Annotated in this window: 49 protein-coding genes (2 of these 49 cut by a window edge); 17 read left to right on the top strand and 32 right to left on the bottom strand. The window is 30.8% G+C overall.

What is annotated here, in order from left to right; all coding sequences use genetic code 11:
* Positions 1 to 193, top strand: the end of a protein-coding gene (locus tag V9L05_RS12680; protein ID WP_338812256.1) for an energy transducer TonB. 302 nt of this gene lie to the left of the window's left edge; the window shows 193 of its 495 coding nt (coding positions 303–495); the start codon falls outside the window, past its left edge; it ends in the stop codon at positions 191 to 193.
* A 128-nt stretch (positions 194 to 321) separates the two neighbouring features.
* Here V9L05_RS12680 and V9L05_RS12675 read toward each other — a convergent pair whose 3' ends face one another.
* From V9L05_RS12675 to V9L05_RS12625, 11 genes are all read right to left on the bottom strand, one after another.
* Positions 322 to 1,062, bottom strand: coding sequence for a hypothetical protein (locus V9L05_RS12675; protein WP_338812255.1), 741 nt, complete (start codon positions 1,060 to 1,062; stop codon positions 322 to 324).
* Between the two features lie 75 nt (positions 1,063 to 1,137).
* Positions 1,138 to 2,196: an NAD(P)H-quinone oxidoreductase gene (locus tag V9L05_RS12670; RefSeq protein WP_338812254.1), complete on the bottom strand. Its 1,059-nt coding sequence runs from the start codon at positions 2,194 to 2,196 to the stop codon at positions 1,138 to 1,140.
* A gap of 79 nt (positions 2,197 to 2,275) precedes the next feature.
* On the bottom strand, positions 2,276 to 3,058 hold the full coding sequence (locus V9L05_RS12665) for an RNA methyltransferase (RefSeq protein WP_338812252.1): 783 nt from the start codon (positions 3,056 to 3,058) through the stop codon (positions 2,276 to 2,278).
* Positions 3,059 to 3,069: 11 nt separating this feature from the next.
* Entirely contained in the window at positions 3,070 to 3,708 is a 639-nt protein-coding gene (gene rsmG, locus V9L05_RS12660; RefSeq protein WP_338812250.1) for a 16S rRNA (guanine(527)-N(7))-methyltransferase RsmG, read from the bottom strand.
* A 164-nt stretch (positions 3,709 to 3,872) separates the two neighbouring features.
* Positions 3,873 to 4,544, bottom strand: a complete 672-nt coding sequence (locus V9L05_RS12655) for a thermonuclease family protein (RefSeq protein WP_338812248.1) — start codon at positions 4,542 to 4,544, stop codon at positions 3,873 to 3,875.
* A gap of 117 nt (positions 4,545 to 4,661) precedes the next feature.
* The gene (locus V9L05_RS12650) at positions 4,662 to 5,615 is read right to left on the bottom strand and encodes a glycosyltransferase family 2 protein (RefSeq protein WP_338812247.1); all 954 of its coding nucleotides are present in this window, start codon (positions 5,613 to 5,615) and stop codon (positions 4,662 to 4,664) included.
* 157 nt (positions 5,616 to 5,772) lie between these two features.
* Positions 5,773 to 6,813, bottom strand: a complete 1,041-nt coding sequence (locus V9L05_RS12645) for a DNA adenine methylase (RefSeq protein ID WP_338812246.1) — start codon at positions 6,811 to 6,813, stop codon at positions 5,773 to 5,775.
* A gap of 73 nt (positions 6,814 to 6,886) precedes the next feature.
* Positions 6,887 to 8,134, bottom strand: coding sequence for a hypothetical protein (locus V9L05_RS12640; protein ID WP_338812245.1), 1,248 nt, complete (start codon positions 8,132 to 8,134; stop codon positions 6,887 to 6,889).
* 106 nt (positions 8,135 to 8,240) lie between these two features.
* Complete coding sequence (locus tag V9L05_RS12635; RefSeq protein ID WP_338812244.1) at positions 8,241 to 8,612, bottom strand: VOC family protein; 372 nt, start codon at positions 8,610 to 8,612, stop codon at positions 8,241 to 8,243.
* Positions 8,613 to 8,629: 17 nt separating this feature from the next.
* On the bottom strand, positions 8,630 to 9,610 hold the full coding sequence (locus V9L05_RS12630) for a magnesium and cobalt transport protein CorA (protein ID WP_338812243.1): 981 nt from the start codon (positions 9,608 to 9,610) through the stop codon (positions 8,630 to 8,632).
* A 339-nt stretch (positions 9,611 to 9,949) separates the two neighbouring features.
* Entirely contained in the window at positions 9,950 to 10,933 is a 984-nt protein-coding gene (locus V9L05_RS12625; RefSeq protein ID WP_338812242.1) for a PorP/SprF family type IX secretion system membrane protein, read from the bottom strand.
* Between the two features lie 230 nt (positions 10,934 to 11,163).
* Between V9L05_RS12625 and V9L05_RS12620 the strand changes: the two genes are divergently transcribed.
* The gene (locus V9L05_RS12620) at positions 11,164 to 13,389 is read left to right on the top strand and encodes a 7TM diverse intracellular signaling domain-containing protein (protein ID WP_338812241.1); all 2,226 of its coding nucleotides are present in this window, start codon (positions 11,164 to 11,166) and stop codon (positions 13,387 to 13,389) included.
* A 315-nt stretch (positions 13,390 to 13,704) separates the two neighbouring features.
* Here the strand turns inward: V9L05_RS12620 and V9L05_RS12615 are convergent, their stop codons facing one another.
* From V9L05_RS12615 to V9L05_RS12595, 5 genes are all read right to left on the bottom strand, one after another.
* Positions 13,705 to 14,175: a hypothetical protein gene (locus V9L05_RS12615; protein ID WP_338812239.1), complete on the bottom strand. Its 471-nt coding sequence runs from the start codon at positions 14,173 to 14,175 to the stop codon at positions 13,705 to 13,707.
* A 352-nt stretch (positions 14,176 to 14,527) separates the two neighbouring features.
* Positions 14,528 to 14,929 carry a hypothetical protein gene (locus V9L05_RS12610; protein WP_338812238.1) on the bottom strand — a complete coding sequence of 134 codons (402 nt, stop codon included), beginning with the start codon at positions 14,927 to 14,929 and terminating at the stop codon, positions 14,528 to 14,530.
* Positions 14,930 to 14,993: 64 nt separating this feature from the next.
* Complete coding sequence (locus V9L05_RS12605; RefSeq protein WP_338811925.1) at positions 14,994 to 16,082, bottom strand: IS4 family transposase; 1,089 nt, start codon at positions 16,080 to 16,082, stop codon at positions 14,994 to 14,996.
* 368 nt (positions 16,083 to 16,450) lie between these two features.
* Positions 16,451 to 16,840: a RidA family protein gene (locus tag V9L05_RS12600; protein ID WP_338812237.1), complete on the bottom strand. Its 390-nt coding sequence runs from the start codon at positions 16,838 to 16,840 to the stop codon at positions 16,451 to 16,453.
* A 117-nt stretch (positions 16,841 to 16,957) separates the two neighbouring features.
* Complete coding sequence (locus V9L05_RS12595; protein ID WP_338812236.1) at positions 16,958 to 17,521, bottom strand: Crp/Fnr family transcriptional regulator; 564 nt, start codon at positions 17,519 to 17,521, stop codon at positions 16,958 to 16,960.
* 877 nt (positions 17,522 to 18,398) lie between these two features.
* Between V9L05_RS12595 and V9L05_RS12590 the strand changes: the two genes are divergently transcribed.
* Positions 18,399 to 18,989, top strand: coding sequence for a T9SS type A sorting domain-containing protein (locus V9L05_RS12590; RefSeq protein ID WP_338792902.1), 591 nt, complete (start codon positions 18,399 to 18,401; stop codon positions 18,987 to 18,989).
* A 112-nt stretch (positions 18,990 to 19,101) separates the two neighbouring features.
* Here the strand turns inward: V9L05_RS12590 and V9L05_RS12585 are convergent, their stop codons facing one another.
* The gene (locus V9L05_RS12585) at positions 19,102 to 20,772 is read right to left on the bottom strand and encodes an IS1182 family transposase (RefSeq protein WP_338812234.1); all 1,671 of its coding nucleotides are present in this window, start codon (positions 20,770 to 20,772) and stop codon (positions 19,102 to 19,104) included.
* 132 nt (positions 20,773 to 20,904) lie between these two features.
* Entirely contained in the window at positions 20,905 to 25,017 is a 4,113-nt protein-coding gene (locus V9L05_RS12580) for a two-component regulator propeller domain-containing protein (protein ID WP_338812233.1), read from the bottom strand.
* 284 nt (positions 25,018 to 25,301) lie between these two features.
* On the opposite strand from V9L05_RS12580, the gene V9L05_RS12575 reads away from it, so the two are divergent.
* Positions 25,302 to 27,194 carry an ABC transporter transmembrane domain-containing protein gene (locus V9L05_RS12575; protein WP_338812232.1) on the top strand — a complete coding sequence of 631 codons (1,893 nt, stop codon included), beginning with the start codon at positions 25,302 to 25,304 and terminating at the stop codon, positions 27,192 to 27,194.
* A 164-nt stretch (positions 27,195 to 27,358) separates the two neighbouring features.
* Positions 27,359 to 28,114 (top strand): superoxide dismutase, encoded by a 756-nt coding sequence (locus V9L05_RS12570; protein WP_338812231.1) that lies wholly within the window; start codon positions 27,359 to 27,361, stop codon positions 28,112 to 28,114.
* Positions 28,115 to 28,212: 98 nt separating this feature from the next.
* On the opposite strand, the gene V9L05_RS12565 is transcribed toward V9L05_RS12570, so the two are convergent.
* Genes V9L05_RS12565 through V9L05_RS12555 form a run of 3 tightly spaced genes read right to left on the bottom strand, consistent with a single transcriptional unit; the run spans position 28,213 to position 29,654 of the window.
* Complete coding sequence (locus V9L05_RS12565) at positions 28,213 to 28,824, bottom strand: hypothetical protein (protein WP_338812229.1); 612 nt, start codon at positions 28,822 to 28,824, stop codon at positions 28,213 to 28,215.
* Positions 28,825 to 28,827: 3 nt separating this feature from the next.
* The gene (locus tag V9L05_RS12560; protein WP_338812227.1) at positions 28,828 to 29,226 is read right to left on the bottom strand and encodes a hypothetical protein; all 399 of its coding nucleotides are present in this window, start codon (positions 29,224 to 29,226) and stop codon (positions 28,828 to 28,830) included.
* Entirely contained in the window at positions 29,226 to 29,654 is a 429-nt protein-coding gene (locus tag V9L05_RS12555) for a hypothetical protein (RefSeq protein WP_338812226.1), read from the bottom strand. Before V9L05_RS12555 ends, V9L05_RS12560 begins: the two co-directional genes overlap by 1 nt.
* A 136-nt stretch (positions 29,655 to 29,790) precedes the next feature.
* Here V9L05_RS12555 and V9L05_RS12550 point away from each other — a divergent pair, with 136 nt between their 5' ends.
* The 7 genes from V9L05_RS12550 (at position 29,791) to V9L05_RS12520 (ending at position 36,027) form a co-directional block, all read left to right on the top strand.
* The gene (locus V9L05_RS12550; protein ID WP_338812225.1) at positions 29,791 to 30,219 is read left to right on the top strand and encodes a UPF0158 family protein; all 429 of its coding nucleotides are present in this window, start codon (positions 29,791 to 29,793) and stop codon (positions 30,217 to 30,219) included.
* A 65-nt stretch (positions 30,220 to 30,284) separates the two neighbouring features.
* The gene (locus V9L05_RS12545; RefSeq protein ID WP_338812224.1) at positions 30,285 to 31,007 is read left to right on the top strand and encodes a hypothetical protein; all 723 of its coding nucleotides are present in this window, start codon (positions 30,285 to 30,287) and stop codon (positions 31,005 to 31,007) included.
* A 179-nt stretch (positions 31,008 to 31,186) separates the two neighbouring features.
* Positions 31,187 to 32,158 carry a transketolase family protein gene (locus tag V9L05_RS12540; RefSeq protein WP_338812222.1) on the top strand — a complete coding sequence of 324 codons (972 nt, stop codon included), beginning with the start codon at positions 31,187 to 31,189 and terminating at the stop codon, positions 32,156 to 32,158.
* A 176-nt stretch (positions 32,159 to 32,334) separates the two neighbouring features.
* Complete coding sequence (locus V9L05_RS12535) at positions 32,335 to 33,195, top strand: hypothetical protein (RefSeq protein ID WP_338792909.1); 861 nt, start codon at positions 32,335 to 32,337, stop codon at positions 33,193 to 33,195.
* A 57-nt stretch (positions 33,196 to 33,252) separates the two neighbouring features.
* Positions 33,253 to 34,242: a succinylglutamate desuccinylase/aspartoacylase family protein gene (locus V9L05_RS12530; RefSeq protein ID WP_338792910.1), complete on the top strand. Its 990-nt coding sequence runs from the start codon at positions 33,253 to 33,255 to the stop codon at positions 34,240 to 34,242.
* Positions 34,243 to 34,481: 239 nt separating this feature from the next.
* A complete protein-coding gene (locus V9L05_RS12525; RefSeq protein ID WP_338792911.1) occupies positions 34,482 to 35,384 on the top strand; it encodes a MerR family transcriptional regulator in 903 nt (300 codons plus the stop codon).
* Positions 35,385 to 35,631: 247 nt separating this feature from the next.
* A complete protein-coding gene (locus tag V9L05_RS12520; RefSeq protein ID WP_338812221.1) occupies positions 35,632 to 36,027 on the top strand; it encodes a hypothetical protein in 396 nt (131 codons plus the stop codon).
* A gap of 95 nt (positions 36,028 to 36,122) precedes the next feature.
* Here the strand turns inward: V9L05_RS12520 and V9L05_RS12515 are convergent, their stop codons facing one another.
* The 3 genes from V9L05_RS12515 to cobT all read right to left on the bottom strand — a co-directional run bounded on the left by V9L05_RS12515 (position 36,123) and on the right by cobT (position 38,231).
* On the bottom strand, positions 36,123 to 36,455 hold the full coding sequence (locus tag V9L05_RS12515) for an iron-sulfur cluster biosynthesis family protein (protein ID WP_338792913.1): 333 nt from the start codon (positions 36,453 to 36,455) through the stop codon (positions 36,123 to 36,125).
* A 126-nt stretch (positions 36,456 to 36,581) separates the two neighbouring features.
* Entirely contained in the window at positions 36,582 to 37,031 is a 450-nt protein-coding gene (locus V9L05_RS12510) for a DUF2141 domain-containing protein (protein ID WP_338812220.1), read from the bottom strand.
* Between the two features lie 153 nt (positions 37,032 to 37,184).
* On the bottom strand, positions 37,185 to 38,231 hold the full coding sequence (gene cobT, locus V9L05_RS12505) for a nicotinate-nucleotide--dimethylbenzimidazole phosphoribosyltransferase (protein WP_338812219.1): 1,047 nt from the start codon (positions 38,229 to 38,231) through the stop codon (positions 37,185 to 37,187).
* Between the two features lie 258 nt (positions 38,232 to 38,489).
* On the opposite strand from cobT, the gene V9L05_RS12500 reads away from it, so the two are divergent.
* Positions 38,490 to 38,636, top strand: coding sequence for a hypothetical protein (locus tag V9L05_RS12500; protein ID WP_338792916.1), 147 nt, complete (start codon positions 38,490 to 38,492; stop codon positions 38,634 to 38,636).
* Positions 38,637 to 38,954: 318 nt separating this feature from the next.
* On the opposite strand, the gene V9L05_RS12495 is transcribed toward V9L05_RS12500, so the two are convergent.
* From V9L05_RS12495 to V9L05_RS12475, 5 genes are all read right to left on the bottom strand, one after another.
* Entirely contained in the window at positions 38,955 to 40,271 is a 1,317-nt protein-coding gene (locus tag V9L05_RS12495; RefSeq protein ID WP_338812218.1) for a CapA family protein, read from the bottom strand.
* 78 nt (positions 40,272 to 40,349) lie between these two features.
* The gene (locus V9L05_RS12490; RefSeq protein ID WP_338812217.1) at positions 40,350 to 41,459 is read right to left on the bottom strand and encodes a hypothetical protein; all 1,110 of its coding nucleotides are present in this window, start codon (positions 41,457 to 41,459) and stop codon (positions 40,350 to 40,352) included.
* Positions 41,460 to 41,524: 65 nt separating this feature from the next.
* The gene (locus V9L05_RS12485) at positions 41,525 to 44,800 is read right to left on the bottom strand and encodes a hypothetical protein (protein WP_338812216.1); all 3,276 of its coding nucleotides are present in this window, start codon (positions 44,798 to 44,800) and stop codon (positions 41,525 to 41,527) included.
* A gap of 140 nt (positions 44,801 to 44,940) precedes the next feature.
* Positions 44,941 to 46,662: a helix-hairpin-helix domain-containing protein gene (locus V9L05_RS12480; RefSeq protein ID WP_338812215.1), complete on the bottom strand. Its 1,722-nt coding sequence runs from the start codon at positions 46,660 to 46,662 to the stop codon at positions 44,941 to 44,943.
* 107 nt (positions 46,663 to 46,769) lie between these two features.
* The gene (locus V9L05_RS12475; protein ID WP_338812214.1) at positions 46,770 to 50,204 is read right to left on the bottom strand and encodes a VIT domain-containing protein; all 3,435 of its coding nucleotides are present in this window, start codon (positions 50,202 to 50,204) and stop codon (positions 46,770 to 46,772) included.
* A 259-nt stretch (positions 50,205 to 50,463) separates the two neighbouring features.
* On the opposite strand from V9L05_RS12475, the gene V9L05_RS12470 reads away from it, so the two are divergent.
* The gene (locus tag V9L05_RS12470) at positions 50,464 to 51,312 is read left to right on the top strand and encodes an SUMF1/EgtB/PvdO family nonheme iron enzyme (RefSeq protein WP_338812213.1); all 849 of its coding nucleotides are present in this window, start codon (positions 50,464 to 50,466) and stop codon (positions 51,310 to 51,312) included.
* A 197-nt stretch (positions 51,313 to 51,509) separates the two neighbouring features.
* Here V9L05_RS12470 and V9L05_RS12465 read toward each other — a convergent pair whose 3' ends face one another.
* Both V9L05_RS12465 and V9L05_RS12460 read right to left on the bottom strand, forming a co-directional pair.
* The gene (locus V9L05_RS12465) at positions 51,510 to 52,838 is read right to left on the bottom strand and encodes a tetratricopeptide repeat protein (RefSeq protein WP_338812212.1); all 1,329 of its coding nucleotides are present in this window, start codon (positions 52,836 to 52,838) and stop codon (positions 51,510 to 51,512) included.
* Positions 52,839 to 53,241: 403 nt separating this feature from the next.
* Complete coding sequence (locus V9L05_RS12460; RefSeq protein WP_338792924.1) at positions 53,242 to 53,853, bottom strand: fumarylacetoacetate hydrolase family protein; 612 nt, start codon at positions 53,851 to 53,853, stop codon at positions 53,242 to 53,244.
* Between the two features lie 318 nt (positions 53,854 to 54,171).
* Here V9L05_RS12460 and V9L05_RS12455 point away from each other — a divergent pair, with 318 nt between their 5' ends.
* The 3 genes from V9L05_RS12455 to V9L05_RS12445 all read left to right on the top strand — a co-directional run bounded on the left by V9L05_RS12455 (position 54,172) and on the right by V9L05_RS12445 (position 57,136).
* On the top strand, positions 54,172 to 56,229 hold the full coding sequence (locus V9L05_RS12455; RefSeq protein ID WP_338812211.1) for a CBS domain-containing protein: 2,058 nt from the start codon (positions 54,172 to 54,174) through the stop codon (positions 56,227 to 56,229).
* A gap of 135 nt (positions 56,230 to 56,364) precedes the next feature.
* Complete coding sequence (locus V9L05_RS12450) at positions 56,365 to 56,949, top strand: hypothetical protein (RefSeq protein WP_338812210.1); 585 nt, start codon at positions 56,365 to 56,367, stop codon at positions 56,947 to 56,949.
* 34 nt (positions 56,950 to 56,983) lie between these two features.
* Positions 56,984 to 57,136: a hypothetical protein gene (locus V9L05_RS12445; protein ID WP_338792927.1), complete on the top strand. Its 153-nt coding sequence runs from the start codon at positions 56,984 to 56,986 to the stop codon at positions 57,134 to 57,136.
* A 28-nt stretch (positions 57,137 to 57,164) separates the two neighbouring features.
* On the opposite strand, the gene V9L05_RS12440 is transcribed toward V9L05_RS12445, so the two are convergent.
* On the bottom strand, positions 57,165 to 57,671 hold the 3' portion of the coding sequence (locus tag V9L05_RS12440; protein WP_338792928.1) for a hypothetical protein. It continues 69 nt past the right edge of the window; 507 of the gene's 576 nt are visible here — the last part of the coding sequence; its start codon lies off the right edge, out of view — the gene reads right to left on this strand; the stop codon is at positions 57,165 to 57,167.

Raw genomic sequence — 57,671 nt, 5'->3', positions numbered from 1 at the left:
ATTTGTTGTTTTTGTGGTAGATAAGGAAGGAAAGATTACAAATATACAAACCGTAAGAGGAATTGGTGGAGGCTGTGATGAAGAAGCAGAACGATTATTAAGAGAATGTCAGAATTGGATTCCAGCAAAACAGAGAGGAAATCCTGTAAAAGTCAGAATGAATATTCCTATTATGTTCAAACTTAATAAATAAGAATTTAATTAGTGTTAGTCAAAAAAGGTAGAAATTCAGATATTGAATTTTCTACCTTTTTTGTGTTACTTTTTTGTAGACTAATACACTTTTGAAACAGTCTACTAAAGTCTATGCTACAAAATCAATTATAATTTATAAGCAACACCAAGCATCAGTCCCAAACTTTTCTTTCTAAATCTATCATTATCAAAGGCAAATTTTTTGTCTGTTGTATATTCTGAAAACAAAAAACTTGCTCCTACACGAAGTGCAATTTTATCACTGACATCATAATGAGCATAAATTTCAGAATTGAGACTTCCAATGTCATAATCTCCTGTCAAAAGTAAATTGAAATTTGTAACCGAAGCATTTGAAGTAGTAGCAGAAATGTTTTCGCTATATGAGTAAAAAACACTTTCTTGGTCTTTGCCAAAGCTAAAACCAATCGCATCAATATTAAAACCTACACTAAACTTTTTAGAAAACTTATACATCAAAAAAATGGAAGCGTTCAGAGAATTGGTTTGTGCATTGGGCATAAATAAAGTATCTAGTTTTACTTCATTTTGAGGTTTGAAAAAATTACCTTCCGAAACATCTGCAGGAGCAGTTACATAATCTCCATTTTTGCCAAAATAGGAAGTAAAATGAACACCATAACCCACATAAAAACGTTTTTTAAAAGCCACAGGATAAAGACGAGAATAAGCAAAAGCTCCCGAAAATCCGTCTTGATAAACTCCTACTGAAAGGTTAAAATCAGAATAAATCTGATTTGAATTAGTTTGTTTTATTTTTGTATTGTCTTGAGCGTGACTGTAATTAGAAAATAATACTAAAACAACTATAAAAATAAAAGGCACAAAAAAGGGTACTTTTTTCATAAAAGAAGCATCTAAAATTAAAATAAATAAATAGTAATTGAATTATCTTTTCCCTTTTTTTCTAAAAATACAAATTTATTCTGACACTGATAAAATAATCTTTCCTTTATTCTGATTGGCTTGCATGTGTTTATGTGCTTGTTCTGCTAACGACCAATCAAAAATAGAATCAATAACAGGCTTTAATTCTTTATTTGGATTATCTGAATTAAATAGTGGCAAAGCAAATTCTGAAAACTGTTTTGTTAGTTCTCTTTGATACTCCAAAGAACGAGCACGCAATGTCGAACCTGTAATCTGAATTCTTTTTATCAAGATTTTTGAAAGATTTGCCTCTTCTAATTTTGCACCACTCATAGCTGCCAAAATCGTCATTTTTCCATCAATAGCAATACAGTCGATATTTTGTTTCCAATAGCCTTGACCAATAAAATCGATGATATAATTTACTCCTCTATCATCAGTTTGTTCTGAAATTAATTTTGCAAAATCTTCATTTTTGTAATCTATGACTACATCTGCACCCAAATTTCGGCAAAATTCATGTTTTGATTTTGAAGCCGTAACAAAAACTTTCATTCCCAAAACTTTACAAATCTGAATAGCAGCAGAACCAACACCACTAGCACCAGCATGAATCAAAATACTTTTCTGAATTTTATTATTATTTCCTTCGCTCTCATTCTTTGTATTTTCCCTAATTCCTAATCCCCAATCCCTATTTCCCAACAATGTCCAAAAAATAGTCTGAAAAGCTGTCAAAAATACTTCTGGAATTGCAGTAGCTTCTTCAAAAGAAAAATGTCTTGGTTTTGAGATTGCCATTTGTGCATCTATTGTAGCATATTCTGCATATCCTCCTCCTCCAATAAGTCCGAAAACTTCATCACCTACTTTATGATTAGTTACATTTTTACCAATTTCTACAATTTCTCCTGCGATTTCTAATCCTAAAATTTTTGATGCTCCTTTTGGTGGTGGATATTTTCCTGCTCGTTGTAAAAGGTCTGCTCTATTTAAGGCTGTTGCTTTTACTTTTACCAAAATCTCATTTTCTGATGGAGTTGGTTTTTGAGTTTCTCCTACATGTAAAGGTTCGCTTGGATTTTCAGAATTATATAGAATAGCTTTCACAATTATTTTTTAGTTTGTTTTAAGAAGATAATGATTGTTTGGAAGTCATTGGTGAGAAAATGGCAAGAAAATATAAAACTTAATTTCTTCGCCAATTATCACAAATGATAGCTGTAGCAATGGCAGCATTTAAAGATTCTGCACTTTCTGTATCGTTTCCATTACCTGAAGGAAAACTAGGAATAGTAACTTTATTCGTAATTTCTTTTCCTAGTTGTTCTGATATTCCGTGTGATTCACTTCCGATAACTAAAATTCCTTTTTGTGGAAATTTGGATTGATGTACATTTTTTCCGTCCAAAAATGCCCCAAAGGTATTTCCTTCTGCTAGTTTTAAAAATTCAAATTCATTTCCATAGTGTACTTTCACACGAAGAAAAGAACCCATTGTAGCCGAAAGTGTTTTTGAATTATATAAATCCACAGTTTGCTCTGAACAGAAAATATGTTCTATTCCATACCAATCTGCAATTCGGATAATTGTTCCCAAATTTCCTGGGTCATTGATATTTTCTAAAAGCAAAGATAGATTTTCTAGTTTTTTGGGAACTTCTAAAGTTGGAAATTCTAAAACAGCAATCGCAGCATTGTTTGACTTTAACGAACCTGCTTCACTAAGTTTATTAGAAGTAGATAAAATAATTTCAATTTGCCCTTTTACTTTGTTATTCAAAAAATTCTGATTTTCTAAATCAGTTAAAAAATCTTGTGTAGCAAAAAGTTGTTTTATTTTGTAGGGCGAATGTGTAGCTTGAAGTGTTTCGGTTACAATTTTTGCACCTTCTATCAAAAATAAATTTGTAGCTTTTCTTTCTTTTTTTTGTTGAAGAGAGCGTAAAAATTTTCTTTGGGCGTTTGTCATAAAATTATGTCTTAAATAGGAATATAAAGAATTTTCTTAGTCTCAAAAAACTCTTCTTCAAACAAATCACTTAGATTATACAAGCGTACAAAGTGTTTAAAGTTAGCAAGTTCTTCTTTCAAATCTCCTCCTTTTAAAGCCAAAATGCCATGTTTGAATTCTCCTTCTTCAATTAAGGAAGGTTTGTTTTTTCGAAGAGCTGGTTTTATCCAATGATAGAGTTTTGATGTTTGAGCAACAGCACGAGTAACAGCAAAATCATAATTATTTTTCTTTGCCTTTTCTACTCTCATTTGTTCGGCAACTACATTATCTAAACCAATTTCTTTTGCAACTTCTGTTACTACTCTTATTTTTTTTCCAATAGAGTCCACCAAATGAAAATGCGTTTCTGGAAACAAAATAGCCAACGGAATACCTGGAAAACCACCACCTGTTCCGATGTCAATGATATTATCAGTAGGTTCAAATTCGACAATTTTTCCAATACTCATCGAATGTAAAATATGCCTTTCATAAAGATTTTCTACATCTTTTCTTGAAATAACATTTATTTTTTCATTCCATTCTGCATATAAGTTTTGAAGAGCCGAAAATTGTTGTATTTGTTTTTCAGGAAGATTGGGAAAATAACGCTTAATAATTTCCATTTTAAAATAAAATGATTTTGAAGTGATTTGTGATTAGTAAAAACAGGACTAAAACCCTGTTCAATTAAAAAAAGACTGTATTTTAGTATTTTACAAACCTGCATTTTTAAACTCAACAGGATTTTTATTTTTTATTAGTATACTGACTGGTAACTAATTACTGATTATTGATTTTCTTCTATTCTTTTTTTATACTCTTGATAATGTTCTGACTCTTTATATTCTTCTCTCAAAATTCCTTTGGTTACATACATATTCCAAATTCCTTTTTGTTTGGCTCTTGCTTTTTCTTGTAGTTTTTCAAACTCTTTTGCAAATTTGATAGTGAAAGCATGATTTCTAATCCAGCCATAGCCTTGTTTTAAAAGTGTAGCATTGAGACACTCACCTGAAGGAAAGTAAATATATGCCAAATGCTTGTCAAATTTATCAAATAATTGCTCATCAAAAAGTAAAATTATATCTTTATTTTTTGTCAGTCTTTCTTCTGTGTAAGCCAATGCTTCCTTGCCAAAAGGAGCTTCATCAATGTAGAGAGAGGCACGACTTTCAGGTGTATCCACACCAATCAGACGAACTGTCCAAGTAGTTTCATTTTCAGCATTTACAGAAAGAGTCTTTGAACTTTGATTTTGTTGTGTACCTTTTTTGGGAACTTCTACCACAATCGTATCTCCTTCCAAAACTTCCAAAACCGTTGTTTTGACTGCTTTATCCGAAAAATTAATCATCAAAAAAAGCATGATTTTTTTACGAAAAAAAAGCAGAACTACCACTACCACAAGTAATGTAGCCAAAACTCCTCCATACAAAATATAATTGATTGGTTCTTCCATTTTACAAACTCTATAAACAACACTAAAAATAAACAAAGACAGAATTAGACAATTTTGTCAAAAATAAGCATTTCATTACAGATTAAGCAATGATTTAGAAATTAAATTGCTAAAATCTTATTGGTCTGTTTGCTTATTTTCAATTTCTGCATTCGTTTCAGCCACAAAGTAAAGAGGACGCTGTTTGACATCTGTATTTATGCGACTGATATATTCGCCAATAATTCCTAAACTAATAAGCTGAACACCTCCCAAAAACATAATACTGACCATAATAGAAGACCAACCACTCACATAACCATCTACTACAAAATATTTGGCAATAAAGGAATAAATTATCATCAAAAAAGCAATTGCAGATACTACAAAACCAGAAACAGTAACAAATTTTATAGGCACATTCGAAAAAGCAGTAATTCCATTTAGAGCCAGATTTATCATTTTTTTATATGAATATCCTGTAACTCCTGCATTTCTTTCAGCTCTATCATATTCTACGTAGGTTTGATTAAAGCCAATCCAAGCAATTTGTCCACGCAAAAACTTATGATTTTCTTTCATTTGGCAAAGTCCATCTACTACTCTTCTATCCATAATCCTGAAATCACCCGTATCGACAGGAATAGGAAAAGAAGTAATTTTGGAAAGCAAACGATAAAAAGTTTTGGCAGTCAGTTTTTTCATATATCCTTCTCCTGCTCTTGCTCTTCGCTTGGCGTAAACCACTTGATAGCCTTCTTTGAGCTTTTCCCACATCGGTTCTATAAGTTCGGGTGGGTCTTGCAAATCAGCATCAATAATAACAACGGTTTGTCCTTTGCAATAATCTAAACCAGCCGAAACAGCAATCTGATGACCAAAATTTCGGCTCAAATCAATGAATTTTACATTATTATCTTCAAGAGAAAGTTTTTTTACGAGTTCTAACGAATCATCTCTACTTCCATCATTTATAAAAATAAGTTCATACGTCTTTGCCAAATTAGAAACTACTTTAGTAAGTCTTTCATGAAGCAAATGAATATTTAGAGATTCATTGTAGATAGGAATAATGACAGAAAGCTCAATCATGGAAATGATGAATTATTGATTGTAAATGATGAATGAATGCAAATACAAAAGTACGGATTGTTTTTTTATTAGAATCAATTAAATCGGTAGTGTTCCATTTTGAATACTATTAAATATTTTCTCTCAGCTTCTTTGGTTTAGTTATTAAAAAAACCTTTTACCTTTTCAAAATATGCAAATATTCCATTGTTGCGTTGGCTTTGTGTTCTCTGTTGATGTCTTTATCAGCTTTGAAACGTTGGTATTCTGTTTTTTCTAACGAGTATGAACCGTATTTATTCATTATTCTTTTTATAGTTTCTAGATTCATCAAACCTTCATTGTTGTAGCTTAAAAATATAAACTCAAAATCTGCATTTTTTATTAACTCTTCGAAAACAGTTTCTACTTCATTTTTTTTGCAATATTTCGAACGCTCATATTCTCTCAAACCTGTTTTTCCTTTGGGTTCAAAATTATCATAAAGCGCAATCGTATTCAAAAGATGGTAGTTTGCACCATACTGACGAGCATTATACGGTGGGTCTAAATATAGAATATCGCCCTTTATTTTCTTTATTAGTTCGTTTGCATCTTCTTTGAAAACTTGATTCTCTTGGTTATGTCCATTTTGAGGTTTTGGAAAGTGAGCAGGAGAAAAAACTAGATTTTTTTGAGCCGATTTTTTGAGTTGTTTTAAAAATGCGCCATACACAGAAGCTGTATTTGCTATTTTATCAGCACTTTCTAAAAGAGAAGCCAAAAGAAAGAAATATTCACTTTGAGAAACAAAATTATTTAACTTCCATTCTTCCACTTTCTTTCTAATTACATCAATTTTTTTTCCATTATCGTCGCTAAAATAAAGTCGTTTGCTTCCACTTCCTTGACAATAGTTTTTATAAATAAAACCGTCTTTTTGTTCTTTTATAGATAAACTGTTCAATTCTTCTATCAAAAAAACAATTCTTTCATTCGGAATAGCTTTTGTATTTTCTATATAATTTTTAAGTAAAACATAACTATATGGTTCTAAATCATTTGCAATAATTTGATTTACAAATGGTTTTAGTTTTCTACTAATGATTCCTGTTCCTGCAAAAAGTTCTGCAAAAATGGTTTGAGAAAGAGGTTTTGAAGGATTTGATTTATTATATTTTTCAGTAATAGTTTCTATTATCCAATCTGAAAGACGAAGTTTTGAGCCGATGTAATTCATTTTTATTGAAATAACTAGTTCAAGCGTCGACGCTTAAACCAGTTATCGATACTTGAATCAGTTATTAAAAACCTTATTTTATTAGCAAATAGATGAGTAAAGCCAAATTGATTAGCATTCCGACAAAGGTAATGATTTGAAACGTACTAATTTTTTCTAATTTATCCAGTTTTGATTTTTGTAGCGTTAGCTCTTCTGAAATTTGTTCTCTGATTGGAATAATTGCTTCATTTTGAGCCTTTTGTAATGATACCAATTGATTTTTCTGTTGCAAAGAAATTTCTTCTTCTAACTTTATTTGGTTTTGATTATAGCTCTTACTTTGCAAATCAAATTTATTCTCTAAATTCTCTTTTATTTCTTTAAATTCTTTGCTTTGGTTGTCATAAATAAACTTCAATGCCTTTTTCTGATAATCGGCAAAGGTATCAAACTGATTTTTTTGGTTTTCTTGTACACTTGTTTGGGCTTCTTTTAAAAATTCAGATTGATTATAGATTTCTCGTTCTTGATTTTCCAAGTTTGTTCCTATTGTATCAAACTGCATTTGGAATTCACTCATTTTATCCAAAACAGTCTTAAACTGGGTATATGTTTTTTCCAGTTTTTCAAAAAGTGTGTTTGCTTGAATATGCAGAGCTTGATTTTCTTGTTGAATTGTATCAATTTTCAAGACTAACATTTTTTCTAATTCTTCATCACGTTCTTTTGTATGTGAGGTAAAATCAGAAAGATTCATTTTGATTCTCTTTGTAGCTCGCTCATAAAACCCAGTAGCTTGATTTTCCAGTTTTTCCAACTGTGTAGATAATGTATGCGAAGTAAGTGAATAAAAATCTTCATTTTTCTGTGTAAGTGCAGACAAACGGTTTTGTATTCTTTCTGTTGTTTCTAAATAAAATTTTTCGTGATTGGCGTTTAAGTTATCTGTTTTTTGCACAAGCAAATCCTGTGTTTGTTCGTAAAATGCTTTATTTTGAGATTTTACTTCTTTCAAATGCGCTTCTATAGATGCTGTTTGCTCATCTAATTCGTCTCTAGTTTGCTTGATTTGACTTTCAGCTTGTTCTATTTTTTGATTGGTTGCTTGAAGTGCTGAAACCGAATCTGTATTTTGCTTAGAAATAGAGATTATTTTTTGGTCTAGCAGATTTTCATAGCTTTCTAGTTGTAGTCGCAGTTTTTCAAAAAGCTCTAAATTTTGTCTGTAATTTTCCTCTGTTTTTTCGGCTTTTGCATAGACTTCCGTCAAAGAATTTAGCGTTGTACTTTGAGTTTGAAGTTCCGAAATGGTGTTTTGTAACTGTTCTAAATGCGACATGAAAATAGTGATAAGTTGTTAGTGATTAGTGTTAAGTGAATGCAAAATACGAATACTTTTTAACTGTATTTACTTCTAACTTTTAAAATCTGACTTCTAAATTTATTTAGGGTTGCCAAAGTTCAATTTTGTTGCCTTCTATATCCAGAATGTGAACAAATTTTCCATAATCAAAACTTTCTATTTCATCAAGAATAGTAACTCCTTCTTCTTTCAAAACTTCGACTAGCTTTTCTAAATCTTCAACTCTATAATTAATCATAAAGTCTTTTTTAGAAGGTTCAAAATAGGTCGTTTTTTCATCAAAAGGACACCATTGTGTAGAGCCTTTTTGGGTAGCATCTTCGGCTTGATGCCATTCAAAGCTCGTTCCATAGTCATTTGTATCAAATCCTAAATGTTTTTTGTACCATGCTTTCATGGCTGTAGGATTTTGACACTTAAAAAATACTCCTCCAATACCTGTAACTCGTTTCATTTTTGTTGTTTGTTAAATCAAAACCATTTTTTCTGTTTAAAATAAATTATAATTCCGACTGTAATAACAGACATTACACCCAATAAAACATAATAACCATTCTGTGTTTCAAGTTCGGGAATATTTTTAAAATTCATTCCATAAATTCCTGCCAAAAATGTCAGAGGAATAAAGATAACAGAGAAAATAGTAAGTGTTTTCATTACTTCATTCAAACGGTGTCCTTGAATACTAAAAACAAGATTTAGACTACTTTCAAGTGTTTGGAGGTCGAAGTCAATATCTGTAATCAAGTCGTTAGTTTGTTCTTTTAGTTCTGAAAAATAACTACTTTTTATATTTTTATTTTTGACTTTTTCTAAACGTAAAAGTGTAGTTCGCAAACTGTTTGCTGATTTTTTAAATTTTAAAAGGTTACGTCTTTGTTTTTCGATTTGATTGGTAAACTCTGGTGTTGGTTTTACTTTGGTTGTGTCTAGCATTTCAGAATACATTTCGATATAATTCTGATTTGTTTCATAATAATTATCAATAATTGATTCTATCAGAAGAAAAAGCAAATAATCAGATTTCTTTTTTCTTATTAATCCTTTATTGTCTCTAATTCGCTCTCTAATCCAACCAAAATAATCTCCTTTTTGCTCTTGAATACTCCACACAAAATCAGAAGAAACAATAAAAAACATTTGTTCTGAATCTAAAGAATCATTTTCTGTTTTTAATACTCTGATTGAAACAAAAAGTAAATCTTCTAACTCAATCACTTTATTAGATTGTTCATCATCTTTTATTAACTTCAACAAAAAATCATCTAACTTATTTTGAATAATTACTTCTCTTAATTGGTCTTTATACTCCATTCCATACGTATTTATCCAACGGATAAGACCATCTTTTTCAGATGTAATTACGTGTTCTATTTTTTCATAATTACCTGTTTTATAATCAGTTTCATTGTACTGAATGAGCGTAGTATTTTCTAAAAATGTTTTTGGCATATTGTTTTTTTGAAATATATGATTGTTAAAGGCAAGACTTTAATCTACATTGAAAATTCTAACTTCTGAAATCTGACTTCTGACTTTATTCTACTCTTGATAAATTTTAAAAACCTTTTCTATCTCTTGCTAAACTGGCTGCAAAAACCATCATCCATTACAATATAGTTTCCTGCTTGGATATACCGAATGATTTTATTTAGATTGACAATATACGAACGATGAGAGCGAAAAAATAAGAATAAACTAAATTTCACTAAAAATATTTGAAGTACATTGATTTGTTTACAAGTAAATAGAAAAGTTTCTCAGACTTGTATTATATTCTAGATTTAGATTTTAAAAAATGGAATTTCTTTTTGTATCAGAATCTGCACTTCTATTAAAAATTCGAATTCCTACAAGAACTTCATTTGTTGTTCCTAATGAATTAAAATTATTCTCATTACTTTTTATAAAACTTGAAAACTCATACGAGTAAGCAATATCTAACCAAGAAGTAATGCGAGTTCCTAGAAAAGTCTGAACAGCTCTTTTATGACGGTAATTGGCTGCCACCCAAATCAAATCAGTATAAGATAGTTTTGTATTCAAATCCCAGTTCATATCTGTTGTTTTTTTGATATTCATCAAAAAAGAAGGAGATAAAACAAAATTTTCACTTAAATTTATAACTGTTCCTGCTGATAAGTTATAATAACGCTCCAAATTATCAGTGGTATTTTGTCCTATATTTACATTATTTTCGAATAATTGATAAACACCAAAACCACCAAAAAAACGGTCATTTTGTAGCCAAATACCTATATTTGCATCTGGAACTGTGCTCTGTTGATTGTTCTGAATAGCGTTATCATTTGGATTGTATAAAGTCGCCTTTGATGCGTCAAAGCCAATAGTTTTGAGTCCAAAACTAGCACCAAAAGACATTCGAAGTCTAGAATTTGCATCCCATTCATCATGTTGTGAAAGTGTCAGATGATACGCATAACGAGCATAAATACCCGTTTCACTCCATAGTCCTGCTTCATTGTGATAGGCTTCTAATCCTGTGGCGTGATAAGCTGCTGATAAAACTTCTGTTTTGTTTTGAAAAAGTGGTGTTTGTGCCAAAAATGAAAAACTATTTGGAGCACCTTGTATTCCAGACCATTGTTTGCGATAGTTCATCTTTATATCTAAGGCATTTTCAGTTCCTAATGCAGCAGCATTAACGGTTGCCCAATTCCAAATATAATTTCCAGAATAAAGCGAATTTTGCGCTCTAAGAGAAGAAAAAGTCACAAAAGTAAAAAAAGATAAAAAAAGTATTCGATTTATCATAGTTTCGTGATATTCAAAAGATGAGTTTAAAAATTATATATTATTTAGCTAAAAAAAAGTGTACTAGAGTTCAATTTGTAATGAATTGATTTATAAAGAGTTTTTCCTTTTATTTACTTGAAAATACAAAAATAAAGCCTAATTTAGAGTTTGTTAAACCTTACACTATATACTTTTTTACTTTCTATTTATTCGAATAGAAAAGCCTTCTATTTATAATAAAAACTAATATGAGAAATAGAGAATACAATTATTATAAAATTTATGTACAACTCTGTGTAGTAGTTTTTCTTATATGTATTCCTGTTTTTTTTGTAAAAGCTCAAAAAAATAAGGCTAACTCTTTTCAAGACAAATCACTTGAGAAAATTTGGCTCTCAACCCAACAAGAAAAAGTAATTATTTCTAGTTCTTCTCAAATTGCAGAAGATAAAACAGGTTTTTTATCTATTCAGCAAGCCATAAAAAGCTTAGATTTTGAAAATTCTAAGGAAGCCAAACCAAATTTTGGTTATACTTCTTCTACTTATTGGTGTAGATTTCAGATTGAAAATGCTACTAATAACTCTCAAAATCGTTGGTTAGAAATACAATATCCTTTATTAGATTCGGTTTGGCTATACGAAGTAGATAGCGCACAAAATATTATTCAAGTGCAATTACTGGGCGACAAGATGCCTTACACCCAACGAGAAATAAAAGATGCTGACTTAATTTTTGTGTTAAATATTAATCCTAGAAAGACAACAACCTATTATATGCGTTGCCGAACACAAGGAACAATGACTTTTCCTTTAGTTCTTTGGCAACCTCAAGCCTTTAGCGAACAGACAGCCAATGATAGATTTGGTTTTGGGATTTATTATGGAATAATTGTCGTGATGATTTTCTATAACTTGTTTATCTTTTTCTCTTTGAGGGATAGAGCTTATCTTTATTATGTTCTGACAATTGCTTCAATTGCTCTTTTTCAACTTGCATTTAATGGATTAGGATTTCAATATTTGTGGTCTAATTTCTATCCTTTTAATGATATTGCTATTCCTTTTTCTATTAGTTGTTTTTCTTTTATTTCTCTTCTTTTTGCTAGACAGTTTTTGCATTTGAAGAAACTACTTCCCAAAACAGATAAACTCGTTTTAGTCTTTGTTGCACTAATTATTATCGAACTTTCTTTGACTTTTTTTCTGCCTTATAAAGTGATGATAAAGGTAAGTTCTATTACTGGAGTTGTGGCTACTACACTTCTTTTTTATATGGGTGTGATGAGTTATAGAAGAGGTTACAAATCAGCTATCTATTTTTTAATAGCTTGGTCATTGTTTTGGTTAGGTATTTTATGTAGTATTTTTAAAGGCTTTGGGCTTTTATCTACTAATTTTATCACTACTTATGCCATACAAATTGGTTCGGCTTTAGAAGTCATTTTATTATCTCTAGGTCTTGCAGACCGTATAAATATGCTTAAAAATCAGCTTGCTGAAAAAACAATTACCGAAAAAAATCAGAAAATAGAAAATGAAATAAGACAACGTTATTTAATAGAATCTCAAAATCAAAAATTAGAACAATTAGTAGCAGAACGAACAGTTGATTTGGAACAAAAAACGATAGAGTTGCAAAGCCAAAACCAAAAAATAACGGATAGTTTGAAATATGCAAAACGTATTCAAGATGCTATTTTACCTCCTAAAGAAGAACGAGATACTATTTTAGAAAATCATTTTGTATTTTTCAAACCAAAAGATATTGTTTCTGGAGATTTTTATTGGATTTCAGAGCATAAAAAAGAACAAAAAATAATTGTTGCTGCTGTAGATTGTACAGGACACGGTGTTCCAGGTGCATTCATGTCCATTATTGGAAATAATTTACTCAATCAAATTATAAATGAGAAAAATATATTTTATCCTTCTGATATTTTAGAAGAATTGCATAAAGGTGTTCGCACCATTTTAAAACAAGATTATGATTCTAGTTCTAACCTAAATACTTCTAGAGATGGAATGGATATAGCACTCTGTGTTATAAATAGAGAAAAACATACACTAGAATTTGCAGGTGCAAATCGTCCTTTATGGATTGTAAAAAATGGAAAATTTGAAGAAATAAAAGGAGATAGACGAGCAATTGGAGGTTGGCAAAATGAACAAAAAAGAGAATTTAAAACACATTCTATTGACTTAAATGAAGAGATGAATGTTTATTTATCGTCTGATGGATATAGCGACCAATTTGGAGGAAATAATGAAGAAGGAAAAGAAAACCAAGTAAGTAAAAAATTCATGTCTAAAAACTTCAAAAAACTATTATTAGATATAAATAATACGAAAAGAACATCTCAAAATCTAGAAACTCAATGTTCTACCTTAGAGCAAGTAATGGAAAAATGGAAGGGAAATGAACCTCAAATTGATGATGTTTTAGTAGTTGGTTTTGCTGTTAGTAAAGGATAATCATCAAATACACAAAAAAATCTTCCTCTTTTTTGATTGGAATGAGGAAGATTTGATTTTATAAATATCTTTTAAAGTGGAACACTATGAACAAAGTCTATATTCTTATAATATACTACTTGTAGAATTTTCATTTTTTTTGATACAAAAGTAGCTAATTTTCTTTTTCATTGTCAATAGTAGTTCGTCTTGTATTTCAATGGCAGAAATTGGAGTTATAATTTTATTCTTGGCAACAGCTATAGCTTCTACAAAATTTTGTTTGTGCAAAAGATTAAAAAGAGCTGCACTTGTATTATTAAAATGACTATTTTTTCAATGACTAATATCAGCTTCCTCAATAAAATAACCCATTTGTTTTAATAAAGGAATTCTTGAAGCATCTGCTTGCATGGTAGAGCTAATGGATTGAATTTCAGAATTCAAACAGGCTTGTAAAAATAATATTCTCATGATGGCTGTATATCCTAAGCCTCTATACTCTAAAAAAGTAGATGCTTTACCTATAGTAAAAGTAGGGAAAATAGGAAAGGAAAAAGAAGTGTTCAAGGATATATCAAAGAACTTTTCTAGTTCTGCTTTTGTAATCAGAATTTTTCCTTGCAAAGTAGAGATAATTTGCTTTTCCTCATTTTCTAATATTAGAGTAATGGATTGTTCATCACTTTCATTCCAATGCAAAAATGAAGTATCAGATATTATTGAACCAGTTGCAGTTTGATAAGCAGTAGTTCGTAGTTTTTCTACAGCAGTAATATCTTCCTGAGTTGCTATTCTTATAATCATTGTTTTTTGTGAAGGGATACAGTCATGATGTATAGAAAGTATAGCACTCTTTCAGAATGTCATAATTTCGTATTACCCTTACAATACCTTCATTATTTTTGTAATATTTAAAATTTGTTTAGAAAAATACAAAGTTATTTCTAATGAAAAAAATAAAATCCTCTACAAAACATTTTTCACAAACGAAATTAACGAATTATTAAACTGTCTCACACTATTTAGTCATCTTTTTAGTTTTAGAGCGCATTTAAAAATACAGCAAAACTTATATATGCTTGTAGTGATACGCTACAATAGATGGGAAATTTGTTGACATCTCTATTATATTACAAAATACTATTTTTAATTGAATCTATTCCATTACCCACTCTAAGGCTTGTTCTTCATTGTCAAAATATTTTTGATAGAAATTTTGAGCTATTTCTTCCTCCATAGTTTGCTTAAGAGCTACAACTTCAAAAATTCCAGAAGGCATAACTAATGCCATTCTATCTATTATATTCATAAATTTTGGAAAGACTTCTGTATTTACCCACTCTTGCATTTTGGGAGCAATAGAATACTTCATGTTTACTAAATTGACTAAATCTCTTGTGGGAGTGTATGTTTCGCACATTTCTGCAAATAAGAGCATTTCCTGTTTAAAATCTTCATCACTCATATCTAAGGTAGCAGGTAGAGCTTTATGCATAATCAATGATTTGCTTTTATCAAATGAAATTTCGTAGTATTTGCTTGTATGAAGTGCTTTCATTTTGTTGTCTAATTTAGTAAAATTGGAATTCCATAAATATTCTTATTAATTTAAACAAACGATCTCACTCCATTGACAAAACTTTAATTTTCTGATTGAATTTAGTTTCTTTACTCATTGGATTATTGAGTATTTTTTTGATTTCTAGTAATCCATATCGGAAAAAAGAGTATTCATTATATCCATTTGAACAGACTCTTATTTTCGTTTTTTTATGTTTCCACTCCCCTACTTTGTAACACCAAACAAATGCAATAGAACAAAGAGCAAGTAATTTAGCTATTTTCTCTGGTTCTGTCAATTTTGTATTTTCTAGCTTAAAACCTTGTGTTTTTAGTGCTTTAAACAGCGTTTCTATTTCCCAACGTTGTTTATAAATTTCAAAAGCGTTTTCTAAAAAAACAGGTGAAGCTAGATAAATATATCCTTTTTGTGTTCTACTTACAGATAAATATACTTCTACACCATTGACTATAAAAACACCCTCTAAATGATACGTTTCTGAAATAGCCAGTCCTCTACACCAGGCTGCAATTGACTTTGTTTTACCTTTTCTAGTCGCTTTAAAATTAGACTTTAGTCGCATTACAAAATCAAAGTTTTTTCCTGATAAATAAGTAAACCATTTTTGACCTACAAACTCTCTATCTGCTACAATAGAAGAAATAGATAGGTTAGGAAAAATAGATAAAAAACGTTCTATTAATTCGATGCGTTCTTCAGTAGAAGAGTTTCCTTTTTTTGGAAAAACAGACCAAATAAGAGGCACTGAAACATTTTTATAAGCTGCTGAAAGTAACAAAATATTTATATTTTTTTTACCCACTTTCCAATTGGAACGGTCAAGACATAAAACAATATCCTTCCACTTATCAATACCTTGTAAAGAAACAATTAAAAGAGTAATTGCCTTAAAATCAAGGTTATAGTGATTTAAAAAGCGTTCAATACGACGTAAAGAGGAGCTGCACTCTACATTCCGTTCAAAAGCTGTAGCAATTTGAATCAACCCTCCTAATCCTACTTTTATAACAGCTATTACAAAAAGACCTATAAATTGAACTCGTGCAAAATGAAACTCTGTTAAATGAGAAGATAAAACAGTAACTAATTTTGTAACTTTACCACTAGAAGCATACTTTGCTTTTGCCATAATTGAGAAAAATTTGTGAGAAAAATTTTGTAAGAAACTCAATTATGGCTTTTTTTTATCTCGTTTCAAAATCTTTTGTCAGAGGACTGAGACAAACGATAATAAAATACCAAGATTATATCAATATAAATCACACTTTAATCAGTTTTTTTTATAAAAAACTCCTCACTCCTTTTCTTTGATTGGAATGAGGAAAGTTTGATTTTATGAATGCTTTTAAAGCATGATAGTAACTGCTCAGGAACAATTACAAATTTAATTTATTGATTACCAGTTAATTGAATGTTTTAAAATAGTAGTTTATTTAATTCTTATTTCTTATATATGTACAATGAATAAGTAAAAAATTAATCTTTACTATAATGCTCTTATTTCACTACTGTAGCTTCTAATTCAACAGTTAATGTTTCAAAAAGACTTTTCACTTCAAGTACAGTAGATGCTTGTTCTATTTCATGTTTGGATATCCAGTTCTGAATAATATCGAAGTTAGCAAAAAAATCTTCTGAAGAAGTTGTATAGATATTTAAGCGCACAATATTTTTACACTCATAACCAGCTTCATATATGACTTTTTCTAAGTTTTGTAAACTATGGACTATTTGGCTTTTCATATCAGCAGCACTAGAAATTCCATTATTATCTATAGCTGTTTGTCCTGATATGTAGAGTGTGCTTTCTACATTTTTTACTTCTACAGCTTGTACATAGCTACGTTGGTTTTGCCATTGCCAAGGATTGATAGTTCTTTTTTGCATTTTTTTTCTTGTTTTTGAGTAAATATACTCTGGATGATTAAAAATTTATAATGCAAAATTGTACTTTTGAAAAAGAAAAAATCGTGATATATATCACAAATTCAAATGAAGGTTTTGTCAAGAAGAAATCCGACTCAGAGTTTCTCGTGAACAGCCTAAATATAAAGCAAGTTGAGCTTTTGGTACTCTTTGAAATAATAATGGATATTTTTGAAGCAGCTTTTCATAACGCTCTTTTACACTAGTTGTTAATAATGAGAGTATGCGCTGCTGAGAAGCAATGAATCCTTTATTTGACATCTCTATTAAAAAAGTTTTCATCTTTGGAACTTCTAGACACATTTTTTGATAATTTTTAAGGGAAAGGCACAACACAGATGTATCTTCAATAGCTTGTAAAGACATACGAGCTTTTGATTGAGTAAAATAAGCTTGAAAATCGGATTCCCACCAATCTTCCATACCAAAAGAAACAATATGAACCTTCCCCAAATCGTCGACATAAGTAAGTTTCAAGAGTCCTGATACTATAAAATAAGCATACTTTACACTATCACCTTCTTTGATAAGAAACTGCTTTTTTTTGATTTTTTTTTCAACAAATAATGAACAAACAAAGCTAAATTCTTCATAGGTTAGAGGTGTAATAGCATTTATGTGATTTCTTAATTCTTCCAGCATTTAGTAATTTATTTTTATCTAAAAATAGAAAAAACTAGCTATCAATGGAACAAAATGCTAAAAAATTATGGCTCTTCCGACTTTTTAGCGAAACATAGTGTGTTCAACTCCCTAGAGTTGAACGAAACGCTTCCTCAGAAGCGTTTCGTTCGTTTTTGAGAACAGTGTAACCCTCAGCGAAGCTAAAACGAACGCACACTATTTTATAATTTCGTTAAATTGTCAGAAGAGCCAAAATTATTTATCCATCTTTAGATGATACAGCACTTTGATATTGATTGTATCTAACAATAGTATTTTTGAAAAAGCAGCTTTTTAGAAGTTGCTTTTTTTTGTCGAACACACCAAAAATTACAAAGGAAGGTACAAAATCAACTAAATTTATTTTTATTTTTTATTTTAATTATTTTTAACATATTCTATATTAACAAATTGTTAAGAACAAAGAAAACACACTAAACGAAATAATATTTTGAAAAAATAAATTAAACAGAATATTGCTTCCTAACAAATGAGGGGTTGCATCTTATTTTCGATGTTGTGATTTATTATGAATTCGTTTTTTGAGAGGTTTAGAACTTAACTTAAAATATTAAAACAGCAGAATTTAACGCACAAAAAACAACGATAGATAAAATTTTATTTTGAAATAAAGCAAATATATTTATTATAATTTTGGGTTGCACATTTTTTAGTTAAATACTTTGTTAACAAAAACGTATTTTTGAATTGTAACTTGTATCAAAATAAGCCGTTAGCTTTGTAACATCAAACGAAAACAAATACAGACAGAAAAAACAAAAAAAGAAGTCTCACTAACGAAAAAATATATTATTCAAACTTATTTATTTCAAATTCTCTAAAAACATCCATTACTATGAAATCATTAAATTCAATTTTCGCCATCGTTTTTGCTATTACACTTTCTTTTACATCATTTACTTCTGCTTTTGCTGATGAAGACAATATAACTGCAACTGTAGAGGCATTACCAAATAGCAACAAATTTATCTTGAAATTTGATAATGAAAAACAAGAAAAACTCAACATCAAGATTTATAATACAAATTTAGAACTTGTATATTCAGAAGCTCTTGGTAAAAAAGCTCAAATTCAACGTATCTACGATATGAATGCCATTGGTGAAGGAACTTATACAGTAATTGTAGAAGGCGAAACATACAATGAAAAAAGAACTGTTGTTTTGAAAAATACTTTGAAAAATGATTTTATAGCTACATTTTCTCCAAAAGCAACCAATAATAAAGTTTTTGCATCTGTAGAGAATAACAAAGGAACTGTAAAATTAACTCTTACAGATTTAGAAGGTAATATTTTGTACGAAGAAACTATCAATGAGGAAAGCAAAGCTCGTACATTTGACCTTAAAGATTTAACTCAAGGAACTTACTTTTTGCAAATTGTTGGTCAAGACAAAACAAGCTACGAAACATATTATATTGACTAATTCAATCAGAAAAAATAAAGCATTGAATTACAGACTTCTACATTAGAATGTTACTGTAATTAATTATCTCTTCATGAAAATAAAGAGGCTGTCCGAAAAGGTCAGCCTCTTTTTATGCAGCTATTTTTTGTAATTCTTCTTTTTGGTTGATTTTTTTGATGATGCAAACAAATTTTGTCTTTTGGTGATTTTTTTGAGTATAAAAAAAGGTGCAAAAAGATGATTTTTTAGAATTGAAAGTATTTTTTAGCTTATCGGCAGTTTTTGCCACCATTTTTCTAAAATTATGCCCAAGAGCCATCAATAGAAACTCCATTTCTACTTTTACTAATCCCTTAAAAGTAAATCGATTAAACTTATTATTATATTTGAGATGCCCAAAAACAGCTTCTACTTCTATAGGGCGTTTACTGCGCTGCTCTAATCCTTTCTCACTAGTTAGTAAATTTCTAGCTTTCTCTTTTAGTTGGTTTAAACGATGATTCACTTGTATTATTCTATTGCCTTCAGCTTTATGACATAAATTGCGAAGAGGACAATCTTGACACCTTTTTGCTTGATAATAAGATACTTGCGATTCGTATCCATTACTTGAAGTACGTTTTCCATCTCTTATTTTCTTCATTCTTTGCCCCATCGGACAGACATAAAAATCTAATTCTTTGTTGTAAAATAAATTCTGAACTAAAAAAGGATTATTTTTCATTTTCCTTTTTTGCTCTTTATGGAAATAATTGTACTTAACGTAGGCAGTAATTTCTTTTTTTTCAAGTAATTCATAATTTTCTTCACTTCCATAACCTGCATCAGCTACTACTTCTTTACTTTGTTTATTGTACTGATTTTCAAATCCTTCTAAATGAGAGGATAAAGTGGTGGTATCTCCTGCCGTTTGATGAATAGAAACGTGGGTAATAAATTGATTTTCTGTGGACACTTGAGCATTATAAGTAGGTTTGAGTTGTCCATTTTTCATGTGATCTTCTTTCATCCGCATAAAAGTAGCATCCGTATCTGTTTTACTATACGAGTTTCTACAACCTAAAATTTTCAGAGACTCTTCATATTTACTTAATCTAGGAAGATATTCATCTTGCATTTTTTTTAGTTCTCTTGCCTGTTGTTTACTCGGTTCTTTTAGTTTTTTATTGATTTGAGCGAGTTTTTCTTTTAATAATTCTGAATCTAATGGAGTAGATACTTCTTCTTTATTTTCTTCTTGATTATCTGATTGAATACTACTTTCAATATCAGATAAAATTTTATTTACTTTAGTTTCTAACTTTTCTTTATTTTTTTCAATACTACCACGCCAAACAAAAGTATAACGATTAGAACAAGCCTCTATTTTTGTTCCATCAATATATTGAACATCAAGACTTACATAACCCATTTCAACCAACATTTTAACAACTTCTCCAAATAAACGATGAATGTGTGCCTTCAAAATTTTACCTCTAAAGTCATTAATTGTTCTAAAATCTGGTGTAGAATTGCCTGATAAATACATAAAATGAATATTCTCCCCAAGAGCTTTAGCTATTTTACGACAAGAATAAATATTGGATAAATAAGAATAGAATAGCACTTTAACGAGCATTCTTGGATGATAAGCTGAACAACCTCCACCTTTGTATTGAGAAATCAAATCGCTAATATCCAATGAATCAACCACCTTTTCAACTAAACGAACAGGATGGTGAGCTGGAATTTTGTCAAATATATTGACAGGAAAAAGTTCGGGCTGCTTACCACTTTGGTTTTTGAAAACTACTTTTGCCATAGGCTATATAACGTTAGTATAAAAGTATATATACCTCGAAAATAAAAAAAATTAACCATAAAAAAAAGGCTATCCGTACTTTTCGGACAGCCTCTTTTATGTAAAACACTTTCGTTTGATATTTTTATAAAATTATATTCTAATTCCTATTAAACTAATATCATCTACTTGTGCGCTTTCTTGTTGATGCTCTCTTAAAATATTTAATAGTTCTGTTCTTTGCTTTGTCATCACTTTTAAAGAATTATTTTCTATTATTTTACGAAGATGAAGAGAACCAATTTTTTTACGTTCTGGATTGGGTTGGTCTGCAAATCCATCAGTTGTAAGATAAATTAACGCTCCTTTTTTCAAAATAATCTCATTGTCAGTAAATGGAACAGGATTGTTTCTAGTACGTCCTCCAATCGAACGACGATTACCCTTGATAATTTTTAATTTGGACAATGAATCTGTTTTTTCAATAAAATACAAAGGTCGTTTTGCTCCTGAAAAAGTAATTTTAAATTTTTCTTCTTCTTTATCTTTTTCTAAACAAAGAAGCCCAATGTCCATTCCATCATCATTTGAAGTTTGTTCTTGTTTCAAAACAGCACGAGTATTTTTATCTAATAATTCCAAAATTTTAGAGGGTTCTTTTACTTGTTGTGTCTGTACAATTTCATCTAAAAGAGTTTTTCCAATAACAGACATAAATCCTCCTGGAACACCATGTCCTGTACAGTCTATAATAGCTGCATAGATTCGTGTTTGAATGCTTCCCTCCACTTCTGTTTCTACTTTTGTAACCCAATAAAAATCTCCTGAAACCATAGAAAGTGGCTTAAAAATTACAAAATGAGCATCAAAAAGCGAGTCCATAAGTTCTTTTTCTGGAAGCATTGCCTGCTGAATAGTAAGTGCATAACGAATCGAATCTGTAATATTTCTGTTGTTAGTTTCGATGGTTTTGTAAGCTCTTGCATTATCCAAAGCAATAGATGTATAAGCTGCCAACGAACGCAAAATAGTGAGATGCTGATTAGAATAAGCATTTTTTTGAAAACTTTGAACTGTCAGAATTCCGATAGCATGTTGTTCTACACTAAGTGGAAAATAAGCTGCTGATTTTGGCGTTTTGCCCAGCTCCATTTCTATTCCATCATTAGCATATTCGGTAGCATAATTTTTATTCTCTTTCTGAAAATCTTGGATAACAATTTCTTTTTGCTTTTCATAACAAATTACAGAAAGGCGTTTTTTATCATTCAATGATTTGGTGTGAAATGGAAAATAGGTTTCACCTTCTACAAAAAATGGAAACTCTAAACGCTGAAATTCATCATTAAAAACACCAATTCCGAATCTATCAACAGGCATTAGTCCACTTACATTTTGATAAACTGTTTCTATCATTTGCCTCATATCCAAAGTAGACGTGATTTTTTGTCCTACCTCACTCAAAATATTTACATTATCATAAGCTACCTGAATTTCTTTTGATTGGGTTTCTAATAAAGAGTTCTGACTTTCTAATTGTTTAGTTTGGCTTTCTAGCTCCCATGTTTTTTCTGCCAGTTCATTGGTTCTTTCTTCTACTTGATACTCCAAACGACGTTTTTGTTCTTGAATTTGGTAGGTTCTAATTTTATATCCTCCTATTGTAATAACTAAAAAAAGAAAAACACTAATAGTAGTAAACCACCATGTTCGCCAAAAAGGAGGAGTTACAATAATATTCATTTCAATTCCTGTATCGTTCCAAATCCCATCACTATTAGAACCTTTTACTTTCAGAGTATAACTTCCTGAAGCAAGATTGGTATAAGTAACAAAATTTCGATTGGTAGAATGCCATTCTTTATCAAATCCCTCTAAATAATAAGAGTATTTGGTTTTGTGAGGAGCAATAAAATCTAAAACTGAAAAATCAATTGAAAACACATTCGCATCATAAGGCAACGTAATTTCTTTAGTATAAGGAATTGTCTTTTCTAAATACGAATTTTTGTTAGAAGGAGAAATCACTTTATTAAAAAGCGAAAACTGAGTAAAAACCAGTTTGGGAACACTTGTATTATAGCTCAAACTATCAGGGTTAAAGCGATTAAATCCATTTATACCACCAAAGTAAATAAATCCTTGCTTTTCCTCTCCTGTAGTTTTGTCAATAATTCTTTCTTGATAAACTGAACCTGAAATAAACTCATTACTCTGCAAACCATCTGAAATATCATACGAACGAATTGTTTTAGAATAAGGGTCAAGTTCTGCTACTCCTTGGCTTGTACTTACCCAAATACGGTTTTGCAAATCACAAACTACTGAATGAATGATATTATTTGGCAAACCATCTTTTTCAGTAAAAACTGTAAAAACACCTTTTTTTACATCAAATTTATTAAGTCCATTTGCTGTTCCTATCCAAATATTACCATCATCATCTTCTGTAATAGACAAAATTTCATCATTACTAATACTATTTGGATTTTCGATTTGGTGCATATAACGCACAAATTTCTCACTATTTGGACTATTGTCGTATAGATTTAGTCCATCTTCTGTTCCTATCCAGAGATTCCCAATTCTGTCTTCAAAAATTACACGGACATAGTTATTGCTCAAGCTAAAATCATTATATATTTCAGTTTTGAAAAGTTGTGTTTCTCCAGAGGGCAAAAGTTTTAATAATCCTTGTTGATATAAACCTATCCAATAGTTATTTTTTGTGTCTTGATAAATTGCTTTTATGGATAATTTGTCAGGATTATTTAGTTTTTCATTATAAATCAAAATCTGTTCAAAGGTCTCTTTTTTTTCATTGAAAATTTCCAAACCTTCTGCTGTTCCTACCCAAATTTGATTTTGCTTGTCTTGATAAACCACTGATACTTTATCACTAGCAATCGTAGTTTCATCTTTTTCTCTATGTTGGTAGGTATTAAAAATTCGTTCTTTTTCATTTTTAGGAGTCAAGATGGTAATTCCTCCACTAGCTGTTCCTATCCAAAGATTATTGGTAGTTGTTTTAAAAATACTTGTTATTCGACTATCTGGAAGACTTTTAGATTTGTCTGCTTCTTCTCTAAAATGAGCAAATTTATTTTTGATAGAATTAAATTTATTGATTCCTTCGGCAAGTGTTCCTATCCAAATGCTACCCTGATTATCTTTAAAAACACATGTGATATGATTATTACTAAGCGAATAACGTAGAGAAGGATTAGATTGAAGGGTTTTTATTTGATTTGTTGAAGAGTTGATAATCAAAACGCCATCTTCTTGTGTACCTATAAAAATCTCATCTCCAAAATTCTCAAAAGTGGTCACTATTTTCCCAGAAAAAATGTTTTTAGTGGTTGGCTTTCCTGTTTTATCTACTGTCTTTTGTTCATCAGCTTCCAAAACGGTAAAAATTTCAGTATCTAAGTCTAAAATATTAATCCCTCCATCACGAGTAGCAATCCATAATTTATTTCTTTTCGAATCATCATTTTCAATAATCTCTAATCCTATTATTTGTTCACTACTTGGTGCACTCGAACTACTTCCATAAATACTTGGTCTAAAATGAATAAATTTATTTTCATTTTCTTCAAAACGATCTAAACCACCTTCAGCAGTTGCTATCCAAAGGCGTTTTTGGTTGTCCTCTATAATATCAGTAACATGATTTTGAGCTAATGAATTTTGATTACGCTCATCATTTCTATAATGGTCAAATGTTTGGGTTTGTGGATTAAAAAGATTTAAGCCACCAATAGAAGTACCTATCCAAGTTCTTTTTTTAGAATCTCTTAAAATACAAGTAACTGCTCCTGCACTCAAACTAAGTGGATTTTGTGGCTCATAAGCAAAAACTTCAAATTGTTCTGTAATAGTATTGAGTCTACAGAGTCCTCCACTTTGAGTTCCTATCCAAATAAAATTATCTTCGGTTTGTAATAAAAAAGTAATATGATTATCAGGGATTGAATTTGTGTTTTGTTCTACTTTATAGGTTTTAAAATTACTAGCATCGTATCGATTTAATCCGTTTTGAGTTCCTATCCAAATGAAACCCAAGTTATCTTGAAGCATTGCCGTAACTGTATTTTGAGATAATCCATCCTGAGAAGTAAGTTTATCAAAACGCCAATCTAATGCAATTTGCTGTGCATAGAGGTTTGAAGCCGTATTTTGAAAAACAAATAGGAAAAGAAAGAAAATCACAAAAAGAAATGACGATAAACTATTTTTGATAAAAAGTTGAAAGGAATGCAACATGATTTTTTAGTACCTGCTAAAAAGATTGTTTTTCTGTATTGATTTTATTCTAATGTAGGAAAGATAAAAAAAAACTCTCAGAATACAATAAAACATCAGGGTATATTTATAAAATATAAAACTGTGTATTCATTTGGCTACACTAAATTATTTTCAAAGTTATTTTAAGAATATCAAAACGACTAACAAAGTTTTCATCAACCTATCTTGAGTTAGCACTTATCTAACAAAAACTGTATCTTTGCGTTTCGAAAATTAGACGTACTATCGTTTTAAAACATACTATGAAAAATACGAACGGAAAAGAAAATATAAACAGAAATGGACAGTCTCAAAAGACAGAATCTATTTCAGATGAATCTATAAAAGATTCTACAGAAATCAATAAAGAAGATGAACACAAAAAGCGAAAACTCAACAAAGAGAGTTTTCAATATTTGTTAGGCATTTATAAATATATGATGCCCTACAAAGGATATTTCTTTAGTGGAATGGTTTGTCTCTTCTTATCTAGTGTTGTTCTTTTAGCCTTTCCAGAGCTTACAGGAAATCTTATTGATGTAGCGACAGGAGACGAGAGTTTCTTGTTAGATAGCATTAATCAGATTACGCTTGCTTTAGTAGTTGTAATTGTAATTCAAGTCATTTTTTCATTTTTGAGAGTGTATTTGTTTGCACAAGTGAGTGAATATTCAATGGCTGATATTCGCAAATCATTGTATCAAAAATACTTGACTTTGCCAATGAGTTTTTATGACAAGCATCGTTCTGGAGAGCTTATGAGCCGAATTACAGCAGATGTGGCTCTTTTGCAAGACACTTTTTCGGTTACATTAGCCGAGTTTTTTCGTCAGATAATTACGCTTATTGTTGGCTTAGGAATTTTATTTGTCAAAACTCCAAAACTCACTTTTTTTATGCTTGGTGTAATGCCAGTTTTGATTATTGGAGCAATTATTTTTGGTAAGTTCATCCGTAAACTTTCTAAGAAAACACAAGATCAGCTTGCCACTTCAAATATAATTGTTGAAGAAACTATTCAAGCTATTGCAACTGTAAAAGCATTTACAAACGAAATTTTTGAATCAAATCGTTACTCAACTACTCAAAATAGTGTCATTCAAACAGCTTTAAAAGCAGCTACTTATCGTGGTGGTTTTGTCTCTTTTATTGTCTTTGCTATTTTTGGAAGTATTACGGCTGTTTTTTGGTATGGTGCAACACTTCTAGCAGCTGGAGATTTGACTTCAGGAGATTTAATTTCTTTCATTATTTATTCTATGTTTATTGCTGGTTCTATTGGAGGACTAGGAAATATTTATGGACAAATACAGAAAGCTATCGGAGCATCAGAACGAGTTTTGGAGATTTTAGGAGAAGAATCAGAGTCAGAATTAACGTATACTACAGAGAAATCTAGCACAACTCAAAATCCAATTCAAGGAAATATTTCTTTTAAAGATGTTCGTTTTTCTTATCCTACACGTACTGATGTAGAGGTTTTGAAAGGACTTAGTTTGGATATAAAAGCAGGAGAAAAAATTGCCTTAGTCGGACATAGTGGCGCAGGAAAATCTACCATTATTCAGCTCTTAGAGCGTTTTTATAATCCACAAACAGGAACAATAGAAGTAGATGGGAAAAATAATTTAGAGTATGATTTGAGTTTTTATCGTTCTGCTATTGGAATTGTACCCCAAGAAATTTTACTTTTTGGAGGAACAATCAGAGAAAATATAGCCTACGGAAAACCAACTGCAACAGAAGAAGAAATTATTTCGGCAGCCAAACAAGCTAACGCATTTAAGTTTATCGAAACATTCCCAGAAGGATTAGAAACACTTGTAGGAGAACGAGGTGTAAAGCTTTCGGGTGGACAGCGTCAAAGAATTGCTATTGCAAGAGCCATTTTACGCAATCCAAAAATATTGATTTTAGATGAAGCAACAAGTTCGTTAGATGCTGAATCTGAACAACTTGTACAGGAAGCATTAGATACACTCATGAAAGACAGAACGACGATTATTATTGCTCACCGTTTGGCTACAATTAGAAAAGTAGATACAATCTATGTCATTGAAAATGGACAAATCAGTGAACAAGGAACACATGAGAGTTTGGTAAATCAAGAAGGAACATATAATCAACTGGTTCGTTTGCAATTGCTAGACGTTTAAATTCAAAAAAATCAGTTAGTTTGTAGTTATTCATTTTGAAAAATAGTCAAGAAAAAGTGATACCTTGATTAAAACAAATTTTTCAAAACTATTTTAGCAGTAATTTAATTATTAAAGCATAAATTACAACTGCACTCTAACTCTAAAAAAGAATTTTTATGTTAATGAACAAGCGTACTTTTCTCAAAACGGCAGGTCTTGCCACTATCGGAATCATGTTTAATCCTCTTTCGGCTTGTGATTCTTCTAAAAAAACAGATACTACTGAAACAGATTCGACAGCAGTAGCAACTGAAAATGGACTCTTTACACTAAAATCACCCTTCGAATTACCAGCCTTACCGTATGATTTTGCTGCACTAGCTCCAAATATTGACAAACAAACCATGGAAATCCACCATGGAAAACACCATCAAGGTTATGTCAATAAATTAAACAAGGCTATTGAAGGAACAAACTTTGCCAATCAGAATTTATTAGAAATTTTGGAAAGCGTAGGCGAAAATGACACAGCTGTTCGAAATAATGGAGGTGGACATTATAATCACAGTCTTTTTTGGGAGTCTTTATCTCCAAAAAATCAGGTTGTCACAGGAAATTTGAAAATAGCTTTAGAAAAAGATTTTGGTTCGTATGAAGCCTTTCAAAAGGAGTTTTCAGAAGAAGCAAAAGGAGTATTTGGCTCAGGTTGGGCATGGCTTTGTAAAGCAAACGATGGTAAACTTTTCATTACCTCTACGCCAAATCAAGACAATCCATTAATGAAAAATCTTGCAGAGGAAACAGGAACACCTCTTTTAGCTCTTGACGTTTGGGAACATGCTTATTATCTCAACTATCAAAACAAACGTGCCGAATACATTGAGAATTTTTATAAAATAATCAACTGGGAAAAAATTGAAGAGCGTTTTAATGCTTAAATTCGAAATTTAAAGAGGACTTTTTAAGAATGAGAAATACACTATTTTTGACAATTTGTATTTCTCATTTTTTGTGTCAAAAAATAAAACGATAGCTACTACTCATCGACAAAAACAGCCTTTTCTATGTGATAAAATTGATTTAATTCTACCAAATCTAGTACTTTCGCTTTTAGTTTTTCTTGTAAAATATCAGATTCATTTATTCTCCTCCATTTAGTTTCCTTTTCAAGAAATTTTTCTAAAATTCTTTGTTTCTCATATGGTAAACCTATTTTACGTACTAATTCCCAAACATAATCTTTATAATTAGTTAGTTTTGTCTCGTTTATGGCTACTTCTGTTTTTTCAACATGTCTATTTTTAGCCATTTGAGTAAAAAGCTGAATCATTCTTTCTATTTGCTCATCAGTCATTTTTGAAGAAAATTCAATTCCTTCTTTTTCAAAGATAGCTTTCACTCCCTTTATATCTTCTTGCCAAACAAAGGAATTATTCAAAGGAATATCATTATACATATCTCCAAATTCTCCTTCCAATAATTCCCTCCAACGTTTGTAATTAGCTTTTTTACAGGCTTTTTGAGCATCTTCTAATTTATCATAAGTAGATTGAGGAAAACCTCCTTCATAACTAATTATGTAGTTGTAATCATCATTGAAAGCAAAACTATAACTACTAATGATATAACAATAATTTTCTTGGCTCATAATTTAAAAGTGATTTAAAGGCTTTACAGAATATTCGTCTAGTCTAAACCATTCTTCTACATTTTCGTCATAAATAAAACGAATAGATTCTAATTCCTTCCATTTTATCATATCTATCATTAAAGCATTCACTTCAATCACATCATTTTCATTAAAATTTTCTTTGGGAAAAATATTTCTTTTATCTAAATATTGGAAAAATAGTTCTTTAGATTTTTCTGTCCAATCATAAATAGATGTAATTACTTCTCCATTTTGAAATTTATCGTAGATAGATTTAGCCAAAAGACTAGTGGAATACTTTTCTGCTGCTGACTTCGTAGCAAAAATTTTTACTGTCTGATAAAGTAATTCTTCACAGTATTCTATGTTTTTTATCACAGCATAACGAGTAATAGGCATTAGTCTTGAATTTTGGGTCTAATAATCTGTAAAGGTTCTTTTTCGTTATTTTCTGTAGATTTTTTTTCTCTAAAAACCCGAACAGAAGGAGGCAAACCAAAACCGTTTTGAATCCAGTTTGGTAATCCCATTTCTTCTAAAAAATCTTGAGCAGAAGGAATAAAACGCTTTCCATAATCTTCCAAAACATGCTGCTCAGCTATCAAACAAGTAGAAACAACTTTTCCATCCGAATTTGTAATTGTAGTTCCAAAAACACGAGGAATAACTGTATTTATAAACCAACTATTATGCGTAAAAGCACGATGACGATTATCTGCAACAATAGCTTTACTGCTATCCAAAAATTCGTGAATAGGTAAATAATCTTCTTCTACACCTCCAAAAGAACGAACAGAAGAAAGTGCATGAATATGAGGTTTTGCCATTTTATTTGATTATTCTAATTTAATTAGCAATATCTAATTTTAAAACAAGAAAAGCAAATCCTTATTTCAAAAAATTTCGTTGAATGAATAATCTAGTAAATTGTGTTTTTATTTTTTTATACAAAAATTTATCAAAATGAATATTCCAAAGTCAATTATGCAAGAAATAGCCAGTGAAATACATACTTTTGGAAATTGTTATGTAAACAAAGCTACTTTAGAAATTATTTCTTTTCCAAAAGATGCATACGACAGAGAAGAGTTTTTGAGTGGTATTGAAGATGAAGAAAAGGAAATATACAAGGACATAGAAAAAAACCCTCAAAATTATTATCTCATAGAACAAATGTCTTCTTTTGAAGGATATGAATTAATGGAAAAATTCACAGAACAAATTTCTGATGACAGAATAAGGGAAAAACTAGAACAAGCTCTAAACGGTAAAAATCCGTTTGCCAATTTCAAGCATATTGTAAAACAAGAAAGATCTAAAGAATGGTACGCTTTTGAAGAAATTGAAGTTATAAAGTATATGGAGAATGAGCTAAAAAGACAATTCAAATAATGCAGCAATTCAAAACTATATTTTTTATTCTCTGTAAAATCTGTGTTTAATAAACTCAAAATTCAATGTTAAAACGTCTAAAACGCTTCTTATTCAGACTCTTACTCAAACTTTCCATTGTCGTTATTATTTTGGCAGCAATTGGCTTTTATCTTTCTCCTTATAAATATCAAACTCCTTTTTATCGTTGGTATTATTCTCATTCGGATTACAAAATACTGCTTTCTGAAATAAAAGTAAAACAAGACTCTCTCAAAAAAGAATATCAAGCAGCCAAAACAGATTCCGAAAAAGATAAGATTTTAGAAAAAGCACAAAAAACATTTGAAAAGAGTTTTGAAGAAGTCTGCAAGTATTGGTACGGAACAAAGTGGAGTTATTCGGGAACAACACAAATACCTGGCAAGGGAAAAATAGCCTGTGGATATTTTGTAACAACTATTTTGAGAGATTTAGGCTATCCAATTGATAGAGTAAAAATGGCTCAAGCAGCTTCTGAAACGCTTATTAGAAAAACTGTAGATAAAAAATTTATAAAACTGAAAGTCAATGCAGGCTTTGGAGATTTTATGGAAGAAGTCGAAGAAATGGGTGACGGAATTTATATTTTAGGATTAGATACTCATACAGGTTTTTTGTTTATTGATGGAAGTTCTACTCATTTTATTCATTCTTCAAACGGAATTCTGAAAGGCGTTCGGAATCAAATGGCTTTTAGTTCGAATACAATCAGGAGATCCAAATACAGAGTGGCAGGACAACTACAAGTAGAAGGGTGGCTAAAATGAATGATAAGTGATAAATGGTAAATTATAAATGCTGATGTTAGAATAAAAAACAGATTTTTCCCTTAGCAATCGTTCGTAATTGGACGTTGATAATGGGATTTACGACAAAACCGTTTATCTTTGTCTTATAAATAGATTCTTCTTCTTATTTCTATCATTTATATCATTGTTTTAAGAACATGAAAAAATATACTTTCGACACAAAAAACGATACTCGCTCAGGTTTTGGCGACGGACTTACAGAACTAGGTAAAACAAACCCTAAAGTAGTTGCACTTTGTGCTGACCTTATTGGTTCACTCAAAATGGGCGATTTTCAAAAGCAATTTCCAGAGCGTTTCTATCAAGTTGGTATTGCAGAAGCCAATATGATGGGTATTGCAGCAGGTCTTACTATTGGTGGCTGGATTCCTTTTACAGGAACTTTTGCCAATTTTTCAACAGGTAGAGTATATGACCAAATTCGTCAGTCGATTGCTTATTCTGGTAAAAATGTCAAAATTTGTGCTTCTCATGCAGGTATTACACTTGGAGAAGATGGTGCAACACACCAAATATTGGAAGATATTGGAATGATGCAAATGCTTCCTCACATGACTGTTATCAATCCTTGTGATTATAACCAAACAAAAGCAGCCACTTTAGCAATTGCAGATTATCAAAACCCTGTTTATTTGCGTTTTGGTCGTCCGAAAGTTCCTGTTTTTATGCCTACTGATGTAAAGTTTGAAATTGGAAAAGCAATCACTTTACAAGAAGGAACAGATGTTACTATTTTTGCAACTGGACACTTGGTTTGGGAAGCTCTTTTGGCTCATGAAGAACTTTTAAAAGAAGGAATTTCTGCCGAAATCATCAATATACATACAATTAAACCATTAGATAGAGAAGCAATTTTGAAGTCTGTTTCTAAGACAAAATGTGCTGTTTCTGCCGAAGAGCATCAAATTATGGGTGGTTTGGGAAGTAGTATTGCACAAACTTTAGTGATGAATAATCCTGTTCCTATGGAATTTGTAGGTGTAAATGATAGCTTCGGAGAAAGTGGAACACCTGAAGAATTGATGATAAAATATGGACTTACTTCAACTGATATTATCAAAAAAGCAAAAGCTGTTTTAGAACGTAAAGCAAAATTTGCTTCAGTTTAAATTAAAATTATATAGCATAGAATTTGTTATTCTATTTAGACAAAAAAGGCAATTTAAAAATAGATTGCCTTTTTTTTTGTAAATTTTGACTTTTATTTTTCAAAGAAAATTTCTCTCGCTGTTTTTGGTATTACGCCGTTGTTGGTGTCCTCACCAATAACATTTAACTCAAAAAAATGATAAAAAATATTTTACGTGGTGTATTAGATACTTTTGGCTACGAAGCACGAAAAAAATATGTTCCTACACAACATAGCACAGAAAGTTATGCTAATTTTGGAGAAGACAAAATACTGGCTTCTTACTTTGATAAAATTAGTAAAAATACAGAATCAGATAATAATTTTATAGTAGATATTGCAGCTTCCGACGGAATTACGATGTCTAATACTTTCGTTTTTTTTAGGGATGGATATGAAGGAGTAGCTGTTGAGTACGATAGTGAAAAATTTGCTTTTTTATCTAATTTGTACAAAATTTATCCGAATGTTCAGCTTTTACGCACCAAAGCGTTGCCTGATACAGTTCTTTCACTTTTGAAAGTAGCCGAAGCTCCAAAAGATTTCTTGTTCCTAAATTTGGATATTGATAGTTATGATTATTTTATTTTAGATAGTATTCTTTCAGAATATCGTCCTAGAGTAATTTGTACTGAAATTAATGAGCGTATTCCTTATCCTACTCGTTTTACAGTAACCTATCACCCAGATACATTTTGGAAGGGCGACAATTTTTTTGGATATAGCGTGGCAATGTTAGAAGATATTTGTGAAAAATATGATTATCAAGTCGTTAATATCCATTATAACAATGCTTTTTTAGTTCCAAAAGAACTCAACCAAGCTGTAAAGTTAAACGAAAATCCTGCTTCGATAGAAGAATTGTACAAGAAAGGATATTTGAATCAAACTGACCGAAAAATAAAGTTTGCACACAATTCAGAAATAGACCACTTATTAGAAAAATCACCAGAAGAAGTAAAAGAATTTTTGAAAAAAGAATTTGAGAAATACAAAGGAAATTATATTTTGGAATAACTATGTGTTATATAAACTAATTTTAAAACACATTTTTTATCACTCAAAACAAAAACTATGAAAAGCGAATTTCCAAATTATCATAAAGACATTGTCATTGATGGAGTTTCAGTAGCTGTAGGCGAACACAAACAAATCAATCTCAATATTGCAAAACTTCCTTCACGTACTTCTATTGATACACCTGTTTTTGTATATCGTTCCAAAAAACCTGGTAAAACATTATTGTTAATTGCAGGTATGCATGGCGATGAAGTAAATGGAGTGGAGATAATAAGACAATTAATTTCTAAAGAATTACTCATTCCTAAACGTGGAACTGTCATTGCCATTCCTCTTTTAAACATTTATGGCTTTTTGAATTTTTCTAGAGAAGTTCCTGATGGAAAAGATATTAATAGAAGTTTCCCTGGGAGCAAAGAAGGTTCACTGGCTAGTCGTGTGGCTAATGCGTTTACTACCGAAATTTTACCTCACATAGATTTAGGCTTAGATTTTCATACAGGAGGAGGCAGAATAAATAATTTCTCTCAGCTTCGTTGTTTGCTTGCTGAAGGAAAAAATGAAGAATATGCTCGTGCTTTTGCACCTCATTTTATTATTAATGCCAAACTAAGAGATAAGTCGCTTCGTAATCTTGCCCAACAAATGGGAAAACCTATTTTGGTATATGAAGGAGGAGAGTCACAACGCCTAAATCGTGCACCTGTAAAAGAAGGAATGCGTGGTGCTGTTCGTTTAATGCATCATTTAGACATGATAGACAGAGAAGATATACTCAAAATGCGTGGTGCAGACCGAGTTACAGAACCTGTTATTTTGGAACGTACTTCTTGGATGCGAGCTAAATTTTCAGGTCTTTTTAGATCTTTTGTTAGAAATGGTTCGATGATAGAGGAAGGACAAATTATTGGAAGTCTTACAGATCCTTTTGGCGAACTTCATCACGATATTATTTGCAAACAACGTTGTCATGTAGTAGCAATTAATCATCAAGCTGTTGTAAATCAAGGAGATGCTATCTTTCATTTGGGTAAAACAAGTTAGAAAGTTATAATTATTTATTTAGATTTAAAATAGTTCTTTTGTCTAAGAGAGGTAAACATAGATTAATTTTTGTTGAATATTTTCACAATCATATTAAACAAATTTTATATTTTTGCGTTATTGTATAAATTATTTACTACTCAGGAAGACGAAAATAGTTTTTATTAACTTTGAAAGAAAAGATATAATACTAATAATATATTAATAATCTACTCTACTTACTCTTAAATTTATTTATCGTGCGAGATACCAATACTTATTCCATACGAGATTTAGAAAACCTAACAGGCATTAGAGCACATACTATCCGAATGTGGGAACAGCGTTATGAAATCGTAACGCCCAAACGAACAGATACAAACATTCGTTATTATGACTCAGAAGATTTGAAATATATGCTCAATGTAGCATTACTCAATAATAATGGGGTTCGTATTTCGAAGATTGCCAAAATGTCCCAAAACGAAGTATATGTAAAAGTAAGGGAAACTCTTTCAAGAACTTCGGATTATCAATCTCAGATTAGCGCACTAACAGCTGCTACAATTGATATCAATGAAGAACAGTTTGAGAGAATCATGTCGACGAGTATTTTGCAGTTTGGTTTTGAAAAGACAATGCTTAATATTATTTATCCTTTTTTGAGCAGAATAGGAATGCTTTGGACTACCAATGCAATTAATCCAGCTCAAGAACATTTTATTACAGGACTTATTCGTCAGAAAATAATTGTTGCAATAGATGGACAGTATAGAGATAAGTCATCTGGGACAGGAAAAAAATATATTTTATTCTTACCTAGTGGAGAATTGCACGAAATTTCTCTCCTATTTTCTTATTATTTATTGAAAGTAAGAGGAAATCAAGTCATTTATTTAGGGCAAAATCTTCCTTTGAAAGACTTACAAGAAGTATATGCAACTCACAAACCTGCTACCTTAATAACCATTATTACGTCTTCACCAAGTGCAAATGCAGTAGAAGAATATTTATTTGAGATTGGTGAGCGTTTTCCAGATGCTGATATTTTAGTTTCTGGCTTTCAGGTAATGGGACAAGATTATAAGACTTCTAAAAATGTTCATATTCTACAAAAACCACAAGATTTGATTTCTTATTCGGAAGATAAAGCTGCCGAATAGATATAAAATTATTTTTCATAATTGTATTTTTTATAAATAAGGAATTGAAATTAAATAACATACTCATTTAAAAATAATGTTTTTTTGATATTCAGTGTATTATATTCGTAATTTTTAATTTGTAATTTTTCCTATAAAGTTAGATTTTTCCTTCTATAGATGAGCCGTTTGGGTGTTTTTTTTTGTGTATTAAAGTGAAAACCAAATTTCATTTTTACTAATTTAAAAATTAAACTACTCAATTATTATGGAATCTCAAGAATCAAGACAATCAAAAAACTTTTCAGATATAGAAACAGCTACTGAAAGAAGCATTTCTATTTCAGATAAAGAAAAATCAAATGGAATTATAGCCTACATTACTATAATAGGGTGGGTTATAGCTTTTGTTCAGAATCAAGAGCAAAAATCTGAATATGTTAATTTTCATATTCGCCAAATGCTTGGTATAGGAGTAGCAGGTATTGCTCTATCAGTAGTAAATATTATTCCATTACTTGGATGGCTAATTTCTATACTTGGAATAATACCTTTAGTTATTTTTTGGGTAATGGGACTTATGGGAGCTATAAATGGTGAACGCAAGCCTGTTCCAATTATAGGAGAGCATTTTCAAGAATGGTTTAAAAGTGTAGGAGCTTAAAGGTCTTTAGTTAGCTCTACTCACATATAAAAAATGACTGATAAAAACCTATTTATCAGTCATTTTTGCTTTTTGAAATAAGTACAAAAGTTTTTTTATTCTGAAGATTTGGGTTGAAAAACAAAACCTTGTTCGCTGCTTCGTTCCTCAAAATCAATTTCTAGACCTATCAGAAATAACATATCTTTTTTTTGATAGATAACTTCTAGTCTTTCTTTGTCATTACTTAAAGAACTCAAAGGATTTTCTAAAAAATACGATTCATCTTCTTCCTTTTTTTTATCAAAACCTAGACGAAAATTGACTCCACTACATCCATTCCCACCCTGTACAATTAAGCGCAATCCGTATTCTTTAGGAATGCTTTTGGTTGATAGAATAGTTTGAATATGAGAAAATGCTTTATCAGAAATTGTAACAGGAATCATTTGTTAATTAAAAGTATCATAGATTTCTAAGTCTATTATTAAAAGATAAATTAAATATCACGATAGTGTTAGTTCGCTCCGTTAAAATAAAATATGAAAAACATCATCAATGATTTTGCTACAAAATTAGTTGATAATTTTGACTTTTTGAACTGTATCTGCTTCTATTTTAAAATCAGCTTCATCAAAGTCAGGTGCGCTTACCTTAGGCTTGAAATTAGTAGAAAATCCATAGCCTTCTTTTGGAATTCCAAACATATTACTATCCATTTCACTATTTCCATTTTCGTCGTGAAATAATGCAAAAGCATAATCTCCTGCTTCTAAATCTGTAAAAGTAATTGTTGCTTTTTTGTCTTTTATAGTTACTTTCATTTTTTTGACAGCCTTCGAATCATCTTTTGGAAAACCAGCTTCTCCCTTAAAAAGAGCTATCATTATTGTTCCTTTGTCACTTTTTATATTAGAAACTTCCACTGTGAGTGTATGTTGAGCAAATGCTGTGGTAGAAAAGGCAAAAATAGACATAAATAAAACAGCAAATAAAGCTGTTTTGAAAAATTGAGAAGATTTCATAATTGGATTTAATAATGAGATATAAATTGAAAAAATAATTCACTCATAGATTACTCTATTATTATACCAAATGTTTTGATATTTAGAAGTAAAATATGGTTTTTAATAGATTTTTTATTAATTAACTCATTTTAAGTTCTATCTAAAATTTACTTATTTTAATGATTCTGAAACATTAGCTGTTTCAAATGAAGCCATACTATTCAGAAAAGCAATAGCAGATTCCAAAAGAGGATAGGCAATAGCACACCCTGTCCCCTCTCCCAAACGCATTCCCAATAAAAGAAGTGGCATTACTCTCAAATGCTCTAACATGTGAGCATGTCCATATTCGCCAGATTGATGAGAAAAAATCATATACTCTTTACTTTGTGGATAAAATGCATGTGCCATCATAGCAGCAGCCGTTGCAATAAAACCATCTACTAAAATAACCATGCCTTGTTGTGCTGCTTCTAGCATTGCTCCTACCATATGAGCAATTTCAAAACCTCCAAAAGTAGCTAAAACTTCGAAGGGTTTCATGTTTTTTGGATATTTGCGATCAGCTTGTTTCAAAAGAGTAAGTTTTTTATCTATTCCTCTTTCATTCAATCCTGTTCCACTTCCTACACATTCAGCAAGTTTTATTCCTGTGAGATGATGCAAAATAAGAGATGCAGAAGAGGTATTTCCAATTCCCATTTCTCCAAAACCAATAATATTTGTACCTTTTTTAGAAATATTTTCTACAATTTTACTTCCTTGTTCTATACATTTCCAACATTCTTTTTCACTCATAGCAGGTTTGTCTAAAAAATTATTTGTACCAAGTGCTATTTTTAGTTGTAAAAAATTCTCTTGTTGCTCATCGAATTCTTTTTTTACTCCTGTATCTACAACAATGAGTTCAATATTGCTTTGCTTACAAAAAATATTAATTGCTGCTCCTCCTTGTAAAAAGTTTTTTACCATTTGGTGTGTTACCTCCTGTGGATATTGGCTAACACCACTTTCTGCAATTCCATGGTCAGCAGCAAAAACAACAATGTGAGGGTTGAGAAGAGTAGGGGAAAGTGTTTGTTGTATAAGTCCTATTTGAAGAGCAATACCTTCTAATCTTCCTAAAGAGCCAATAGGTTTTGTTTTTTGATTGATTTTTCGCTGTAATTCTGGACGCAAACCCAAAGAAGGAGCAGCAATAGTAAAGGATAAAGACATAGAATAAAAAGTTAATAAAAATGTTTTTTTTTTCAAAAATACAATACTTTATTTAATCCACAATAATAAAGATTATAAAAGAGTTGTATAATAAAAATGATTTTCTTTGTTTTGTCATAAAATACAACATTTACTGTTGATTTAACACAACCTTTTCCTTCTGAATAGAGTATATTAAAAAACATTTGTTCATTGTTAGAGCTTTTTTTATATACTCAGAATCACTTTTATTTTATTTTATTCAACCTTATCTTACTTATGCGTTCTATTTTTTTTCGTGCTTTTATTGCTTTCACTTTCTTAGCCTTTGCTGGTCTAGGTACTTCTTGTCAACGTTCGGCTTGTTATGTTAAACCGAAAGCAGCTAAACAAAAGCGTGCACATTATAATAATCAGTATAAATAATTATTATTTTCAAAGTTATTTAAATCCTAAAAAGCAGCAAAATTAATAGTAAATCTATATTTTATAGAAATAAAAGTTTTTAGGTCTAGGGCAATTCTACACAAATATCAGTAGATTTGCCCTATTTTTTTACAGGTTATAACTAAAGTTGTTTAAGAATACTCTTTTTCCTTAGCACTAGGTTTGCAAACCTAGTGCTAAGGAAAAAGAACATAGCCTTTGTTGGTGTTTTAGCGTAGCGACACCAACAAATATACACTCAAAATCTATTCTTAAACAACTTCACTATTTACAAAAATAAAAAGCTATTTGATGCACCTATTTCAAAATTGCTTTTCCGTTTTTATCTAAAAATAAATGCTTACTATCTACATTATACATTCGCAGTGCATTATCACTATCTTTTCTACTTTGATTGAGATAAGCTCTACCACTTTTTGAAATAAAATCAAGAGTATCTAAAGATAAAAAAGGCGAAAAAGGAACAGAATCATTTTGAGCTGGATAAATACGGTATTCATTCTTTGAAGCATCACGAACTCTTCCAAAATAGACCCAAGTAGGCAAATGAGCAATGTTTTTCAAAATAATTTTTGATGTTTTTTGATTATTATTTTTTGGATCTCTCTTTTGATTTTTTTCAGTTACTTTTTCCATTTCTAGCCAAACAATTGCGCCATTATGACGAAAACGCTTTCTTTGTCCAGAATAGAAGTTTCCCATTGAATAGGCTACAATTCCACTATCTAAAGTCGCATTGCCTTGAGTTTTATATTTTTTCAACGGCTGTAAAACATGTGGATGTCCTCCAATGATGACATCTGCACCAAGTTCAATCGTTTTTTCAGTAATCATCTTTTGATATGAATTTGGCTCTGGTAAATATTCTGCGCCCCAGTGGTAATGAATCAAAACAATTTCAGCTCCTTGTTTTCTTGCTTTCTGAATATCTTGTCCTACTTTTACAGTATCAATAAGCTGAAAAAGATGGCTTTCAGATTCACGAAGCGTGATATTCGAAAATTGTGTATAAGCCAAAATACTATATTTAATATCATTTTTTTCAAATACTTTTATTTCGTCTTGTGCTTCCTGTGTACGATACGAACCCAAAACTCCTGTAAAATTTCGTTTGTCTAGTTCATCTAAAGTACGCAAAACACCATCTTTTCCTTGGTCGTAAGTATGGTTATTTACTGTTACGATAATGTCAAAACCTGCATCTTTGAGCGCATCAGCGTAGGCGTTTGGCGTATTGAATTGGGGATAAGATTTATAATTCTTTCCTTCTCCTGCCAAAACCGTTTCTAAATTTCCGACCATTACATCAGCAGCCGATAAAAATGGTTTTACACCTTCAAAAACAGGAATAAAATCATACGTATCATTTCCTTGAAAAACAGCCTTGTATTGTGAGCCATGACACATTAAGTCTCCAGTAAAAGCAAACGTAATTTTATTTGTATCTGGCTTTTCTGTAAAGTCTTTTATAGGCTCAAAGTTGGCAATTACCTTTAATGAATCCTTTATTCTTTCACTATCTTCTGTACTTGCAGAGGCTTCCTGTGCAGGCGAACACGATGAGAAATTTGATAGAATTGAAAAGGCTAAAATGTATAGATAGATATGTTTCATTGGTTTTTGTTCGGTTTTAAATGTTTAATTAAAACCCTAAGAGTCGCTGAAGCCCCTTAGGATTACTATTTTATTAGGTTATTCCTTTAGCATAAGTTCGGTGTTATTTGCATAAAGAACAAAATAAGGATTTGTAGCATCTACTTTTTTGAGTAAAACAAAAAATGGTTTATCAAATCGCATTTTTTTTGGTTTGGGTTTTTCTTCTTCTATTTCCTCTCCTATGATTGCTACTGAATCTGCCATCATTTCAAACTCACTTTCTATTTCTGCTCCTTTTTCATCAAGGACAAAGGCAGTTCTTTGCCAAGCTCTCAAGATAGAGTGTTTTCTATTTGTAGAAACAGCATTGATTTGATTTCCTTCTATTTCTTCAAAATTATTCTCAATATTGAAGTTCAATTTAGGAATTACAACTTCATCTTTTTCAAAAAAACTAAATTTCCAATTCAATTTTGAATTATATAACTCTTTCTTCCCTTTCAAAATATTTTCTTTAAGCCTTTCATTCATTTGAGCAAGTGTCTTGAAATTTTCTTGTGTTTTGAATAAAAGAATTTCATGTAACTGGTCTTTTGGTAATAACTTAATAACAAACTCATCATCATTTTTATAGTAGAGGATATGAATAATATACTCAGCATCTTCATCTTGTCCAAAAACACCAAAAGACGCAACTTTTTGTTTTTGAAAAATGAGTTCATTATCAAAACTATACAAGTTAGATTCAAAAGGTAGTGATTTATTAAATTCTGCTTTTATTATTACACCATCTTCTATTTTTCCCTCTACTTTATATTCGCTTTTACCCAAAACATTTTTAAAAGAAGTAGAATTATTGATTAATACTAAATCTTTTTGCTTGTTTTGCAATTCATTAGGAATTTCAAAAGTAGTACTCAATGTATTTCGTAATTCCTCCCAAGCATATAAAAGCGTTACACAATAAATAGCATTTTTATTTTTTGGAATCTGGTTTTCTAAAGTAGGTAAAAACTCTGTTCTTGGATATTCAGATATTTTTTTTGCTTTAGGAAAATCTCTTTTTATCCTCTTTGGCTGATGTTCTATATAAAATATACTATCTTCCTCAATGTTGTTTTCTTCTGTCTTATCGTTGGTTTTCTTATTACCACAACTGCAAACAATGAAAGAAAGAATAAAAAATAAGACAAAGTTTGATTTCATAAAATGAAGATTTATAAAAAATAAAATTCGTAATTAGCTATGCTGCTTTGACAGGTGGTAATTCTTTAATTAATATTTCCCCCATTCATCCACTCTTCTACTTCTCGTTCTTTTTGCTTCTTGAGTGTGTCGTATTTTGGAGAAAACTCTTCATAGTATTTTGGCATATTCAACCTCAAAAATTCTTTTGAGCGTTCGGCATAATTATCTAATCCTGCATCTAAAGCCTCCAAGGCATAAATTTCATTTGCTTTAGCCGAATAAGGAAAGGTTTCTACAACTTGAAAAGCAACTTTATAGGCTTTGTCTTTCAGATTATTTCGTTTATAATATACAATTGCTTCTTCCAAAACTTCAAAATCAAAAGGAAGTCCTGCAATTGCTTTCTGCATTGCATTTCTAGAACGAGCAGTATCTCCTAATTGCTCAGCAAAAAGAGCTGTATAGAATTGTTTTTTAGCTTTTTGGTATGCACGAGTAGGTTTTAGATTATCCAAAATAGAAACAGAAGAAAGCAATTTATTATCCTTCCAAAGTAATTCTAAATCGATAAGTTGGAAACGTTCAAGCGTTCTGAATTCTAATTCTTCTGCGCTAAGTTGTGTAGCTGAATTTCGCCAAACTAATGCACTTTGTAAGTCTCCTCGTTTTAAATCAAATTCTATTTTATCTAAAACTACTTCTAATTTCAAGTTTTGATTTGTCATGGTTTGGAGCTTTTCAGCAAATTCTTTTGTGCCTTCTTCTCCTATCAAATATGGAATTTGGTAATGGAAATAACGTCTTTTTGCATCTTCATCTAAAGAATCAAAATTTATTTTTTGGTTAGCGTCAGCTTGTAGAGTCAAATACATTTCGTTTGCTGTTGCCTGAAAAGGATGTGTTGCTGTCGTATCCCAACCTCTCCACATTTGAAGAGCTTCTGTTTTGTCTTCTTGATAACGTACTTTTTCAGAAAGTGCAATGGCTTCATACAAATTATTTAATCCTCTATTCATCAAATAGGCTTTATTAAAATACAAACTTGCTTCATCGTATTGTTTGTGTTCTAAAAACCAAAGTCCTAATAAATGTTTGTACTGTGAAGACGAATTTCCATAAGCCGTATCTAAATATTTTAGTGTAATAAAAGCATTATAAACATCGCCTAATTTATATTGATTGACAGCCTTTACCAAAAGCATAAAAGGAACATGCTCTTGATTTGCCAAAACTTGCTCTCTATTTTTGATAAGTTCTACAATTGTGCTATCTACTTTTTGATTAGCTTGTTCGTCTGCTACTCGCTGATTGAGCAGTCCGTAGTGATAAACATAGAGTAAATCTTCCGTCGTCCAAACTGAATCTTGAACTAGCTTTTCATTAAAATTAATATCTGTATTTGAGTTTAAATTAGCTTCCTTTTTATCTAAATCAAAGAAGCGTTTTTGATATAAAATTTTGTTTGAAAGTGCGCCTGTGTTGTCTTGCGTTTTGATGCGTAATTCTAAAGAGTCTAAGGCTGTATAATTGTCCGTTAGTGCATTTAATGTCCACCAGTTTGTTTCCAAAGTAGATTTTGCTTGCTCAGAATCAGCGTGTTTTTTGACTTTCTCTAATTCTCTAGCCAAAGAATCATTGTTTTGTAAACCAAAACGCTCAATAGAACTAAAAATCAAATTATTTTTTAGTTGTGGACTTTCTGGAAACTCAGCCGAACCATTCAGAAGGGTATAATAAGATTGGTCTGCATTATTTGTTCTGAGCATTAAATCCGAAACTGCTGTATATGTATAAGGCGATGCTGTACGTTCGGATGCAATTCTTAAAAAAGAAAAGGCTTCTTGCCAGTGATATTGACGCAATGCAATTCCTGCCATTCCCCAATATCCTTTATGATTTGTATAAATTTTCTGAAGAGCAGATTTATAATTTATTTTCGCCAGTTGATAGGTATCTTCTACTTTTTTATCTCTCTCTTCAATTTCTTGTAATGTCAGATTGCTTGTAATTCCATTTCCTATTGCATTTTCATCTACTCCTTTTTTATTTAAAGCATCTGCTTCTGATAAGAAAACATCTCCAATTCCATTCAAATAACCTGCTTGTGCTTGATTGTAATGAATAAAATTATGGCGATAAAATAAAAGGGTAATTACAATTCCAGCTACCAAAGCTGTATAACTCCAATCTACTTTACGAGGTTGCCACAAAAGAGGATAGGCTTGAAGGCTTTTTTCTAAAAGCTCACTAAAATTGATAAATATATAAATGAAGAAAGCGAGCGCAAAACCGATATTTGAATAAATAATTATGTCTGAAAAAATATCAATTAAAGGGTCATTATTAGTAGAAATGACATACATAATTGTCGAACAAGCAATCAAAGCCCAACCGATATACAAAAGCAAACCTACAGGACGAGCATCAAAAAACTTTTTATAATGTGCTTCTCTTCCTACAAATCCCCAAATGCCTAACACAGTCATAATGACAAAAATCACAAAAGGAGGAATATAAATAATTTCCCAAGTAATGCCATGAATACTGAAAAGATAAGAATAAACCATGTGTAGAAAAAATATTCCACTGACGATAGCAAAATGGGTCAAGGTACTATTTGAGCCATCTGCACCACGAGAAACTAGCCAATATAAAGCTCTAGGAATTTCGTGTCCATTAAAAATAATAAACAAAAATGTCAAAATAATAGGAACTACAATACCATAGTTTGCTAGAAAAAACACTGGATTACTGAGTGTGTTGAGTTGAGAATCCACAACAAACCCAATTCCGATAGCCAAAGCAGAAATAAGCAAAAAGCGAACAAGCAGAGAACCTTTTGCAAAAAATTGAAACAAGAAAGTAACCACTCCAAAACTCAGAAGAACGACAATAAACCAAGTCTTTTCATTTCTAAAATCCATAAGTCCTTGAATGCCAGCTAATCCATCAATAGAACAATAACTCAAGAAAATAGCAAAAACAAAAAGCACAATTCCGTACCAATGAACACGCAAATAGGTTGCAGCAGTCAAAATCAAAACCCATGCAAAGGCAACACTAAAAGCAAAAATATTTGCAGCCGAATAATTTAGCTGGAGGAAAGAAGTTGAGAAAGTTTTGTTGAGTAAATAACCATCTACTTCTGCAATAAATGGAAAAAAGATATGTTGAAAGCTATCAATTTGAAGAGGAACAGTAGTAAGTTCTCCGTTAGAAGTCCATTCGAAAACAGCTTTTTCTCCCAAAACAAAGGCATACAAATAAGCTCCCAAAGCACCAAAAAGCGCAAAAATAGAAAGTGTACACAAAATACGCTCTGCTAAAGACCATTTTCTCCAAAAAATTAGGTTTTTCATAGGTTGATTATGACGTGGTTTTATATCTTTTGTCAAAGGCAAGCCTTTGACCTACGAAGTATTTTATCTTTATAAACGAATATTATTTTATAAATTGTGCTACAAATTTAGTCAATTTAATTTTTTAACTTGAATTAATCTTAACTTTTCGCCCAACTCTCAAACTCCTCAATAGAAAGCGTATTCAACGTTTTTTTCTTCAAAAGTCCTCCCTTTTGTGCTACTCTTACGCCCCATTGTGTATCTTTCAAACCTTCGGTAGAATGTGCATCAGGACTGATACAGAGCCAAACATTTTTTTGCATTGCATAATCAATCCATTTCCAATCCAAATCTAAGCGATGAGGATTTGCATTTATTTCTATGGCTACATTATATTCTGCACAAGCATCAATTATTTTTTTGTGGTCTATTGGATAGCCTTCTCTTCTCAAAAGTAGCCTTCCTGTTGGATGTCCTAGTATTTTTGTATAAGGATTTTGAATGGCTTTCAATAATCTTTCGGTTGCTTTTTCTTCGCTCATTCCTAAAACTGAATGCACAGAAGCAATTACAACTTCAAAACCTTTGAGTGTAGTTTCGTCATAATCCAAACTTCCATCATTCAAAATATCAGATTCTATTCCTTTGAAGATACGGAAAGGAGCTAGTTTTTTATTTAACTCTTCTATTTCTTTCCATTGTTGTTCTACTCTTTCTTTGTTCAGACCATTTGCATAAAAAGCAGATTGAGAATGGTCAGAAATGACTAAATAGCAATGTCCTAATTCTTTGGCAGCTACAGCCATTTGTTCGATGCTATTTTGTCCGTCGCTGTATGTTGAGTGATTATGAATTGTTCCTTTCAAATCTTCTAATTCTAAAAGGTCATTTTGTGTATTTTCTTTTATCCATTTCCATTCACTATTATTATTTTCCAAAGTATTTAATCCGTTTCTTAATGGATAAGGAATAAATTTCGAACCTACTTTCTGATAAATTTCTTCTTCTGAATTTGCCTTTTGATAAGAAGCCGAAAGCAAAGAACTTTCCAAATGATTCGGATTATTTGAAGAATAATTTAGGTGAGATAGTGAAGACGATTCTCTCAATAGTTTTCCATAATAATTTTCTTTTTCTGTAAGATGAATTTCTAAATTCAAATCAATTTCATCAAAATTTCCTTTCCATAAAAAAGGCGAACTATTTTTTGCATCAAAACTTATTCCATCTAAATTATTCAAAAATTGAAATACTTCTTTAGTCGTTTTTCCATCTTTCAAAATGCTGACAAAAGAAATTGTATCAATAATTGGTTCGTGCCTTGCTACTTGTCCTGCTGCGCTTATTTTTTCTATGAAATCTTGTTTATCTAAAATATTCAAAATATAATCAGAATATTGAAAGGCAATATTGATACGTTGCTTTCCTTCTTGTTTTTCTAAAAATTCTATCTGATTCGCAATATTTTCGGCTGTCTTTTTTCCAAACCCTTTTGTTTTTTCTAACGAACCATCTTTAGCAGCTTGGTATAAATCTTTTACTGTTTCAATTCCTAATTCTGTCCAAATAACACGAACTTTTTTTGCTCCCATTCCTTTTATACTGAGCATTTCGAAAACTCCTGCTGGCGTTTGGCTAGTCAGTTCGTCTAATTCCTTAAAACTTCCATTTTCTAAAAGAGAAAGAATTTTTTCACTCATATTCTGACTAAAACCCAGTGCTACAAGCTGTTTTTGAGAAAGTTCGGCAGCTACTTCATTTAGATTTTCCAAACGAGTAGCCGTTCCTGTGTAAGAACGCACTTTAAAAGGATTTTCGTCGTGAAGTTCTAGTAAAGAACCTGTCAGTTTGAAGGATTGGGCGAGTTGTTTGTTAGTCATTTTATAGAAAAGAGTAAAATAGAATTTCGGTTTGTCTTTGTTTACAAAGATACTAAAAACTATAATCTAAACCTTAAGGGACTTCGAAGACCCTTAGGGTTTGAAAGTTATTTTTCCCACTCAAATCTACCAATTTCAATTTCTTTTTTGCCTGTTTGTCCTGCTTCTAATTGAAAGACAATTTCTTTTTGAGTTTGATTTTTAGTGCCATAATTAAAATAAATTATTGCTTTTAGGGTAGTTGCTCCTCCTATTTTCTGAACTCTATCGCCATAAAAATTTACTTTAATGATATACTCTCCTTCAATCGCTTCTTTCAATAGATATTCCTCTGAACCATATCCACTTGTCATATCATTTGACATTCTTCCTCCATTTTGGGTAAGTTTGTTTTGATAATAACATTTTTCTTCTGTTGGTTCGATTATCCATAAATCAATATCTGTTTCAAGTGTATTCCAATCCAAAACTACTCGTACATCTACAGGTAGATTTTTAATTAAACTAGCTTGATTCTCTTTCTCATTTTTTTCTGATTTTTCTTGTAGTTTATTATTCATTTTTACTTTAGATAAATCTAATTGATTTTTATGCAAAGCAATCAAATTATTAAATTCGGTTAGAATAATCGATTTAAAATTAGGGAAAAGACTTTGAAGTATGTTTCTATTGCTTGTCTGTTCAGTAAAATCGGTTATCAAAATTTCGTAAAATAAATCTAATGCTTTTTGATACTCTTTATTTTTTTGATACGCCAAAGCCAAATCTCTTGAAGAATGTGGTTCATCAGGACGAAGTTCTTTTACCTTCTCAAAAAGAAAAATAGCTGTTTCCATTTTCTCAAGCTCACTATATTTATAGGCTAACATTTTTAAAAGTTCATGGTTTTCTAGTTCTAGCTCTACAATATTAGACAAAATTTGCAGACCTAATTCTTGTTCTCCATTTTGAATAAAATAAGTTCCTACAATCAAGAAAAAAGAAGGTGTAGAAGAATATTGCTTTTTGAGAGAAAGATAGGTTTGAAAACGATTTTTTTTCGAAGCATTTTTGATAGAATCCATATATGGCTCATCTGGACTCCATTTTTTTATAATCAATGCTGTAGCTCTATCTTGCTGGCTTGTCATTTGTCTTTGAGTAGAATCTAATAGTACATAATCATTTGAATCAAAATTAACAGAAGAATTTCCTCTAATTACAATTTGAGAGGAAGAACCAGCAACTCCATTAGAAGAAATTTGTACGCCTGCTACTTTTCCTTGAAGAGATTCAACAATTTCTTCTGAATCAACAGTTTGAACAGCATTACTCAAACTTTCTGATTCACTTTCAACACCATAACTAGTAACCACTACTTCAGATAATTGCGAATCTTCCTCTAGTTGTACATCAATTACTGATTGATTTCCTACACGGATTTCTTTAGAATCAAATCCAACAAACCTATAAACGAGGACATCTTCTGAACTACAAACAAGAGAGTATTTTCCCTCTATATCTGTTTGTGTGCCTGTTTGAGTTCCCTTTATTTGGACAGTTGCACCAGGTAAAGTTCCTACACTTGTTTCAGAAACAGTTCCTGTTACAGTTCTATTACGTTCGTAATTTTGGACTGCACCTTCATCAATCGGAATACTTCTAGTTTGACTTCTGCTTTGTTGATTCGTTCTTTTAATTGGCTGAATTGGTTTTGCTTTCTTATTCTCTGTCCACCATTCTATTTTTTCTTCGTAGTCTGCAAGAGCTAATTTGATAATTTCACTTTCTGTACTGGCTATTTTCTGAGTTTTTTGAGCTAATAGTTTTTCATACTCTTCTTTTAGTTCGGCTGGTGGAGAAATTTCATATCTGACATAATCTTCTATTCTATCCAAAACGATAAGCGAAGTATAAGGCGTAATCAAACTATATTTTTTGGCTACTTCAATGATTTTGGTTTTATTTTGAATAGAATTTAATGACAATTCATCTACTTTTTTGTTTGCCCAAATACGCTGAATAGAGGTTGAATTATAATTTTTGGGAATTGTTATCTTTCTAGTTTCTAATACCTGTTTTCCTATTCCAAACTGAATTTCTATTTCTGTATCTTTAGTCGATTTTATTTGTCCTGCTAAAGAAAAAGTTTTGTCTCTTTGTAGCGTTTGAGGTGTTTGTGGATAAACTTCGCTTACTATTCTGTTTTTATATTTTGCGCCCAAAAACTGATAATTTTGAGATAAAAGAGCTTCTACGGCTTCTTTTTGTGTTTCATAAGAAAGATTGATATAATTTCCTCCTGTTTTTTGGGCTAAAGAATTTAGAAAAGGAGCATCATTTGTTCCACTAGAAACAATAGTATAAATAGTTTGTAGATTATCTTTTTTAATAGGAAAAGCTGTTTCTGAATAAGATAGATTTGAAATTCCATCCGAAAAAAGAAGGATTTCCTCTTGGTCTAATTTAGGGAAATCAATGGCTTTTAAATCTGTTCCTCCGTCATAAACTACGCTTTCTAATTGCTCTTTAATTTTTATAATTTGATTTTCAAAATTAGATTCATTTATCAAAAATTCATTCTGACTGACTATTCTATTATTGAATAAAATTAATTTTATTTTTAATGAATTATCTGATTTTTTTGAGCTAATTGTTTCTAAATACTTTTTAAGAAGTGCTATTTCTTTTTCTGTATTTCTTTCTTTGCTAGAAGTCGAAACATCCCACAAAACAGCAATAGAAGAAGGCAATATTTTTTCTTTTTGAATGACATTAGGAATTAGATTTATATAAAAATAATCGTTTTTGGCATTTGAATCACTATTTTTTTCTCTAAAAACTCGCTCATTTATTTCTGTTGGAATCTCAAAACTAAAAATTCCTGTTGCTTTAAAATCTTTTTCCTTTGCTTCCACAATAAATGCGTTTTTCCATTCTTTAAAAGAAAAATTAGAAAGCTGATTTTGCTTAATTGTCGGCTTTTTAGTTTGATTAATAACCTCTACTTTCAAATCAAACTCTTTTACTTTTCCATATTTCAAATTCATTTGATACAAAGGTACTTTGCTATCTTGTAGTTCTTCTTCATAACCTATCAAAATTATTTTTCGTCCTTTTGCAGGAATAGGATAAACTCTCGCTTTATAATTATTTCCAACTGTCATTTCTAATAAAGCTGGGTCAATTTCTTGCCTGACTACTCCTTCAAAAGCTCGCCTTCCCAATTCTTTTTCTACTACTACGCCTTCTCTAAGTTTTCCATTCAAATCCATTGCAAATCTGAAAACACGTTGATTATCGGCAAGTGGGAAATTTAATTCTCCCTCCAAAATTCTATTATTCGGATTATAAAAAGTTAATTTTGTTACTGTTGTGGCTCTGTTTCCTATAATTTCTACTTGAATAGAAACGTTTTCTAAATAAATAAGTGCGCTATCATTTTTGATTTTTAAAATCGATAAATTACCCAAATCATTTGACTGTTGAGAAAAGGCAGAAGCTAAAGCACAAAGGTAAAAACAAGTAAGAAAAATAAAGTTGTGTAAATAATACTTCATCATAATAAATTGGGTTAGTGAGAAAGTGTAAACAAATCTTAAAAAAACCTTTACGATGAGTTTTATAAGAAGCGTTGCAAAGCTGGTTTTATATTTTATTAATTACTGTCAATATTTGACCTAAAACAAAGATAAATCACATTGGCAAGATTTTTTCCTTATAGTTTTTGTTAATTTTGTAGATTTAAAGATTGGATTAAAATTGATTCAAAATTCATCCTTATACCAAAAATCACCTCATTTACTTTATATATAGAATTTTATGAAAACTCGTTTTACAGCTACTCATATTTTTTCAGTTTTGCTTTCTGCTTTAGGATTAGCAATTCTGATTTTGGGAAGTGGTTTTTTTCCTGCTTCTTTGGATAATGAATATACTACTTTAGAAACCACAAAAGTATATTCGAATCATTATACTTTTTTATTACCTTCTCATCTGCTCAAAACTAAGGAAGATACAGCAGGAATGGTCTTTGTAAAAGGTAGTATTTTTAATATGGGAAGTACGGTTTTTGAAAATGAAATGCCTATTCATGAAGTTGATTTAGATGATTTTTATATTGGAAGATATGAGGTAACAGTAAAACAATATAGAGAATTTTGTGATGCCACAGGAAGAGATATGCCAAAAGAACCAATGTGGGGATGGAATGATACACATCCAGTAGTAGGCGTAACATGGGATGATGCTAGTCAGTATGCAGAATGGGCAGGCAAAAGATTACCAACAGAATCAGAATGGGAATATGCAGCACGAGGAGGATTAAAAACTCAACATTATACCTATGCAGGCGCAAATTATGCAGAAGTGGTCGGATGGTACGAAGGAAACTCAGTAGAAATGGTACAACCTGTTGGATTAAAAAGACCTAATGAATTAGGAACATATGATATGTCTGGAAATGTTTGGGAATGGTGTTCTGACCATTATGGACGTTATCGCCAAGGACGTGAAAAAAATCCTAAAGGAGTTCCACAAGGTTTGAATCGTTGCATCAGAGGAGGAAGTTGGTTTGGAAACAAAGGAAATCTACGTACAGCAAATCGTTATTACAATCCTCAAGGTTTTGGTAGCAACTTGATTGGTTTTAGAGTAGCAATGGATAAATAATTCAGTTATCAGTTATCAGTTATCAGTTATCAGTTATCAGTTATCAGTTATCAGTTATCAGTTATCAGTTATCAGTTATCAGTTATCAGTTATCAGTGTGAAACTACGTTTCTCTGATTTTTAGTATAAATGATGCTGTTTTTTAGTGAGAAAAATTCGTAATTAGCTTCGCTGCTTTGGCAGGTCGTAATTCGTAATTACTTACTGGTAATTGATTTGATTTCCCAATGAGATGCGTCTTCGAAAATTCCCCTTTTGGATTGTTCAAAGGCTTTTCTTGCTTCTCCATAATTTTGGGTTCTTTTATAAAGTAATCCTAAAAGAAAATAATATTTAGAACGTGTTTCATTATCTAGTTTTGGGAAGTTTTTAAGTGCTGTTTGTATAATTACTATTCCTTCTTTGTCTCTATTAGTTTTATAGTTAGCTATTGATTCCAAAAAATAAACTTCATGTCTATTAGGTTCTAAACGCAAAGATGAATCAGCTACTTTTATAGCTTCATTGTAGCGTTTTTCATACACAAATAGACGAGTGAGGTCATAATAATAAGCTGCATCATGAGAAAGTTCTTTAGACAATTCTATCTTTTTCTTGATATGATAAATTGCATCTGATTTATCTGTATTTTGGTCTTCTACTTTATTCAAAAAAATCTGTGCAGAAGAATAATCAGGCTTTATTGTGAGAGCTGTTCTAAGATAGCGCATACTTCTATCAAAGTCATACATAAAAAAATAAGCATAACCCAAATTATAATAATATTGAGGAGCTGTATTTTCTAATTCAGTTTTGAGTTTTTCATCTTTTATTCTAGCATAATAGGTCGTCATTCCATCAAAATCCTGTAAACGAAAAGCACAACTAGTATAAATAAAAGCAGCTTTCTGAATAGGATAAGCATTCGAATTAGTCTTTTCTAAAATAGATTTTGTAAGTTCTTGAGCATTTTCATATTCTGAATTTTGATAGAGAATATTTGCTAATGAAAGTGCAACAGGAGGAGGAATATTATCTGTATCTTCAGATTCAAAATACTCATCGGCATACTTTATAGTTTCTTCATCGAATTTTTCAGCTTCATCAGAAAGAATAATAATCCTGCCCAAAATTGTATTTTTTTCTTGTTCTTTGGAAGCAGGAACATGAGAGAGAGCCATTTCATAATAAGAAAAAGCTTGTGAAATAGAATCTACTTTTTCATACAAAAATCCCAGTCTATAATTTGCTTCAAAATTAGTTTTATCTATTTTGACAGCTTCTTTATAAAGTTCAACAGCTTTAGGAATATTTTTGAGTTGTTCCAAATAAAGTCCTGTATAATAAAGCAACTCCGTATTTTTAGAATCAGCATTTAACTCTGTTTTGAGAAGATTTAATCCATCTTGAGGATTTCCCTTTTGAGCCATTTCGACGGCTTTGGTATAAACTTCTGGTTGAGCCTTAGCAAAACCAAAAATAAAAAGTATGAAGAGAAAGCTACAATTTGCAACTATTATTTTAAAAATTGAAGTGTTTTTTTTCATACTTTTTAGAGCTTAGAAATAATTACGACCTGCTAAAGCAGTGAAGCTAATTAAAAATTACAAATCAATTGATTTATAAATGGTTTATAGTTTAATAAAAATACTTTAATTGATTTCTGTTCCTTCATAGATTCACATGTATTTTTCTGTAAAGGTAATTCTGAAATTAATTTATCACTCACCACTTATAACTTAGGAATATAAAATGAATAAATTTACACTTTGAAAAATTCAGGCATTAATAAACTGTTCAATTAAAAAACTACCTTTTGTGATTTTTTACTAAAGATATGTTTTCAAAAATACGCTATGAATTATAAATTGGACAGGGTTTCAACCCTGTTTTTATAGATAGCTAAAAATGTAAATTTATTTTTTTAGTCTTCCTTACCACTAAATGAGATTATTTAATTTCGAAATTTAACATTTTTTTCTCTCTTATAAAACCTTCCAATTTATCTCCAATATTTACTTTGCCTACTCCTGCTGGCGTTCCTGTAAAAATAATGTCGCCTATTTTGAGAGTAAAGAACTTAGAAATATACGCTATTATTTCATCAAAGTTCCAAATCATTAACTCATTATTTCCCTTTTGGCGTGTTTCTCCATTTACGTCCAAATGAAAATCAATTGAATTTATGTCTCTAATATCTGAAAGTTCTAGCCATTCTGAAACAGGTGCAGAGCCATTAAACCCTTTTGCAATATCCCAAGGAAGTCCTTTTTCTTTTGCTTTGGATTGCAAATCTCTTGCTGTAAAATCTATTCCTAAGCCAATTTTGTCATAATAAGAAGCTGCAAATTTTTCTTCAATGTGTTTTCCTTCTTTACAAATTCTCAAAAGTAATTCTACTTCATGATGAATATCGTTGCTAAAATCGGGATGATAAAACGCATCGTTATTTTTAAGAATAGCTGTATCTGGTTTTAAGAAAATGACTGGCTCTGTTGGGCGTTCGTTTTTGAGTTCGGCGATATGGTCTGCATAATTTCTGCCAATGCAAAGTATTTTCATGTGTTTTTTATTTTGAAGTGAGTCTATTAAAATGTAGCAACGAATTAGTATATTTATTTCATACAAAAATACAAAATCAAATTTTCTTTTTTAAACGAGATTTTGATAAGGAATAAGAATTAAATAAACTACTATTTTCAAACATTCAATTAACTGGTAATCAATAAATTAAATTTGTAATTGTTCCTAAGTCATACACTGGCATTACAAAAATTTTGAGTTTAATTAAGATAATAAATTAAAATTTGTATTTTAGATTAATTTACCAAAACATATAACTTAAAAATCACTTTTTCACAAACACTTATATATATTTTTATGGGAGATTTGAATGTACGAATAGCAGATAATCAGCTTGACCTCAATGAATTTACACGATACTTACTCAAAGATATTCAGGCTCTTGATTTGATGCTCAAAAAAGACTGCTTCGATAACAAGCAAATGCACATTGGAGCAGAACAAGAAATTTGTCTGGTAGATGACCACGGAAAACCCTCTGCCACTTGTTTAGAAGTTTTGGAAGAACTAAATCATGATAGTTTTACAACCGAATTGGCTCGTTTTAATGTAGAATGTAACCTAGAACCTCAACCTTTCAAGGGTGATTGTTTTTCAAAACTGGAAGCCGAAACAATCAGTTTACTAAAGGCTTTAGAAAAAGTTACTAAAAAACAGGATATCGATTATATCTTGACAGGAATATTACCAACAATACGAAAATTTGACCTTACTACTGACAATATTACGCCATTAGATAGGTATTATGCGCTCATGAATTCCCTCAAAAAATTGCGAGGAAAGGAAACTTACGAACTAAAAATTGAAGGAATTGACGAACTAAATACTTTACACGATACAGCATTAGTAGAGGCTTGTAACACCAGTTTTCAGGTTCATTTGCAGATAAAACCTGAGGAGTTTGTATCAAAATATAATGTCGCTATGGCTATTTCTGCACCTATTTTGGCAGCAGCTTGCAACTCTCCAATGCTTTTTAATAAACGTCTTTGGAGTGAAACCAGAATTGCACTTTTTCGTCAGTCGGTCGATACTCGTATTTCATCAGAACATTTGCGTGAACGCAGTCCTCGTGTGATGTTTGGCAATAAATGGCTCAAAGGTTCAATTTTAGATTTATATCGTGAAGACATCATGCGTTTTAGAGTTTTACTTACAACTGATATTGATGAAGACGCTTTAAAGATGGTTCAAGAAGGAAAAACACCAAAGTTGCGTGCCTTGAATGTTCATAATTCGACGGTATATCGTTGGAATCGTCCTTGTTATGGTGTAAGTCCGAATGGAAAACCTCATTTGAGAATTGAAAACCGTATTCTGCCAGCAGGTCCAACTGTGGTAGATGAAGTCGCAAATGCAGCTCTTTGGATTGGTGCTATGAATGCCTTTGAGGATACTTATCCTGATGTAACTGAAATAATGGATTTTGATGATGCTCGTGCAAATTTTATGAATGTGGCTCGTCATGGATTACGAGTAGATGTAAAGTGGGTAAATGGCAAAAAAATGAGTGTTAAGGATTTACTCTTGAACGAAATAATTCCGATGGCAAGAAAAGGGTTACAAAAAGCAAAAGTCGATCAAACAGACATTGATAAATACATGGGAATTGTTGAGGCTCGTGTAAAATCCGAACAAACAGGCTCTAGTTGGATGTTACAATCTTATTCTAAGCTCATTAAACAGACAACGAAAGAGGAAGTAATGACAGCCATTACGGTAGCCATTGCAGCCAAACAAAAAAGTAATCAGCCCATTCATACATGGAAACTTGCCACTATTGAAGATATTTCAGATTGGCAACCTTCTGATTTGTTAGTAGAAGAGTTTATGGATACTGACCTTTTTACAGTTACAGAAGATGATGTTCCCGAATTTGCAGCCGATATTATGGACTGGCAACGCATTCGTTATTTACCTGTTGAATGTCGTGATGGTGTTTTGGGTGGTTTGGTTTCTTCTCGTCTTTTGCTGCGTCATTTCAACTCTCAACAAAGAGATATAAAAAATAATATAACAACAGTCAAAGATTTGATGATAACTAATGTACATACTGTTTCGCCAGAAGCCAATATTCATGAAGCCATGGATTTGATGCGAAAACACAAAGTAGGTTGTTTGCCTGTCGTGGCAAATAATAATCTAGTTGGAATAATTACAGAAGCTAATTTTTTAAATATTACAGCTAGTCTTTTGAAACGAATTGCAGAACGAAGAAGAAAACGCAGAGAACAAAATGAAAAAAATGAAAAGCTAAAAAACTCTTCACAACCTCAAAATATAAAAGATAGAGAGATAAAAATAGAAGGCATAGATTCGCTTAGAAATGTTTTGGCTGGAGAAGAGGAGGAGTAGAAACAAAACCCTAAGGGGCTTTAAAGCCCCTTAGGATTTACTTTTTCAAAAAATTCTTTTATTGATGAATTAAAAAAAGAAATTTTAGGTTACTTTTAAATAATCAAAAATCTCATTTAGCAAACTAGTGTAATTATGTGTTATTCAGTCTATATCGCAACAAATCAAAAATTAGAAGAGGGAAGTTTTGTACCCAATGAAACAGATATATTTTTTTCTAAAATTAGTGATGCAGAAGAAGTACATCTACGCTCTAAATTTTCTAAAGAGAATATTTATTATGTAGGTTCAGATACAAATTGCTCTTGTGGGTTAGCTTTAGATAGTAGTGATTTTGAAAATCCAGAAGAAGAAATCAATAAAAAATCGTCTGCAAAATTTATTGAGTTTTTACAAGAAACAACATTAATAGAAAGTGTACAATGCTATTGTTGTTGGGAAGGAGATGAAGGGGCTGATATTGAAAATTATAAAGACATAAATATTCAGAAAATTTCATTTAAAAAAAATTATTTCAGCTTAGAAGAAAATGTATGTATTACTTTTATCAAAACCTATGAACCAAAACTAAGAAATGAGATAGTGAAAATTCTGCAAGAGAATGAACAAGGAAGTCTATTAAAAGCTATAAAGTTTTTGAGAAACAAAACAAAATCAGGCTTAATGGATGCTAGAATCTATGTAGAATATCTAGCTATTGATTTGAAAAAATCAGAATAGGTTATTTTATCAATCTTAAAACACAAAACAAAAAATGTCTCAACTCACACCCAAACTAGAAACCGAAGTAATCAATCTTATCAAACAAAACAGATTGATAGAAGCTGTCAAATTAGTAACATTGAATACAAAACTAGGCTTGAAAGGCGCAAAAGAGTATGTCGATGCTTTGAAAGCTAAACTATGAGATTAAATTATAAGCTATAAAAAATAACCTACCTAAAAACCCCCACCAATCGATAATAATCCATCATCGTGATACGAAAAGTTTCTCGTTCTTTTTCAGTATTCAGAATTGGTATTTCATCAGGCAACATATAAAATTCATGTTTGTCTAAAAGACTGTTGTACATGCGTGTCGCAAATTCATATTGTGTATCGACGTGTCCTGCGATATAAAAAAGTGTTCCTTGTGCTTTTGTTTTTGGATTTTTCCATCTGATTTTGAGTGTGTCATTTTTATTTTCATCAAAATAATCTTCAATATATTTATTTGGGTCTGTGATGATATAGGCTTTGTCTTTGTCCCACAAATAAACAATCGTCATATTCAAAACAGGAGCTAAAGTATCTTTATTAGCATCTTCGTGTACATAAATTTCTCGTTTGAGTTTGGGTTCATCTTTTTTATCATAATCCAAACTTCGCATATTCTTAAAAAATAAAACTGAATTTTGAGTAGTAGAATTTTTTGGTTCAGTAGGAGAGACTCGCTTTTCTTT

Source organism: Bernardetia sp. Wsw4-3y2 (assembly GCF_037126295.1).
Lineage (GTDB): Bacteria > Bacteroidota > Bacteroidia > Cytophagales > Bernardetiaceae > Bernardetia.
This window is presented reverse-complemented; position numbering and strand designations above follow the sequence as displayed.

Coding starts and splice junctions, on each gene's coding strand:
- V9L05_RS12640 (WP_338812245.1), bottom strand. CDS start 8,134: ATGTCGCATTTAGAACAGTTACAAAACACCATTTCGGAACTTCAAACT.
- V9L05_RS12460 (WP_338792924.1), bottom strand. CDS start 53,853: ATGAAAATACTTTGCATTGGCAGAAATTATGCAGACCATATCGCCGAA.
- V9L05_RS12555 (WP_338812226.1), bottom strand. CDS start 29,654: ATGGCAAAACCTCATATTCATGCACTTTCTTCTGTTCGTTCTTTTGGA.
- V9L05_RS12565 (WP_338812229.1), bottom strand. CDS start 28,824: ATGAGCCAAGAAAATTATTGTTATATCATTAGTAGTTATAGTTTTGCT.
- V9L05_RS12540 (WP_338812222.1), top strand. CDS start 31,187: ATGAAAAAATATACTTTCGACACAAAAAACGATACTCGCTCAGGTTTT.
- V9L05_RS12630 (WP_338812243.1), bottom strand. CDS start 9,610: ATGCCAAAAACATTTTTAGAAAATACTACGCTCATTCAGTACAATGAA.
- V9L05_RS12570 (WP_338812231.1), top strand. CDS start 27,359: ATGAACAAGCGTACTTTTCTCAAAACGGCAGGTCTTGCCACTATCGGA.
- V9L05_RS12595 (WP_338812236.1), bottom strand. CDS start 17,521: ATGCTGGAAGAATTAAGAAATCACATAAATGCTATTACACCTCTAACC.
- V9L05_RS12625 (WP_338812242.1), bottom strand. CDS start 10,933: ATGATAAATCGAATACTTTTTTTATCTTTTTTTACTTTTGTGACTTTT.
- V9L05_RS12455 (WP_338812211.1), top strand. CDS start 54,172: ATGGGAGATTTGAATGTACGAATAGCAGATAATCAGCTTGACCTCAAT.
- V9L05_RS12520 (WP_338812221.1), top strand. CDS start 35,632: ATGGAATCTCAAGAATCAAGACAATCAAAAAACTTTTCAGATATAGAA.
- V9L05_RS12605 (WP_338811925.1), bottom strand. CDS start 16,082: ATGGCAAAAGCAAAGTATGCTTCTAGTGGTAAAGTTACAAAATTAGTT.
- V9L05_RS12590 (WP_338792902.1), top strand. CDS start 18,399: ATGAAATCATTAAATTCAATTTTCGCCATCGTTTTTGCTATTACACTT.
- cobT (WP_338812219.1), bottom strand. CDS start 38,231: ATGTCTTTATCCTTTACTATTGCTGCTCCTTCTTTGGGTTTGCGTCCA.
- V9L05_RS12445 (WP_338792927.1), top strand. CDS start 56,984: ATGTCTCAACTCACACCCAAACTAGAAACCGAAGTAATCAATCTTATC.
- V9L05_RS12585 (WP_338812234.1), bottom strand. CDS start 20,772: ATGGCAAAAGTAGTTTTCAAAAACCAAAGTGGTAAGCAGCCCGAACTT.
- V9L05_RS12665 (WP_338812252.1), bottom strand. CDS start 3,058: ATGACAAACGCCCAAAGAAAATTTTTACGCTCTCTTCAACAAAAAAAA.
- V9L05_RS12475 (WP_338812214.1), bottom strand. CDS start 50,204: ATGATGAAGTATTATTTACACAACTTTATTTTTCTTACTTGTTTTTAC.
- V9L05_RS12495 (WP_338812218.1), bottom strand. CDS start 40,271: ATGAAACATATCTATCTATACATTTTAGCCTTTTCAATTCTATCAAAT.
- V9L05_RS12490 (WP_338812217.1), bottom strand. CDS start 41,459: ATGAAATCAAACTTTGTCTTATTTTTTATTCTTTCTTTCATTGTTTGC.
- V9L05_RS12635 (WP_338812244.1), bottom strand. CDS start 8,612: ATGAAACGAGTTACAGGTATTGGAGGAGTATTTTTTAAGTGTCAAAAT.
- rsmG (WP_338812250.1), bottom strand. CDS start 3,708: ATGGAAATTATTAAGCGTTATTTTCCCAATCTTCCTGAAAAACAAATA.
- V9L05_RS12655 (WP_338812248.1), bottom strand. CDS start 4,544: ATGGAAGAACCAATCAATTATATTTTGTATGGAGGAGTTTTGGCTACA.
- V9L05_RS12600 (WP_338812237.1), bottom strand. CDS start 16,840: ATGCAAAAAAGAACTATCAATCCTTGGCAATGGCAAAACCAACGTAGC.
- V9L05_RS12515 (WP_338792913.1), bottom strand. CDS start 36,455: ATGATTCCTGTTACAATTTCTGATAAAGCATTTTCTCATATTCAAACT.
- V9L05_RS12510 (WP_338812220.1), bottom strand. CDS start 37,031: ATGAAATCTTCTCAATTTTTCAAAACAGCTTTATTTGCTGTTTTATTT.
- V9L05_RS12470 (WP_338812213.1), top strand. CDS start 50,464: ATGAAAACTCGTTTTACAGCTACTCATATTTTTTCAGTTTTGCTTTCT.
- V9L05_RS12480 (WP_338812215.1), bottom strand. CDS start 46,662: ATGACTAACAAACAACTCGCCCAATCCTTCAAACTGACAGGTTCTTTA.
- V9L05_RS12545 (WP_338812224.1), top strand. CDS start 30,285: ATGTTAAAACGTCTAAAACGCTTCTTATTCAGACTCTTACTCAAACTT.
- V9L05_RS12575 (WP_338812232.1), top strand. CDS start 25,302: ATGAAAAATACGAACGGAAAAGAAAATATAAACAGAAATGGACAGTCT.
- V9L05_RS12675 (WP_338812255.1), bottom strand. CDS start 1,062: ATGAAAAAAGTACCCTTTTTTGTGCCTTTTATTTTTATAGTTGTTTTA.
- V9L05_RS12650 (WP_338812247.1), bottom strand. CDS start 5,615: ATGATTGAGCTTTCTGTCATTATTCCTATCTACAATGAATCTCTAAAT.
- V9L05_RS12560 (WP_338812227.1), bottom strand. CDS start 29,226: ATGCCTATTACTCGTTATGCTGTGATAAAAAACATAGAATACTGTGAA.
- V9L05_RS12620 (WP_338812241.1), top strand. CDS start 11,164: ATGAGAAATAGAGAATACAATTATTATAAAATTTATGTACAACTCTGT.
- V9L05_RS12485 (WP_338812216.1), bottom strand. CDS start 44,800: ATGAAAAACCTAATTTTTTGGAGAAAATGGTCTTTAGCAGAGCGTATT.
- V9L05_RS12610 (WP_338812238.1), bottom strand. CDS start 14,929: ATGAAAGCACTTCATACAAGCAAATACTACGAAATTTCATTTGATAAA.
- V9L05_RS12500 (WP_338792916.1), top strand. CDS start 38,490: ATGCGTTCTATTTTTTTTCGTGCTTTTATTGCTTTCACTTTCTTAGCC.
- V9L05_RS12450 (WP_338812210.1), top strand. CDS start 56,365: ATGTGTTATTCAGTCTATATCGCAACAAATCAAAAATTAGAAGAGGGA.
- V9L05_RS12550 (WP_338812225.1), top strand. CDS start 29,791: ATGAATATTCCAAAGTCAATTATGCAAGAAATAGCCAGTGAAATACAT.
- V9L05_RS12530 (WP_338792910.1), top strand. CDS start 33,253: ATGAAAAGCGAATTTCCAAATTATCATAAAGACATTGTCATTGATGGA.
- V9L05_RS12615 (WP_338812239.1), bottom strand. CDS start 14,175: ATGATTATAAGAATAGCAACTCAGGAAGATATTACTGCTGTAGAAAAA.
- V9L05_RS12465 (WP_338812212.1), bottom strand. CDS start 52,838: ATGAAAAAAAACACTTCAATTTTTAAAATAATAGTTGCAAATTGTAGC.
- V9L05_RS12535 (WP_338792909.1), top strand. CDS start 32,335: ATGATAAAAAATATTTTACGTGGTGTATTAGATACTTTTGGCTACGAA.
- V9L05_RS12580 (WP_338812233.1), bottom strand. CDS start 25,017: ATGTTGCATTCCTTTCAACTTTTTATCAAAAATAGTTTATCGTCATTT.
- V9L05_RS12645 (WP_338812246.1), bottom strand. CDS start 6,813: ATGAATTACATCGGCTCAAAACTTCGTCTTTCAGATTGGATAATAGAA.